The sequence below is a fragment of the Paenibacillus sp. N3.4 genome (assembly GCF_008017805.1).
Taxonomy (GTDB): domain Bacteria; phylum Bacillota; class Bacilli; order Paenibacillales; family NBRC-103111; genus Paenibacillus_E.
On sequence record NZ_VRTT01000060.1, the window covers coordinates 1 to 44,509 of the forward strand.

Here is a 44,509-nt window from a genome sequence, read left to right on the forward strand (position 1 = left end):
TTCACGGCTACCGCCGCCACCGGCTTTGATTGGTGGTACAATGACTTGGGTAGGAGTACTCTCTGTCTTACCGATATTTTGTTTGGTGACATAGAGCGTTTCTCCAGGAAGACCGAAATTAATAATAGAAACAGTGACAGAGTTTGCTCCTGTTCCTGCAATGGCCTGACCGATCAACGAGAGGTTAGCATTGTATACGCGAATTCGGTCGCCCGCCTGTAAACCGTTTACTGTGACTGTATCGTTTGATGTGGCATTTTTGACGAGTGTAATCGATTCGGTCGCTGGATTAGGCGTTGTATATCTCGAGAAAAATTTAGGGTATATATAATTTGCTTGTCTCCCGTCAGGCGTTTCGACAACAATAGCTATACCATATGCAGAATTGGGTACTTGCTTCAAATCTAATTGAAGTGAATAAGCAGCCTTTCCTACTGCAACTTCAACCAAGGGTGTACCGAAAGTGCTGTCATCATTAATATAATAAACCCGGTATATGGTTCCGGCTGTTTCTTTTTTAGCGGGCTTCCACTGGAGTGTGCCCTTGAATTCACCAGAAACATCCTTATCTGCAGTCAGAGTAACTTGATTTGGCAAATAAGTTGGAGTGTCCCATAGCGGGAAAACAACAGGTGTATTAATAATAGATTCAGAGTCATCCACCTTTACATAAGAAAAGACTCCTAAAGAAACAGCCTCTTCAGGTACAGAGTTATTATTTAATTTAAAATCTAGGGTTCCGTCGGCTAGAGTTGTCACATTCATAATGTTCATGTATCCCACAGGCTTTTGGTTTAAATCCAGAAAATTAATTTGATACCTTGAAATGCTGTCCTTATCTCCAGCAGGTTTCATATATATATGACCACTGATTCGGTTTTCTTGTGTGTCGTCATCCCAAAGAAACGGTTTTTTTGGAAGTAATTGTGTGTGAATGAATGAATTGATATCTGACAAACTCGAGAATCTGTAAATTCCTAATTTGGTTGATAAGAAAATCTGGCCATCCCCCCCAACGAATGCACCAGTAATTGGAAAAGGTAAGTCTTCAAGTTTTAGGAATGTATTTCGATCATAAATCGCTTTTTGACCAAATACGAGAGAACCTTTAGCATAAAGAACAGAATCGGGATAAGTGCCATACACGACTCCCGTAACACTGTATCGTTTATTTCCATAAAAAAACTCGTTTTCATCTTTCAATAATTTCCCGCTATATTCTAAAGAGTTTAGAGGGAAAATTGCTTCACCTGTAAGTGGTGTGGTAGGAGTAATTTTAAATATGCTGTTAGAGTAATAAACATTCCCTACTCCATATATGGCGCTCGTGACCGTATCATAGAAAGCTCCACCTGAATTGAATTTCATTGGTAGTGACTTGTCCGCCAAGGAGCGGTTCGTTCCATATACTGAATCATACACTCTCATTTCGCCTACAGAATCTTGACTCCAATAGTAAATCAGATTATTTGCCGGGTATACAAAATCGGGGTTGGAACCAAGAGAATAGCGGACGATTTGTGTCGCCCCTCCGGTTTCATATATCGTGTCAGCTACTACAATATGGGTCTCTCCTTTAAGTGCTATAAACAACTTGTCATTTTGTAGTTTAATATCAGTTGGATTAGCACCAACTACCTGTTGCTTCACAATAGACATATCGCTTTTGCGGATGACAAGCAGTTCGTTGGTAGCTTTCGATACGACATATAAATAGGGGGAGGAATCGTCTGTCGTCCAGGAGGATATAGGATCACTCATTTTGACGTAACTTCCGTAAGAGCTTGATTGCATGGCGTAGGAGTGTGAGAGGTCAAGTTGGAACGCTTCGATAGAATTATGGCTGTATGAGCTATCGTACACATAAACAGTTCCACTACTACCTAGAAGTCCACTACTTATTTCATACGGAAGATCTGCCAGTTTTACACCGGTTTCTTTATTAAAAACAGATTGGCTTGTTAAAACATAGTTTCCGTTAACATCCAGTATTTTAGAAATTAGATAGCTATAACCACCGTAGCGTTTGTAGGCACCATTAATTTCTGTGAGGTCACCTGCATTTAATTTGGAACCACCGAAAAACACGTTATTACCGTCAAAGAACAATTTACTATTAGGGTAAGCAAACCCGTAGCCACCATTATAGTTGCTTGAGCTTACAAGTGTGTTGGTCAAATAGTTGAATGCAGAAAGCTTGGAACCAGAAGTGCCAGTTTCACCAACGTAAAGGATATGCTTAGATTCATCTGCTGCAAAGACAGCACCAAATTGACTTGTATTTATTTTTACATTGGTACCATTGCTTCGATTATATGCATAACTCTCCCAATTGGAAGTGCCGTAAAATAAGTAATCGGATGTTGCAGCGACTGATATGGGATGCACGTTGATCGCGATGGGGGTTAATAATGTTTGCGAAATAAGGTCTACAGGCTGAATAAGAGTCGCACCTGATAGAGCAACAAATAGTGTATTCCCGTTGCGTGCAATGCTTACAGGCTGTGAGCCGACCACAATTTCCTTTTGAATAGATAAGTCTGCTGCACGAATAAAATAAAGCTTGTTTGTGCTGCTGGATACGGCATACATATACCCTGCATCCCAATCAGCTAGCCAATCGCTAATACCCTGTGAGAAGGCCAGAGATTTAACTGGCAGATTTTTATCTGTAGTGACTGCTGCTGTGTCCGCATGAGCGTGTGGAATGGTTGTATGTAATCCACTGAAAAATAAAGATAACATGATTAACCAAGCAAGAGTTGTCTTGCTTATAGCCTGACGTAATTGCATGACGAAGCATCCTCCATTGATCTGTAATATAAAATATAACTTCTATTATAGTTCGACCTAATGAAGATGTTTCCTCTATTCCCAATAAATTCATTTATTGTTTTTTTGTTAAAGCTCCTAGGTGTTTGGTGATTATTGGTAGAGTGCAGTGAGGATGGAAGCTTTTTATTTTTATAATAAAGTGCCGCCATGTTAAGGCTCGGATTTTTTGATACAATATATGTAACTTAAGAGTCTTGCAGAGGAGAGTTGAATTCATGCCGCCAATTTTAAAAAGCTTACTTAAAAACATCCTTGTACTTGCGGTTATTTTGATCGGTTTTAAGATGAACTGGCTGTTAGGAACGGCTATCATAGTAGTGATGGTAGGTTACTTTGTTTATACAAACCGTTCTGCCTTGTATGCGCAGAGAGGGAATGTGGCCTATATGAAGGGTGATCGCGACCAAGCATTGATGTTGATGGAAAAAGCTTATCGTTCCAAAGCCATGCTGCCGAAACATCAGATCGGCTATGGCTATTTGTTGATGAAAACAGGGGACCTTAGCAAGGCTGAGAACGTGATCGATGAGGTTCTTCATAAAACAAAAGCTAAAGACATGCTCATGCAGGCAAAGCTCAATTTGGCAACGGTTTACTGGTTACAGAACAAACGGGACGAGGCTTATAGCATTTTGGAGGAGATATCACAGGAGGTTAAGAACACGCTGGTTTATGGGAATTTTGGTTATTTTCAAATACTGCGCGGCGACCTGGAAGCAGCTCTTGTGTATAATCTCGAAGCCTATGCCTTTAATGACAGCGATCTGACGATTATGGACAATCTTGCGCAAAACTATTATTTGCTCGGCAGACTCCATGAGGCAGATGAGATGTACTCCAAGGTGATGGCAAAAACGCCCAAGCACGCTGATTCCTATTATTATTATGCATTAACGCTGGAGCAACTCGGCCGAAAGCAGGAAGCTCGGGAGCAAATTGAAAAGGCGCTTGAGAAAGAACTTGCGCTCATTACCCCTTTGACCAGGGAGGATATTGTCGGGTTAGCAGATACTTTGGGTAGCGATGATGATGGACATGTTCAAGAGTAAGGAGCATGAAGTAAGTTAAAAAGCTACATACCTGCTGTTGAGTGGGCATGCAGCTTTTTTGTTCCACCATGTTGGGTGGTCGTTACACATTGGTCATCCGGCTCCTACGGTTTTTGCATCATACAATCACCTGAAATGCTCCAAAGAGATTTCCATTCATCGTTATCACGGTCATGAGTTTAATCATCCCTCAGGTTTAGGTTATTTTGTTGATATCTCAACCGTACTGGTTTGTGGATTCCATTGAACATTCGCTCCAAGGGATTCTCCGATAAAGCGAACAGGTACAAGTATACTGCCACTAATTACAGTAGGAGGAGTCTCCAGTTCAATGGATTGTTCGTTCACCTTGGCTATGGGATTCCCATTAGTTAGGATGATGGTATGCTTTCCTTTAGTAGCTGTTACGGTTGAAGTATTTTCGTCCCAATATACAGTAACACCTAGAGACTCAAATATTTTTCGCAAGGGGACCAGAGTAGTTCCATTAACTATAACCGGTTGCTGCGCAAAGGAAAGTGTAGATCCATCAAGTTGTATACTAATTAATTCATTGGGAGGTGTGAAATCGGAATCACTGCTTTTAATCCAAACCGGTACAGTTCTGTACCATTCAGTTCCGTCACCACTGTATCCTCCGCCCCATGACCATAGTGTTCCATCTTCACGAAGTGCCATAGAGCGAAATCCTGTTCCTTGAGCAGCAATTTTATTGATTTTTTGAACCCCTTTGACTTGAACGGGTACGTCGCTATTTTCATAAGATCCTATCCCTAATTGGCCTCCGCGATTATCACCACTAGCCCATACAGTTCTATCTTTTTTCAGAAAAAGAGGGCCACCTGCAGTAGCTTGAATATCAATAACATCTTGAATATCTTTTATTTTTCGTGGTGGCGCAGCATTTGCTGTATCTTTATCGGCAACAACTCCTTGACCGCTGGAACCAAACACCCATACGGTGCCATCCTTTTTCAACGCATATGATTCGAGTCCTCCTGCAGCAATCTTCGTTATTTCACTTAACTCTTTAATTTGTAGAGATTTTCCCGAGCGTCTAGTCCAGACGCTTCCATCTTTTTCGAGTACAATTAAATTATTACCATAACCTGATGATGCGGAAACGACGTTTTTAAACTCTAACCGAACTGGAGTATTGGAACACTCCCAAAGGGTTCCATCATCTTGAATGGCAAAACTGTGAGTCCAATCACCAGCGATTTGTACGATATGAGAAAGACCTTGAATTTGAACAGGTAATGCTTTTTGACTACCCCAGGTCCAAACGGTTCCATCATTTTTTATTGCAAGTGCACGCGAGGCACCTCCTGCAATAGCTTTCACGTTTTCTAATCCACTTACTTTAGTTGGAATCTTCGTATTCAGTGCTTCTTCACCCTGTTCGCCATTTCCGAGAACACCCAGGCGATTGTTTTCCCCCCAAGCCCAAACCGTACCGTCCTGTTTGATGCCTAAGCTGAATGACCCGCCTACAGCAATATCTTTCCAACCGTTCATACCTTCTTCCGCCTGAATGGTTGTACCAGAAATCACCATATAAGTTAGAGCTAGTGTAAGTAGCATTACAAGTTTGAGTAGAATACGCCTTTTTTTAATATTCATGTTTCCTGCTCCCCCCGAAAGACAAAATATTTATAGTAATACATCTTCTTTGTGAAATGGTTATTTCCTCCATTCATTTACTTCCATTGGAAAGTATCCAAGGTCCCATCAAATAAATGCCTGATAAGCACTTTACCTGTAAATGTCGAAAATTACTGCTTCATTGAGACCAAATCTAGGCTGAGACGTATAAAATAGGACGAAAGTGATAAAACTTTCATATTAACCATACGTGGAGGTCATGACACAATGTTTAAGAAATTAGTAGTGCTGATTATGGCAAGTATGTTGGTGTTGTCCTTTACCGTGCCAACGCTGGTTGAAGCAAAGTCTTCTTACAAAGCGCCTCGCAAAAGCTACACACCGACACAGCAACAAAAGGCGCCTGCCAATAACGTTTCTAAAAATGAGCCTAGCAGTTCAACGGCAAAAACGCCCGGCGCTGCGACAACACCGACTAAACCCGGATTTTTCAGCGGCGGCTTAATGAAAGGGATGTTAATCGGTGGAATGGCAGGTCTGTTGTTTGGAGGCTTATTTGGCGGGATGGGGGCACTTGGTAATATACTTGGGCTATTAGTGAACGTACTTGCCGTTGTTGCCCTGATTGTCGTGATTATGAAGATTGTAACTTTCTTCAGACAAAGAAGGAAGTCTAATCAGGATCAGACGAGGTACTAAGCATGCGTTTAACCGAACAAGAAATCGTGAATGCAATTTGTTTGAATATGGCCGAACGCAAAGGTCTCAAGCCAGATGAGGTTGACGTTGAGCTGATGTGGGACGAGGATTTAGGGTTTTCAGCGGAAGTTTTTGCCGGAGGTCGCAGCCAAATACTGACGCAAGGAAACCTGTTTGAAACCATCGTGCAATATTTGTTCAGTCAATATCAGATGCGAGTTTTTTGGGATCAGATCCAATTGACTTTGGATGAAGAGATCATCGCTGACATAGCGGTATAAAAGAACTTACCCTCTATTAGTTAATGATCTAAAGTAAATGCAATTGTTTAAAAAACAAGGGAGACACGTGTTATAAACGTATCTCCCTTGTTTTTGTCTTATACTAAATTAGAATCTCAATCGACAATAGAGATCATATATTCTCCCCGATTTTCACCAGGTCTAATTACCCCTAAATCTTTCAGCCTTGATAAATTTTTAGCAATACTTGATGAAGAGGCGTCTAAAGTATCATCAAATAACTGCCTGTGGAACATTTCACCATCCTCCATTCTAGCTATAAGCTCAAACATTGTCTTCGCATGGCCTTTGCCAAGTATCTCGCGAATATGTTTGATTTTGTCATATCTTTGTAGCTCATTAAGTACTTTTGTGAGAGAAGCATTCACACATTCTAGATAAAAAATAAGGAAAGGTTTTAAATCACCTTGTGTAGCTAGCATTAAAGTATCGTAATAATCTTCAATTCGTTTGTCGAAATATTCTTCAACACAAAAAGCATCTTTGATCTTAGAAAGATCGTTATGAATGAATCCTACCAAAGTGGAAAATGCCCGAGCCGTTCGTCCGTTACCGTCAGGAAATGGATGGACGTATCCTATTATATGATGGGTAATGCCGGATATCAGTAGCGGATGAATCTTTCTCTCATGTTTAACTTCAGAATCATAGGCATTTAAACATCCCGTTACACTAGTATATAACCAAGAAAAGTATGCGCTCATTAAATAGGGAACTTCACTAAAGGCTGGTGGTTGATAACTAACGTGTCCGTCACCGTCGTGAAGAGCAACAGGAATATGCCGATACCCATCCGGATACCCGGTTAAATCTTTCATGAGTACTTGTTGTATTTTTTTCAAAACAGGTTCATCCATATCAGAAAAATCCCTATACGGATCTAAATCATAGATGAGCTCATAAGTTTCAAAAACATTTCTTACCTCAAGTTGTGCTTTCTGTTTTATAGTTATTGGATTTTTTTTGTAGTGTTGATAAAGCTGTTCGACTTCTTTATATTCCAATTTGTTTTGTTCTATTTTGGTTGTGAAATGTGCAGTCCTAACTAATGAATTACGCAGGATGGTTGGTTTCAGTGGATGACTTTTGAGTCCCAATCTGGCCAGTGCACCGATATTTCTTTCTGCTTCAAGAATAAGTTGCTGAATATCGTAGTCGAAGGGGTTAACATTAGGCCGATACACCAATCGGTCCTCTTCATACTTAAAATGTTCGGATGAAAAAGTGTAAGTCATTGTATATCACTCCTTTACACTTAAAAATGCTTATATAGCAAGGGTTATAGTTATTTATTATTGTATTCCATTATATCTATTATGTACACGTATTGTTACAGATAAACCAGCCACATTTCTTGCGACTAACTTTCTAAGCTCCACATAGTAGGAATACTTGTCTCACAACCCGCATATCCATAAACAAAAGCATACAGCAGGCAAAGGTGCCTCAGGTCTAAGAACGTCATATTGTTCTCTGCACCGAGGCACCTTTTTGTTTCTAATCATTCGGGGTGAAGAGGTGAAAGGAGTGAAACTACAACCGATTCGAGCCATTCCGCTCGCCATCAGGATTATCCCTCATGTCGATGCCGGTTTGGCGCTTCAGTTGGAATTGAAGCCAGGCATTCGCAGCCTCGGTTTGTTAACGTCAAGTATCGATGATGTTGGCTATACAGCTATTGATGAAGCGACGAAACATGCAGCGGTAGATGTGGTGTATGCCCGTTCATTTTATGCGGGGTCAGGACATGCCTCTGGACCTTTATCTGGTGAGTTTATTGGGATCATCGGTGGAGCATCTCCTGCTGAAGTGAAAAGCGGGCTTGATGCTGCTGTTCAAGTGATGGAGACAGGAGCTTGTTTTTACTCCCTCAATGACGAGGGAACGCATGCTTATTATGCGCATGTGGTGTCCAGATCAGGTTCTTATCTATCCACGTTGGCGAACATTCAAGAAGGAGAGCCACTTGCCTATTTAATTGCTCCGCCACTAGAAGCTATTTATGGACTAGATGCTGCTCTCAAAGCAGCCGATGTGCGAATGTGCAAGTTCTATGGGCCTCCGACGGAGACGAACTTTGCCGGAGGATTATTGACAGGCAGTCAATCTGCCTGTTCGGCAGCAGCAGAAGCGTTCGCGGAAGCCGTAAGGAGTATTGCTCAAGAGCCAAAGAAAATAGGTTAAGAAGCGGGTGTTTCCTATGAATGAAAAGCTGATGTCTCTAGGCATGATCGAAACGTATGGTCTTCCTGCCTTGATTGCGGCTGCGGACGCCGCAGCAAAAACCGCAGACGTGAAGGTGAAAACCTATGAGAAAGTAGATGCAGGCATCGTTACGATCTATATCTTGGGAGATGTAGCAGCAGTCAAAGCGGCTGTGGATGCAGGTGCGGCCGAAGCGAAGCGGGTAGGTAAGCTGTTATCCACACATGTTATTCCACGTCCGGATCCTTCTGTACATGCAATGATTCAGGAAGCGTGGCTGAGCAACCAACCGAAAGCTTCGTCAAAGGAGGAGCCGAATAAGGGACAAGCGCTGCCGGAAAGGCTTACAACGGATTGGAGCAAGATGAGTGTGGTACAGCTCAGAGAGCTTGCGCACAATACTCCCCAATTCCCAATAGCCGGCAGGGATATCCAATTGGTCAGTAAAGTCGAATTGGTGAGACTTTTCACCGAGATGGATGCTCAAGGAGGAGATTCCGTGACATGAGACTGGATAGTGATTTACAAGCGATTCAGGAAGTCCGTCATTTCCTTCAAGAGGCCAAGGCGGCTCAAAAACAACTGGAAAAAATGACACAATCGCAAATTGACACCATTGTAGAGGCTATGGCCAAGGCTGCGGAGTCAGAGGCAGAACGGCTCGGTATCATGGCTGTTGAGGAGACTGGCTTCGGAAAAGCCCTCGATAAAAAGGCCAAAAACCTCTTCGTTGCGAGGGACGTCTATGCGGCAATCAAGGACATACAAACGGTTGGCATCATTCGCAAAGATGAGGCGAAGCAAATTTGGGAAATCGCTCAACCTGTTGGGATTGTTGCTGCCATTATTCCTTCGACAAACCCGACCTCGACGGTCTTGTTTAAATGCATGATCTCACTTAAATCAAGAAATGCCATCGTGATCAGTCCGCACCCATCGGCACTGCGATGTTCGCAGGAATCGGCAGCCGTCATGCGTGCTGCAGCAGAGAAGGCGGGAGCCCCGCAAGGATTAATTCACTGTATATCGCATCCGTCTGTTGAGGCGAGCGGTGAGTTGATGAGGCATAAGCTGACCGACATCATTTTGGCAACCGGTGGAACCGCAATGGTCAAGGCCGCCTACAGCTCAGGCAAGCCCGCATACGGTGTGGGGCCTGGCAATGTTCCGGTTTATATACACGAGAGCGCGAATATCAGCCGAGCTGTGAGCTTGATTCTACAAAGTAAAACGTTTGACTACGGTACGATTTGCGCTTCTGAGCAAGCAATTGTCGTCGATCAAGCGGTTAAAGAGGAGCTTGTCGCTGAATTGAAGCGGCAAGGAGCTTATTTTCTAAATGCTGAGGAAAAACAAAAAGTTGGCGCGATCCTCACCATAGGAAAAGGGATGAATCCCAATATTGTTGGCCGTTCACCGCAGGTGATTGCGAGCAAAGCGGGCATAACCGTTCCAGAGGATGCAAGGGTACTAGTCGCGGAAGAGTCGGAGGTCGGACATGAGTATCCATTTTCGATGGAGAAACTCAGTCCTGTGCTTGCATTGTATACCGTGAGTGACTGGCAGGAAGGCTGCTTACGCTGCATACAGCTATTGGAGCTTGGTGGACTTGGACATACACTTGGCCTACATGGAGAGGACTTGTCGATCATTGAGGCGTTCGGGCTGGAGAAACCGGCATCGCGCATCGTGGTGAATACGGGCACAACGTTCGGGGGGATCGGTGCTACGACGGGAATTATGCCATCGATGACGCTGGGCTGCGGCTCATATGGCAACAACATCACATCCGACAACATTGGCCCCCAGCATTTGCTAAACATCAAGCGGGTTGCTTTTGGAACGAAAGAGATGAGAACAGAACCCGATGTGGACCAAATCGTGACGCAAGTGGCGGAAAACTTGAAAGTCTCTCATAAACTTGGTATTACACGTGATGAAGTTGCCCAAATCATAAAAAGCGTGCTTGCGGAGATGCATGTGAATACCTAATCTGAGGAGGAATTACAAATGGCGGGAGAAATGGCAGCGTTAGGTTTAGTGGAAACTAAGGGACTTGTCGGTTCAATTGAAGCAGCAGATGCGATGGTCAAGGCGGCCAATGTCAGGTTGGTCGGTAAAGTTCATGTTGGTGGAGGTCTGGTTACTGTCATGGTGAGAGGAGATGTTGGAGCTGTGAAGGCGGCTACGGATGCGGGAGCTGCAGCTGCGGAAAAGGTGGGAGAACTCGTATCCGTTCACGTCATTCCTCGTCCGCATTCAGATATTGAATTCATTCTTCCTAAGCTTGAAGGATAAACACGTCTATGGCGCTTATTACGGAAACGCATCTGCGTACGCAGCTGGTTAAAGGGCTGCCGAATCCGTTTCCAGTAACGGATAGGGATAAGTTGACGCCGGCAGCCGTTGATTTCTTAAAAGATCGGGGAATCCAAGTGGTGCGCCGTGTCACGTCGAAGGAGCCCAAAATCCTCCCCGAAAGCCTGAATTCGGGACGGATGCTCATTCCGGTTGGTGTATCGAATCGACATGTTCATCTTTCACGCGAGCATATCGAAGTGTTGTTCGGCAGTGGTTACGCGCTAACTCCACTGCGCGAGCTGTCTCAAAAGGGTCAGTTCGCTGCGCAGGAAACCGTGACACTGATTGGTCCGAAAAGTATCATCCAACATGTGCGGATTCTGGGACCTTCGCGTGGGGCGTCCCAAGTGGAGATTTCACGTACAGACGGATATGCGTTGGGTCTTCACCCTCCTGTCCGTTTATCCGGCGATATTCAAGGCTCACCCGGAGTTGCTATCGTAGGAACAAGAGGAACGGTCGTTTTGAAGGAAGGACTGATCATTGCCAAAAACCATGTGCACATGTCTCCTGAAGAGGCCCAGGCCTTCCATGTGGGTCAAGGAGACCGTCTCCTTGTTCAAACAATAGGCGATCGACCGGTCATTTTTGCTGAAACAATTGTACGGGTTAATACGCATTTTTCGCTGGACTTTCATATCGATATGGATGAAGCGAACGCAGCCCATCTGAGCACGGGAGACAAGGTTCAAGTGATCGGCAAAAACGGTGAAATCACGAGTGCCGAAAGGAGGTAGCTCTTGGTGGAAATCAAGCAAATGGTCGAATCTATTGTTCGGGAGCTCTTTGATTCTATGAAGAATCAAAAGATTAAGCAGCCTAAGGTGCTTTACATATTTTACGATAGTAAGGCTCATGAAGCTTTTACCGATCATTTTATATGGTTAAATAATCACCACATTGATCATGACATTTTGTTCTTGGATGGTGAAGCGTCTTCTTGGCTGGGGATGCACTTGATTGAATGCGCTGGTCGTGGAAAGACGATTGCATCCGATGAATTCGCCCCGTCGCCTCTAGAGGTGCCGCTCGAATATGAGGGCATCGTGATTCCAGAAATAGATCTTGATAATGCGGCACGCGCAGCTCTTGGCATGAAAGGGACGATCATATCGGAAATCATCTTTTCCACTTTAGTTCAGCATAAATTCGTACTGATTGGCGATGATAGTTCAGGGTTAAAACGGGCCGACAGACGGACGCTCAAGACGTTAACGCTGCCAAAGCCTTATGTAAATCTTTTTGATTATTACAAAATGGAGTTGCAAATGTATGGCGTTCAATTTGGACCGACGAAGCAGTTAGCGGAGATGGCGGTGAATAACATTCAATCAGATACTCGTCTCGCTAAAGCGGACAAATCAGTGAAAACAGACGAGCACGCTGAGGATGAAAAGCCTATTATCTACAAAGGAAGGCTCATCTCTGCGGATTGGGTGACGCGGGAAATCAAGACCACAACTTCTTACCTGCAAGTGGGCAAAAAAACAATTATTTCTTCCCTGGCCAAAGACATGCTGAAGGAAAAAGGGATCACAATCGACTATGTGTCTGAAGGGTGAGGTCCTATGTTCTTAGGAAGAGTTATGGGCAGTGTTTGGGCAACGCAAAAGAAGTCGGTATGGACAATTTGAAATTGTTGGTCATCCAGCCGATGGATTTCAAGGACAGCGAAGCTGGCACTCCGATCATTGCGGCAGATCGCATTGGAGCCGGTGTTGGTGAGAACGTGATTGTATCCAGAGGGAGTCCGGCGCGAACCTTGTTCACGGATAAAATGGTACCGATCGATGCGATGATCGTAGGCATTGTAGATAGCTATGAGGTATCTAAAGAAACTGAGGGGAATGTATGGAAGAGCAGAAACAAAGAGTGATTCAGGAATATGTGCCTGGCAAACAACTGACTCTGGCTCACGTAATTGCCAATCCCGATCCAGTTTTGTATACAAAGTTGGGTATAGAAGATCAGAATGCCATCGGCATCTTAACGCTTACCCCGACAGAAACCGCGATTATTGCTGCGGATATAGCGACTAAAGCTGCCAATGTGGGGATTGGTTATCTGGATCGGTTCACCGGCTCGCTCGTGCTCACGGGGGAAGTTGCAGCTGTTGAGATGGCGATTGAGGCTGTGAATGCTTTTTTGCAGGATAAGCTGAAATTTGCGACTGCACCTATTACACGGTCATAAGTTTATGAAAAAAGTAATGATTATCGGTGCAGTCGGTGCTGGCAAATCAACGTTAATTAAGGCCTTGTTTGGAGAAACGGAGCCTGCGACCAAAACGCAAAGTCTCCTATACCGGGATTGGGTGATCGATACCCCAGGTGAATATAGCGAGAATCCTTTGTATTATCGTTCGCTCATAGCGACATCACATGAAACCGCCGCGGTTTTACTTGTACAGGATGCTACTCGGAACAGAAGCTATTTTCCTCCGGGGTTTGAACAGGGCTTTCCTGTGCAAACGATGGGAGCCGTGACCAAAATCGATCATGCGAACGCAGATATTGATCGTGCTATTCTTTTTCTTAGGCAGTCTCTGCCGGACGGCGAAATCTTCTTGACCTCAGCTGAGTCTACAGAGGGAATTCAACGGCTGAAGGAGAGACTCATGGAGATTGTCCATCATTAGGACAGGTGAACAGACAAATGCAGAACCAATGGATCACAAGTGTAGGCCTAGATATCGGGACGAGTACGACCAAACTGGTGGTAAGCCGGTTGAAATTAGTTCGTTCGTCTGGCGTTCTCAGCTTGCCTCGATTTGAGATCGCAGAGCGGGAATTACTATACGCAAGTCCGATTTACAGCACTCCGCTGAAGAACAGCGATGAAGTTCATGCGGAGCGAATCTGGGAAATCGTGACCCAAGAATACGAGCAGGCAGGAATCCGTCCAGCAGAATTGAAATCTGGGGCCGTGATCATTACCGGAGAAACAGCGAATAAAACAAATGCGAGACAAATCTTGCATCTGCTCGCCGAGCGTTCGGGTGATTTCGTTGTAGCAACGGCAGGGGCTGATCTGGAAGGACTGCTTGCCGGTAAAGGAGCCGGAGCGGAACGCCGCTCCATGCTGATTCGAGGGGCAGTCGTCAATATCGATATTGGCGGGGGCACGGCTAATGCGGCTATTTTTCAGAGAGGCAAGCTGATGGGGACGGTCACTTTTCACGTTGGTGGAAGGCTCATCCGGATGAATGCGTCAGGAACTGTTTTGGACGTATCCCCGTCGATCCGTCCGTGGCTGAAGACAAGCGGATATGACATTAACGTTGGCGATATGCTTAGTTTTGCTTCCATCAAGGAGATCTGCATAGGCATGTGCCGCTGCATGATGGATTACTTAGCTGGGCGTACGACTCCAGACGGGTACACACTGCTGCATTCCTTACTGAACGGCCAACCGCTTCCTTCCATACCTCCCATCGAAGAGTGGATGATATCCGGTGGCATTGGCCAGTTAATGGCGGAGAAAAAACCGCAAAGCTTGGCGGATACGACGGTGTATCAGGATATGGGTCCTTTGCTGGCGCACACTTGGAAAGAATGCTCGGCTGACTATCCGATTCGGCTCATGCCTGCTGATCAGACGGTCCGAGCGACCGTGATCGGCGCAGGGATGCAAAATACGTCAATCAGCGGGGCTACCGTTCATTTGGATGCTTCGCTGCTGCCGATACGTAATCTGCCAGTGCTAGGGCTTAATGTAACGCCGCAGATGCTTGAACCTACTGGGCCGCTTGCGGAAGTACTGGATGCAATCATGGAAAGCGGTGCAAGACTCTTTGATCAAGACCAGTCACCTCCATTTGGGCTGGCTTTATCAGGGATGAATGACCTTACATATCCATCGCTTCAATACTTAGCTGACCAACTGCATGCAAGCTTCATCCACCATCATTCTGCGAGCGAAGTCATGGTGATTATCTGTGAAGCAGATATTGCGAAGGCGCTCGGCCAATCTCTGGCAAGACGCTGCGGACAACGTCCGAAGGTCATCTGCATTGACCAAATTAGTGTGGAGCATGGGGATTATGTGGATTTAGGTGAGCTGATATCGGGAATCATGATTCCCGTTGTGGTGAAGACGTTGGCCTTTCATAACAGAGCGGAGGAGATAAGTCCGTGAATCTGAAAACTACGCTGCTGGGTACAACCTTTCAGTTTAAGCATTTAAAAGAAGTCATGGCGAAGGCCAACGAGGAGAAATCAGGCGATCAGCTGGCGGGTATTTCCGCTCAGGATGCGAAGGAGCGAATCGCCGCCAAGCTGGTGCTATCTGATTTGACCATGGCTGATATCCGCAATCATCCCTTGCTGCCGCCGGAAACTGATGAAGTGTCGAGGGTGATCGAGGAAGGCATGAATGAGAAAATCTACGCCGAGGTTCGCAATTGGACGGTGGCGGATCTGCGGGAATATCTGCTGCGGCAGGAAACGGGGAATGATGAAATACGCAGAGTTTCCCGCGGCTTATCGAGTGAGATGGTTGCTGCTGCCGCCAAATTGATGAGCAATCTGGATCTTGTGCAAGCGGCATCCAAAATGGAAGTCACATCGCATTGCAACATTACGATTGGTCAAAAAGGCGTGCTATCCGGTCGGGCTCAACCCAATCATCCTACAGACAATATTCAGGGAATCAAGGCCGCTTTATTTGAAGCTTTAAGTTATGGGATTGGTGATGCTGTGATCGGCATTAACCCGGTAATTGATTCAGCGGATAGTGTTAAGAATATTTTGCAGGTCACGAAGGAAGTCATGGAGAGATGGCAAATTCCGACGCAGAATTGTGTCTTGGCCCATATCAAAACCCAAATGCGCGCTATTCGCCAAGGAGCTCCAGCGGATATGGTGTTTCAAAGCTTGGCAGGCACGGAAGTCGGCAATAAAGCATTTGGCATCGATGTCGCTCTGCTGAACGAAGCAGATGAGCTTATCACCAGGGAAGGCACAGGGACTGGGCCGAATTTGTGGTATTTTGAAACGGGCCAAGGCTCTGAATTATCGGCCGAGGCGCATCACGGTATCGATCAGGTCACGCTCGAATCTCGCTGTTATGGCCTTGCCCGCAAGTATAAGCCGTTTATTGTCAACACGGTTGTGGGCTTCATCGGGCCTGAGTATTTGTATGACAGCAAGCAAGTCATTCGGGCCGGTTTAGAAGATCATTTCATGGGCAAGCTCCAACAATTGCCGATGGGTGTGGATGTCTGCTACACCAACCACATGAAGGCGGATCAGAATGATATGGACAATTTGGCGGTATTGCTTTCCGCGGCGGGGGTCAATTACCTGATCGGAGTGGCCATGGCAGATGATTGCATGCTCAATTATCAATCCACCAGCTATCACGATATAGCCACTTTGAGGGAGCTGATGAAATTGCGCCCAGCTCCTGCATTTGAACAATGGTTGGTAAACATGGGACTCATGGAAAACGGTCGATTAACGGCGCTGGCGGGAGATCCGACCCTTTTTATGTAACTTACATGATTTTTACGAAACGAGTTTTTGCTGCAGCAAAACTTTTAGGAGGAGCATACATGAACAATGCGGTCCCCATGGATCAGCTTGTGGATAGGGTGATGGCGGAGCTTGAAAAGAAGCTGTCCGCAGCAACGACGGTTGATCATCCGGCGACCCCTCATGTCAATAACCTAACTATTGCTAATTTGGAGCGGCAGCCGTTAGCTACCCCCATGTCCATGATGTCAGAAGTAAACGTCACCTCCGAATGGGACATATCGACTTCTAAAGTACCCAATCCCAAATGGGAGGCAGGGATGAATGAGCTGCTTGCCAGTACTCCGTCACGCATTGGCGTATGGCGTACCGGTACGAGGGCACTGACCAAAGAGGTGCTTAAATTTCGCCGAGATCATGCCGCTGCAGTTGATTCCATTTATGGGGAAGCGAGTCAGGAACTGCTGGACGCTTTCGATTTGTTTACCGTGGAAACTCGATATGAGAATACGGAAAACTATTTGAAACGTCCTGATATGGGACGTATCGTCACTGATGAAGGTATCGCTGAGATTCAGAAAAAGTGCAGATTAAAGCCACAGGTGCAGATTGTCGTTTCGGATGGACTAAGCGCTAATGCGGTAGATGCCAATTTGGGCGATGTCTATCCTTCGTTGCTAGATTCGCTAAGTGCTTACGGGTTATCCACAGGTACTCCGTTTTTCGTCCGCGGCGGCAGGGTTGCCGTTATGGATCACATTGGAGATATTGTGCAGCCGGAAGTGCTTGTGCTGTTGATCGGAGAGAGGCCCGGCCTCGTTTCATCGAAATCACTTAGTGCTTATATCTGTTACAAGCCGCGTAAAGGCACGGTAGAGAGCGATCGGACCGTCATTTCCAACATTCATCGCGGAGGAACCTCTCCATTGGAAGGCGGGGCCCATATCGGCACCATCGTGAAAAAAATGTTAGAACAAAAGACGAGCGGAGTTAATTTGGATATCTAATCATCATGGTAGTCGTTCTTCGAATGGCTCCGATAGAGGTTTTCTCATACAATTACCCAGAAAAGGAGGTGGAGGCTGTATGGAACTGACGATTGGCATCGTAATTATTGTTGTAACGTGTTTGTTTGCATTATGGATTGTCAAAATCGCCAATAAAAGCATTCGTGAATTCGATGAAAGCAAACATGAAAGTTTCTTGGGAAAATGAGACTTGCTCGTTGTTTGAACATATTGTATCTGATGAGGAGGATTCAAGATGAGCGTACCTTCCAATCATCATGAAAAAGACAAAAGTGATTTAAACAAGTTCGGCTATGCCCAAGAGCTTCTGCGCAGTATGGGCGGATTTTCCAATTTCGCTATATCATTTTCCATTATTTCCATTCTTACCGGCGCTGTGTCCTTATATGGTCACGGATTAACCTATGGCGGTTCGGGGATGATGGGTTTTGGCTGGCCGATTGTCGCCCTTTTTGTCATGTTTGTTGCAGCAGTCATGGCAGAGCTAGCTTCGGCCATTCCGACAGCAGGTGCTTTGTACCATTGGGCAGCTATTTTGAAAAATAAACGCTGGGGTTGGTACACCGCATGGATCAATTTGATTGGTCAAATCGGGATTGTGGCCGGTATCGATTATTCGGTCGCGATATTCGCCGATCCTCTCATCGGCAGTGTATTCGGATATGAATCGAACAATACAACCGCGTTGATTTGTTTTACAATTATTTTACTTACGCATGGTATTCTCAATCACATCGGGATTCGTATTGTTTCGAGACTTAACGACTTCTCCGCATGGTACCATATCGCTGTGGTGGCGGTGCTGGTTTTGTCGCTGGCTTTTTTCACCAAGGGTCACTTAAATCCTGTAACTTATTTATTCAAAGTGGGGGAAACGTTCTCCGATAAACCGTACATGTTTGCATTTCTGATCGGACTTTTGCAAGCGCAATGGACGTTTACGGGATATGACGCATCCGCACATACCATTGAAGAGACCGTCAACCCTCGTGTGCGTGCTCCTTGGGGTATTTTCACATCCGTTGCTTATTCGTTTGTCATTGGATTCATTATGCTTGCTTTCGTTACCTTGTCCATCAAGGATGCCGGTGCCGCCGCCGGTTCCAGCAATGCGTTCATTTATGTTATCAGCCAAGCTCTTGGCGGTACATTCGGCTCCGTTATTCTATGGCTGGTCACCGCTGCGATGTGGTTCTGCGGTCTAGCTTCCATCACTTCATTCTCCCGTATGATGTATGCCTTCTCTCGTGACAAAGGGATGCCGCTTAGCCATCAATGGGCACAAATTTCGAAGAAATACCGGACACCGGCTAAAGCCATTTGGTTGGCTATCATCCTGTCATTTTTGCTTGCATTCATTGATTATATAATTAAGCTGGTAAACCCGGATGCGACTTACACAACCATTGCGTTCCTAACTGCGGTCAGTGTTGTTGGTTTATATGTCGCTTACGGTATTCCGATCTATTTGAAGCTTAGAGCGAAAGCGGAAGGAAGGTTTCAAGCCAAACATCTAGGACCTTGGAATCTAGGGAAATACAGCACGTTCATTTCCGTAGTCGCGTTATTGTGGATCATTTTCATTTGCATCGTTATGGTGATTCCACCGAATCAAATGGCTGGCTATGCGGTAGCCGGGATGCTCGTTCTTCTGGTTATTATGGATTTGGCTTACTACAAAAATCATTTTCCGGGACCGCAGGCAGCACTTAACACACCTATGGAAGAGATATTGCGCAGGGAAAAAGAGCTGGAGTAATCTTCCTCTACGGACCCTTATTGAATCTAATCGGGTATCTTATAATAGAAAGGGGCATCCTTCTACTAGAGTTGAAGACTCTAGTGAATGGGTGCCTTTTTATGTGAACATAGATCAATCACTGCTTCAAAAGCCTAAATTAGTTCAATGAGCTGGAAACATTACGGTTATATATCCACTATTTCTGAATTTTCGAGGGTGACTACACTGAACGAAAAGTAGCATATTACCTGTTTCGGCTATCCTGCTTTCATACATTATTTTAAAAGAAGCCTTCATGTGGTCACACCTGATTGGAATCGCGAGTGTACTTTTAGGGATTGCATGCATGGCAAAGAGTCCCAAGAGAAAAGACTCCCTGCGCAAGGGGAAGACATATCCAAACGAAAGCAGCCATAACCTATTTTAATGTCCCGTGATATAGTTCTTTAATCCTATGATGAAAATATCATGTTTTCGTATTATAATGTATCTATAGGATCTTGACAGAATTGGAAAAATAAAAAAATAGGACAATAGCAAACCTATTCGAAAGATAGGGACGCAAAGCCACGGGTCTTCTGCAGAAATTGCAATGGCAGCCGGGTTACCCTTCATTTAGAGAGCGACACTATCTAAGGGTAGTGTCTTTTGTTTTTTTACGGATGCGTGAAAGGAAGGCTCTCAGTCCAAACGAAAAAACATTGGAAAAGGAAGTGAATAAGGAAATTGGAAAAGAAGTACGAAATTAAAAGGGATGAACAGCTAACCACAGATAATAAAGAAGAGTTAATTGAATTATTGAAAAGGAAAAGCAAAAGGTTAGAGATGGCCCAAAAAATAGCCAATGTGGGGTATTGGGAATATGATGAAGTGCTTGACAAGGTGTCATGGTCCAAACAAATGTTTCTTATACATGGTATGGAGCATGATTTAACGGTTACGTTGGAAGACATTTTTAATTTTATGCATCCAGATGATCGGCAGCGCGTATTTGAAACATTTTCAGCGTCTGCGGAAGCGAAAAAGCCTTATGAAGTTGAATATCGGATCGTTCGTCCGAATGGAGAAGTTAGATATGTACTGGAGAGTACCGAGTTTTTTCCTGATGAGTCCAATGAATGGCATGGTGCCATAGGAACAATTCAAGATATAACCGAGAATAAAACTCTGCGGCTACGTTTACATCAGGAGGAACAATACTATAAGTCATTATTTAATAATAATCCCGATTCTGTTTATTCCTTTGATCTTCATGGGAATTTTGTAGCGGCGAATTCAGAGCTTGAAAAAACGTTAGGGTATTCAAAAGAGGAGCTGCTAAATGTAAGTTTCGTGCATGTTGTAGAGCCGAATTCGGTTGAAAAAACGAAGCATTTCTTTAAGGAAACAATAAGGACGCTCATTCCGCAAAATTATGACACAGCAGGTATTCATAAAAATGGAGAAATCGTAGAATTTAATGTTACGAATATCCCTATCATAATTAATAAAGAACTGGTAGGTATCTATGGGATAGCAAAAAATATTTCTGAGAAAAAAGCGATGGAACGATCTCTTCATGAAGCGGAAACAAAATATCGCAGTATTGTGGAACAATCCATAGTCGGTGTATTTATTATTCGTGATGGCCTGTTTGTATATACAAATCCGCATTTGGAGAAGATGCTAGGTTATAAATCTTTATTAGGTCTAGAGGTAAGTCGGACAATACACGTAGATGATAGGGAAGCTCTCCTTGATAAGATCATTGGTTTATCTGAAGGTCAATCCATTCAGAATATTAGTCACAGGGCGATCAAACAGGACGGCACGATTATTATCGTCGAGGTTCATTATACGAAAGTGATGCACAATGGGGAAATAGCAACGATAGGTACTGTTTTAGATATTACAGATCGTAGGAAGACTGAGGAGCTAAACCAATATTTAGCCTATCATGATTATTTAACCGATCTGCCAAATCGAAGAATGTTTGAAGATCAACTGGATAAACAGTTAAGATTGGCCCAGTTCTATAATAAAAAGCTAGCGGTTCTTTTAATTGATTTGGATCGTTTTAAGTTAGTTAATGATACGCTGGGACATTCGACAGGCGATGCGTTGTTAAGGCAACTTGCGGGCTGTCTGCAAAATTGCTTAGGAAACAATCAAACCGTATATCGTTTAGGTGGCGATGAATTTTGCATTGTGCTCTCTGAAGTGAAGAGCCATAGCGATGTCATGTCCCTATCGGATCATATTATACAAATAACGAAGAAACAATTTATCGTAGAAGGCTACGAATTACATATTACAGCGAGTATCGGCATCAGTCTATCACCTGAAGATGGTGTAACGGTTGAGAGCTTACTCAAAAATGCGGAAACGGCTCTATATTTCTCTAAATCACAAGGAAGGGATCAAGCTCAATATTACTCTTCTTCTTTAAATATTCAGTCGTTTAAGCTGTTTACTTTGAGCAACGACCTTCGGAAGGCTTTAGATAAAGAGGAGCTATTCCTACAATATATGCCACGTGTAGATGCCCAGACGACAGAAATCCTGGGAGCAGAAGCCTTGGTAAGGTGGAATCATCCTGACTGGGGACTGGTTTCTCCGACAGAGTTTATACCGATTGCAGAGGAGACGGGACTTATCGTTCCTATCGGCGAATGGGTATTGCGTGAAGCCTGTAAACAAAGTAAGAAGTGGCAGGACATGGGGCTTCCGCCAATTACAATTTCGGTGAATTTCTCCGTACAACAATTATTGAAACAAAATATATTGCAAGTTATCGATGAAATCGTGGAAGAGACGGGCATATTGCCTGATCGCTTGGAGATTGAAATTACAGAGAGTTCCTTTATTAAGAATGAAAAAGAAGTAACCCAACTATTGCTTGAGCTAAAGAAACGGAAAATAAAAGTCTCGCTGGACGATTTCGGTACAGGATACTCTTCATTATATTTACTTAAACGATTAGCTCTGGATACGATAAAAATCGATAAAACATTCGTTGAGGAGATTCTAACGGATCCGGTTAATAAATCCATCATTGAATGCATCCTGAATTTAGCTAAAGCGCTTAATATGAAGGTTGTTGCTGAAGGGGTAGAGCGTGCCGAACAATATGCATTTTTGAAGGAACAGCATTGTAATGAGATTCAAGGCTATTATTTCAGTCGTCCTCTAGATGCTGAAGCCTTTGTTCATTTATTGAGGAATAAACAGTATTTAAACCAATCATCGAAAATCAAACAAGAGAAACAGATTTCAAACCGTCGAAAGTATTTTCGAGTTCAGCTTACAAACCCATTAGTGGCAGGAATGACCATTCATATGTTTAAAGGAAGAAAGGTTGATCTTGGCATTACAGATGTGTTTATTACGGATATAGGTCCGGGTGGTCTGAAGTTTTTAATGGGCGTCAAATTACCTATCAATGATGATATTATTTTAAAATTTGGGACCGAAATATTGAATCAGGTCTATGAGCTTTATGGGAATATTGCTTGGATTAACGAAATGGAGAATGGCGAAGTTTATGAATACGGCGTTCAATTTCAGATCGAAGAAAATATACAGTTAGAATTAATCAAGAATTTAAACTTATTAGCTATAAAAATTCGTGAAGGAGTACCCTCCCATACACAAATATTTGTTGGAGATCCCGTAAGTAGAATTAAAGAACAGAAAAAGAGGCCAGCAGGCGGGCACTGAAGGTAAAAGGCACACGATCACATTCCATAGTGAGGCCGCGGTTTTGAAGTTTGTAATTCGAGCGGCCTATTTCTCTATGTCATCTATTCCTGAGGATTTGTATTTCCGATACATCGATCCCGACCTGAAGCTACACCAAAAATCAACATCAACACCGTCATCACAAGCAGCACAATAAGCGGTATTTTCCATCCATTTGTGGCATCATGAAGATAGCCGAATAGCGTTGGTCCTACAGCTGCCAGCAGGTAACCTACAGATTGTGCCATTCCGGATAATTCGGCCGCGTCGTGAGGATTTGTAGTGCGAAGTCCAAACATCATCATAGCTAGGCTAAACGAACAACCCGACCCAATACCGATTGAAACAGCCCAAAGAACGGTTAATGTATGATTTCCAAAGAGAAGCCCGCTAATTCCTATAAAGAAAAATGTTACTGTCAGAATTACGAGGACAACCTGATTCTTCATCCGTCCAGCTAGAATAGGCACGATGAAGGTTACTGGAAGTAAAGCCAGTTGCATGATAGATAACGTCCAGCCTGCTGAGTCGGGACTTGTTCCCTGATTTTTCAAAATATCTGGCAGCCAAGAAACAACGACATAAAAAAGCATGGATTGCAATCCCATGAATAGTGTCACGTACCATGCAAGTGATGACTTCCACAAATTAGTCCGACTTTCATTCCTATCCGATGTTTTCACATCTTTTTGCTGATGGCTATGCCTCAATTGAGGAACCCACACGAAAAGAGATAACAAAGCTAAGAGAATCCATATGACCAATGCCCCTTTCCAGCCCAAACCGACTTGATTGGCCAATGGTACGCTAATTCCGGATGCGATCGCGCCGCTTAAATTCATTGCAACTGAGTAAACACCGATCATTACGCCAATCCTTAAAGGATAACTTTCTTTGATAAGGCTCGGCATCAGAACATTACAAATTGAAATCCCAAGGCCCAGAATAACTGTTCCAATCAACAGTGAACCGATGCCGAAAGAAGATCGTAATGCTATACCTATTATTAGAAGGAACATCGATCCGAAGAGAACTGTAGGATTTCCATATCTTCGGGCTAATTTAGGTGCAAGCGGTGAAAGAATGGCAAACGCCAGTAACGGCAGCGTGGTAATCAAACCCGCTAATGTATTCGATATGCCTAATTCATGCCGAATGGTTCCTATGAGCGGACCAATTGAAGTTAAAGGAGCACGCAAATTCGCCGCTATTAAAATAATCCCTAATACAAGCAACCAATTTTTAGATTTTGAGATAACTTTTGTGTGGGATTCTAGTTGAGAGGAGCTCACTTAGTTTTCCTCCATTTCTACATCTCGTTTTATTTGATCAATAAATTGTTTCACGATGTTGGCAGCCGTTGCTGTGTCTTGCGCGGTAATGGCTTCTACCAGTTGCTGATGTGCATTTTCGGGAAGATCTTCAGTAAATCGTTTTTTTAAATAAGTGGAGATAGATTCCTTAATGGATTCAGTAATATGCGCATACAGATCGATTAGCATTTGATTACCGGTTGATTCTACGATGGTCTGATGCAATTTCATGTCTGCGGCCACATACGACTCTATGTCACGAGCTGCAGTAAATGAATTGCACTTCCTCTGATAATAAAGGATTTTCTCCAAGTCCTCTTCGGTCCGTCTTTCAGCGGATAGTCTCGCTGCCTCCTGTTCTAGCGCATTCCTGACTTCCAGCGTATCAAGCAAGCTTGATTTGCGAAGACGTCGTTGAATGGCTGCACCGAGCATACTGCTAGAGGTTACGTAGGTTCCGTCTCCTTGTCGTGTCGTTAATACGCCTGTATGACAAAGTGCCTTTATGCCTTCACGCAACGTATTCCGACTAACATGAAGATCAGTCACAAGTTCCGGCTCAGCTGGTATTTTTTTACCGACTGGCCAATCTCCCGATTCAATTAAGGATTCAATTTGTAAAATCACTTGATCGACAAGTGTGAGACGAATCGTCTTCTTAAGCATAGATTAAACCTCCAAACGTAGGATGATTGGTTCTATTTAGGGTACCATCTTTATAAAAGGGTGTCCATTACTATTTGTCATCCTTTTTCTGAGAGACATTGTCCTAATAGTTGTGGAAGGAAAAAAATGGATTTACATTATAACCTATAGGTTATATAATGTGTAACAAGGGTTACGTACCTAATATATAATTTGGAGGTTAGCGCATGAGTATAAGTATAAGCAAGGAACAGCTTTATCAAAGCAGGCGGGTTATGTTGATAGGTTTTCTTATCGGTATAACAGCTTGGGAAATACCTCGTATATTGAAATATTTTCTCGCGGAGCCTATATTAAATAAATATGTAGGGCTGACGATCACACTTGTTTCTCTAATAGGTTGGTGTGTTTGGGTATTCTATCTGATTAAAGTGATTCGATTCGGAAAAATCATGAAGCAACATCCAGAACTAAACAAAGCCCTGAACGACGAGTTATTTCAGTTTGTTCGCTTGAAGTCCTTTGCAGTCGGTTTCTGGGTTTTACTCGCACTGCAAGTTATTTTATTACTACTTTCCTCATTTTTGGATTTACCTGCTCGGGCTTTTCCTGAGATCAGTATCTTTGTTGCTGTTATTGCCTGTTTGCTGGCATTCTTAAGGATTGAAAAAGAGTGAAAAAAGTTGCTTTTCCGCACCCAAAGGCACAAAAAATAACTGTATAGATCTTAAATATGCATGATGAATGGAGTAATAATAGTTGTCCAATGAAATTTTGATAAATACAATCAAAGTTGAAAGAGCCAAAAGAAATTTAACTCAAGAGCAATTAGCAGATCTTGTTGGGGTTACAAGAAAGACAATAAATACGGTTGAAGTTGGGAAGTTCATTCCCAGTACGATACTTGCATTAAAAATCGCTAAAGTGTTTGGAGTCCCGGTTGAACAATTATTTACCATTGCTATTGCTTCTGACGAAGGTGAATTCCGATCATAATTTGTCTCTATATCATTGTTGAGGCTAGGGTTTGCAAATTCATTGGTTAAATGAGGACTGAAGAATGAACCTTAAGATGATCATCAAATTAGCTATCATAGGGGTGTTATTGACTGCTTGCAGCCAAAAGGTGGAATTAGTGAAGAATTCAGGGGATTCGGTTCCTTCGTTGGTCAATCTCGTTTTTAAGCCGCTTCAAATGGACCAACTCATGGAAGGCATGCCGGATAGCAATTGGGAATTGGTCAAAGAAATTCCCTTTGGCGAGGTAAAGCAACAGAAGATTACTTTGAGTATTTATAAAGAACCGCAAAGACCAGACGATCCAATTGCGTCTCAACATGCTTTTATCCGATTTCATGATAGATATTTGATAATAAATGAGATCATTTCCCCTGAATTATCGGAGACACCTAGAGGTGAGCATTCAACACTATTTTTGTTGCAGCATACTTGTCTCATTCGGATAAACAGCTAGTTTTATTGGGGGGAATTGAGCTATTGGCCAATGGGCCTGGAAGTGTGGCTTATATCGTGTATGATAGTATGGCAAATAACTGGTTAGTATTTGAGGACTGGGGAAACCGCGGTTTGTCGATTTAGATTCGGATGGAAACGATGAGTTTGTGATTCAATTTGAAGGACTTCATTTACAATTTCCCGACGTAAAGGTGTATACCTGGAAGGATGGAAGACATGAAGTAAGTACATCCCTGAAAGAGGCGGCATTGGGAAGCACTGTGGACAATTATGCAATCCTTAGAGATGATAAAAAAATTTCAATTGGAGAGAACAAAGGCGAGAAGCCGGAGGTACAATACCTCTATGAGAAGGGGAAGCTAATAAAACAATGATCCTAGCTATTAAATGAAGATTACGCTAATTTATCTCGGCTCATTCGGAAATTTAAAGTTTATAGCAGAAGGAGACCACAAATCATTTGCAGATTTGTGGTCTCCTTTTGCTTATATATAGAGCGTTTAGTTATCAGTGGAGGCTACAGGTAGCGGTCCTACGGGAGCCGCTTGTTTCGACAAGTCAGCATCTCTTTGAGGCAGCGCTCTCACAGGAGCTGCAGCTTTCGGTTGGTTATCAGCCTCTGAAGGAAGCAGTCTAGCGGGGGCAGCTTTTGGTTGGTTATCAGCCTCTGAAGGAAGTACTCTCACAGGAGCCGCAGCTTTGGGTTGGTTATCGGCTCCTGAAGGCAGCGCTCTAACGGGGGCCGCAGTTCTCGGTTGTTCGTCGGTTCCTGAAGACAGCACCCCTGAGGCGGCTGCAGGTTTCGACTTGTCATCCGTCATAGTAGGCTGCGCTCCTACGGATCCCTGTTTATCATCCCCATTTGCCGGATGTGTCACCGCGAGATCTGTCTGTTTCGTTTTATCATCCGAGGTTGACGAAGGCACTTGCGAAGAGGACACTTCCGATTTTTGTTCAGAGACTGACGTACTTGGCGGTTGTGTAGATGTCTCACTGGCCTTAGGGCTAGTTAACGTGCACCCGCTGATAATAAGGATGGTTGCCATTCCAAGAAATGACCAGCGATACGAATTTGATTTAAACTGTTTGATCATTTTAATTCTCCTTTGTAGTTGACCTTTGCTTCCTGTAAGATTTACGTTTCCTACCGCTCGAACAGGTTGCGCGAAATTTTCTAATAACTTTATGAGGGTATATCCATAGTCCTGGCTTTTGTCAGGAGCAAGGTAGCTTAGCGCAAGAGCGTCGCTAGCAATTTCCTGATCTTCTCGCATGCGACGATACGCATACCAAAGAACCGGATTAAACCAATGAATAATGAGCAAAACATGCATAAACCAGTTGACAATAATGTCATTGCGCTTGCTATGAGCCAGTTCATGTAGGAACACGTGCTGCAGTTGGTCATCATTTAAGCTGTTTAAAATGGTTTGAGGCATAATTAACTGAGGTTTCACAAAACCGAAAAGGGTTGGCGTTGCCAAATCGCAAGATTGAAGAAGAGCAATGCGTCTATCTATGGACATCATTTTTTTACATGAATTGAAAATTTCCAATATTCTTGCGTCGGTTATGGATACCGTCGCTTTTTTCATCTTATGGGCAAACCTTCTATTGATTCGGATTGTGTATGTTCCCAATACAGACATGCCAACCAACCAGATAACGAATAAAGTTCGGTAAACAGTTTGAGCAGCGGTTTCGGGTATAACAGCGTTCGTAAGTATTTTTTCCTGATTCACTTGCACAGCAGAGTGAGCGGAATCGGCATAACCGATCCAATTATAAATACTGAATTCACTTTCCGGGCTCCATGGCAAAACGAGTCGAACAATAACCAACAGCCACATCAAATAATGCCATCTTGGTTTTAACCGATGCTTTAACACTTGCTGCATCACGATAATCAGCACAACCAGAACACTTGCCATGGTAGAGACGGGCCAAACCCAATCAAAGAAATGCATAAGATGTTCGGTTAACCGATAATCTTTCATTTTGTTTTGCCATCCAGAATATTTTTCAATTCTTTAATATCTTCCGGAGATAGCTGCTCTTCTTTCAAAAAGTTAACGAGCAACGGCTTAAACGCTCCTCCGTAAATTCTTTTCAGGAAGGAATCAGTTTCGGACTTTACACATTCGTCTTCGGATACTAACGGAAAATAGGCATAAACCCTGTTTTCTTGCGAAAAAGAAATAGCTTGTTTGTGGACTAACCGGTTTAAAAGCGTTCGTACTGTTTTTGGTTTCCAATCTGTTTGATTTTCTAAAGCCTCGATGACTTCATTTGCCGTACGTGGTGTCTTGGTCCAGAGCACTTTCATAACTTCCCATTCGGCGTCTGAAATCTGGGGAACATTTTTCAAGGGCCTTCCTCCTGACATTCATTGATTACACGTGTAATACACTTTTGATATTACATCTGTAATCAACGAATGTCAATTTTGGTTTAAGTAAATAAAAAGAGCGTCCCTACACCAGCTTGGTGGAGGAACGCTCAAACCTTAAACAATTGGGTATTCTATTCGTTTAATAACCTGTAGATCACCTGTGCAGCTTCAGCTCGAGTTAAGCTACCTTGCGGAACAAACGCTCCTGTCTCGCGTCCTTGAATCAAACCGAGTGCATTAACTTTTTGCGCGTAACCTAATGCCCAAGATGAAATTTGCGATTCGTCCGTAAACGAACCTTGCGAAGTTGCCTCCGATTTGCCTTTCAGTAATTCGTGGGTCCGCATAGCGAGGACAGCCATCTCTTCGCGGGTAATGGTGGCGTCCGGCGAAAACTTTGTCTCGCTTGTTCCTTGTATGAGGCCTGCTTGGTAAGCAATGGAGATATCTCTGGCATACCAAATCTGCGCAGGTACGTCTTCAAAGGCGTCAGAGCCTACTTTTGTTAAGTGAAGGGTTCTTACCAATAAGGCAGTAAACTCGGCGCGAGTGATATTCCGACTAGGTTCGAATGCGTTGGCCCCGGTACCGCCAATGATTTGTTTAGCTGCCAGCTCCTTGATAACCTTAGATGCCCAGTGGTTCTCGGGAACATCGGAGAAAGATTTATTAACCTCAAGAATGGCATAGGAGCTAAAGTGATTAATGGTAGCTACTAGTTCACCTTCCGTATATGTGCCTCCTACATATTCAGGCTCAGCACCTTCAGGCAAATAGTAGATAGCGGACAGCTTTGGATTCATGGAGACGTCTAAGGGCATTCGGATCGTAACAGGTTGGTTGAACTGATGAAGGTCATAAGTGCTGCCATCTGCAGATTTCCATTGCAGCCTGAACTCATAGACATGTCCACCTAGCTTGGTGTCCGCAGCGAATTTGGTTTCCTTCCGGAATTCGGTAGGCTTAATGGTCAAAGAGACGGTCCCGTCTTTAAATTGAGCACTAGTTAATTGCTGTTCTAACTGCCTAAAGACAATCGCTGGCAGTTCGAGTTTCGCGCCTTCGGCCTTAACGACCAAGGCGTTATTCCCCAGTAGCTCTGATGTGTTGCCCGGCAGCGTGAGTTCGGTCGAAGTTCCTTTTACTTCCACGGTCACTTTACCTGTGCCAATATCTTTTAATTGATCCGGTGTTACGGTAGTGCGCGTTTCACTCGGAGTTGATACAGGTGCCGATGTGCCAGGATTAGGGTTTGAATTGTCTGAGCTGGGCCCAATTAGAATAGCACTGCTAACCGAATCAGGAAGCGATGTCAGAGTAAGGTTCGAATGGATTAATTGACTGTTTTTCAGGCTAAGTTGAGTTGTTGCGTCCTTCGTGGCCTTGAAGACGAACGATACTAGCTTAATAGAACCGTTATCCCCCGCTGCGGATCCTGTCTTGGTGTGGGCGAATACAAGATGGGGGCCGCCGTCTTCCGAGACTTTGGCTGGTACATTGAAACCTACAGTTGATGCGATCTCGCTGCCCGATTTAAAAGAGAACTTATCAGCATCATAATAAAGATTGAGCTGGTATGCATACAAATCATCAAGGTCATTGCCCTGTATAGTAACTGTGAACTCTTCGTCCTTGCTCAGATAACTCGAAGAGGCTTGTATGGAGAGAGATGGCGAAGATGCCGAGGCCATCGCGAGCTGCGGCAGCATAATGGCAATCGCCAACACGATCGATGTGAGTAAAGCTGCTTTTTTACGTGTCATATACAAGTTTGTCCTTTCTCGTGCAGTTAAATGGATAGAAACTCATATTCACTTTCTTAAATGATAGGAGGGGGCTAGATCATTTCCCCTCCAGAGCAAATCCGTTGTCTAACTAGCTATGTTTAGGGTGCCGGAACAACATGTACAGGTAGATCGGGAACACTGGTTGGCATCACCCGTTTGTGTGTTGCTTGCTCATAGGAATAAGCTAACTTGATGAGTGTTCCTTCTGCGTAAGGTCTGCCAAGCAGTTCAATACCGATCGGAGTACCGCTTGCCACAAAACCAGCAGGTACGCTTATGGAAGGGAAGCCGGAGAAAGGACTCAATCGGTTCGCGCTGCCAGTACTGGAGCCAGTAGGACCAGAGGTTGATGGGTACAGAAGCGCATCGAGTTTATTATCTGCCATAACCTTAAGCAGCGACTGCTGGGTGATTCGCGTTCTGTAGAGCAAAATATCTTTATATTCCTGTGTTTCCAAGGATGCAATACCATTGCGTGTGTTGAGTGTGGTCTTCAGCGATTGAAGGAAATCTGTCCCTGAATTTATAATGTCGGTTAGTGAGTGATATGGAAGTTTAGTCGTGTCTACCATGCGGGAATTGGACAAATAATCGTTCAGATTAAATTTAAATTCATACCCGCTCAGACTTCCGTAGCTTAAAATTGTAGATATATTCGGAATGCTTACTTCCACGACTGTCGCGCCTTGAGCCTGCATATCCTGAACGGACTTACTCAGAAGGGCCTTGACCTCTGTGTTGTTTCCGGTAACGCCTGAATCCGTAATGACACCAATACGGGCGCCTTTCAATCCGTTCTTGTCTAAATATTTCGTGTAGCTTACTGGCGTTTGGCCAACACTTGCTGCTGTCGCGATGTCGTTGGAATCGTAGCCGCTGACTACATCTAGCATAATGGCCGCATCCGCGACTGTCCTAGTCATCGGTCCTCCGACGTCTTGGGACAAAGCTAGCGGAATAATACCGTCTCGACTGGTCAGTCCGATAGTCGGCCGAATACCAACGACACTGTTATAGGAGGAAGGAATGCGGATCGAGCCACCTGTGTCTGTACCGAGACCGCCTACTCCAAAGTTGGAGGCAAGCGCAGCTCCCGTACCACCGCTTGAACCACCTGGGTTTTTAGTCAAATCGTACGGATTTTTCGTTTGGCCACCTAAAGAGCTATTGGTGTCCGTATTGATAGCGAACTCGCTTAAATTGGCCTTAGCCAGGATAATCGCTCCTGCATCCTTCAGCTTTTGAACCATATAAGCATCGCTGACTGAGTTGTTATCTTTCAAGCAGGTACAGCCTGCACTTGTTGGCATGCCTAACGTATCGTAATTGTCCTTCACGATAATTGGAATACCGTGTAGTAATCCTCTCGGCCCTTTTTCTTGGAGCTCCTTATCCAAGTTGGCTGCAATGGTTAACGCATCAGGATTGATACTGATAATGGAATTGATGCTCGGGCCTTGTTTATCGTAAGCTGCAATTCGGTCCAAATACATCTGAACGAGTTCCACTGACGTTAATTTACCAGCCGCAATCGCATTTTGAATGCCCATAATATCGGCTTCCAGCAGCTTAAACGGTTGTCCGTTGTCGTAGAGGACAAGTTTCCCTAAAGCAGCCAAATCCGATATGTCTATCACATTATTTTTGTTGAAGTCAGCATTTGCCACCTTACTCCAGTTCGGATTGTCAGATCCGATGCCGAAATATTTAATTAGCACAGCCAGATCCCCAACATCGATTATCATATTGCCGTTTAAATCCCCTGGGATCGTACTGGCATATTGTAAAGCGATGGAATTCTCAGCTGTTTGCTGTACAGTTCCGTTGGATGCTTGTCCGAGCTCGACAGATGCGCTAATCCCGTTCACATCCGATTTCGCTTTTGCTTTAAAGGTGAGCGTAACTACGGTTCGTCCGCTCGCAAAGGCACCAGACTGGTCGGCTGCAACAAGCGTGACTTTTCCTGGCTCATTATTCTCCCCAACGATGCTTACTCCTGAACTCGAAGCTGCTCTTATGTATTCAAATGAAGATGAATTGTATTGAAAAATAAATTTGCCTGCTGTCGTATCTTGTGCAGCTCCTGACAATGAAACATTCAAATCAAAGCTTTCACCAATTCTCGTTGCCGTTGGACCAGATATATGAATGGAAGCCGTCGACAAAACATTAGTCGAAAGTTCTGGTACTATCGTTGGTACTGGTACTGGTACTGGTACTGGTACTGGTACTGGTACTGGTACTGGTACTGGTACTGGTACTGGTACTGGTACTGGTGTTAGTGTTGGTGTTGGTGTTGGTGTTGGTGTCGGTGTTGACACAGGTACTGGTGGTAATGGCTGCTCCGAAATGACAGCAGGATCTGGTTGGGGAGTGGTTGTTCCTTCCGCGTGCGCTGTACCTACTCCGAACGGTGCATACAAAACCGATGATAGTAATGTGATACTAAGAAGAAGTGCACTAACGTTTTTGGATAAAGATTTAGTCATGGTTTCCTCCTTGGATGCGTTCGTCGTCGTTCGCAATCTGATGTGATAAAATTGGCTTGGAGCTATCATTTAAAAAGATTAAGCTTGTAAAACGAGGAAACATAACGCGTTGTGTTATTTGTAGGCCATCCTTTCGTTTTAATGATAGATATACTAACATATTAAAAGTTTGTCTTTACTTGAGTCAAACGGAAAAAACCCAAATAAATCGCATACATCGACACAGTTCGACGATTTATTTAGGTTTTCCTCATTTTTCGATGTATCTCCTTTTGCATTAAAATAATAATTGTGTGTCATGTAACATAACATTAATTCTGGTAGATCATGTGAATAGTTCCCTCTTAATGATCTATTCCATAAAAAAGCACCCATCGAATTCGAGGGGCGCATGTTTACTTTTTTAAACCTTATGGGTTATAGCAAGAAAAGTTTTGAATGTCTGAGCACAGCATCAGGTGATAATTCGCGGAGCTCGGTGACTTTAATAGGATTATTCACAACAAAGACAAATAAATAAGAATAACTGAATATACATATACGGAATCATCAGAAGTTGTTAATCAACTAGGAGGTGTTTCGGTATCGTTTATTGGTTACTGGCTGTTATCGTTGTAGTGGTGGGTTTGTTGATTTATGTGAATGTGAAGAGTCGAAAAGCAGTGCCGCCCGTTGATTTGAAAACACATAAGAAGTGTTCGTTCTGCAAAGAGGAAATCCCAATCGAAGATGAGGTATGCAAGTACTGTAGGCGTATGGTTGTGGATCCTGGCTAGTTTTAAATCCGATGTCATCCATAAAGCAGCGGTTAGTATGCACGTTTGTGCGAATAGCCGCTGCTTTATGCTGTGCCTTTTGAAAATTAATTGACACTTCTTTATTTAACATGTCATAATGATAATATCATACATACAAAATGAGATGAAAAGAGCGGTTACCTTGAATCAACATGAAAATGAACAGAACTATTCTTCGAAAAATTATCGAACGCCTGACGGTGCGCCGACGGACATTGTTATTTTTACAATTACATCTACAGAAAAGAGTGCGGTGAAAAAGTCTCTGCCAATTCGGGAATTGCAGGTCCTACTCATCAAGCGTAAGGTATGGCCGTTTATCGGGCAATGGGCACTTCCGGGTGGTTTTACTCGGGAAACGGAAACGATTGAAGAATGCGCTAGGCGGGAAATTCGCGAAGAGGCTGGAGTAGCTGAGGTTCACATGGAGTACTTTAACGCATACAGTAAGCCTGGCCGAGATCCACGCGGTTGGATTATATCACATGCTTTTTTTGCACTCGTTCATGAACGATACTTGGCTACGATGAAGGCGGATGATGATGCGGAGGATGTCGGCTTGTTTCCCATTAAAGAGGCACTGCAAATGAATCTGGCATTTGACCATTACGACATCATCAGAGATGCTTACCATAGAGTTCAGGAGAAAATGATAACAACGACAATTGCTAAGGAATTTTTACCAGAGGAATTTACAATTGGTGAGCTGTATCAAGTCATTCAGACGGTTGTGCCCGAATTTGAGGAGAAGAATTTCATTCGCAAAATCACTTCAACTCAAAGCCGGAAGGGAATTATAGAAGAAGCGCGGGATGCGAATGGGAACTTGAGCTTATCTAATCGCTACTCACAGCGAGCAGCGCAGTTATACCGTTTTACTGATGTTGTGCCTCGGTTGTCGTTTTACAGCTAAGGCTCTTTTTTTAGATTTTGATTATGTCTAATTAATAATATTATAAATACATGATAAAGTGTTGTGGTTGAAAAATGATGAAGGAGAATGAAAATGGAACATTTCACTTTTTTCTGGAGAAGCCAATCTCCCTTTTCACAGTGGCACCCGAGTTTATTTACATTAAATGGCGTTCAGTACAATTGTGCGGAGCAGTATATGATGGTGCAAAAAGCGCTGATCTTTAAAGATGCCGACATCGCGGCTAAAATTCTCAAAGCGCATTCTCCCGCAGATCAGAAAAAGTTAGGCCGCCAAGTCAAAAATTTCGATAGCACGATATGGGCAGCAGTCTGTAAAAAGTTCGTATATGAGGCCAACTACGCAAAGTTCACTCAAAATTCGGCTTTGAAGCAATCCCTCTTATCGACGGTTGGGACGACTTTAGTCGAGGCGAGTCCAGTTGATACCATCTGGGGGATCGGTCTTGCGGAAGACCACCCTGATGCTTTGGATCGAAAAAAATGGCGGGGAACTAACTGGTTGGGTGAAATTTTAACGGAGCTTCGTGAGGAGCTGTTAAAAACCGGAGAAGAACAATAAGCCTTTGATAAGTCTCGATCACGGTGAATTTAGGAGGGGTCACATGTTAAACACATGGAATAAATACTTAGGCTGTTTCATCGGTTTGGCTGTAGGGGATGCCTTAGGAACGACTGTTGAGTTTCAGCAGCCGGGGTCATTTCCTCCCGTGGAGGATATCGTGGGAGGCGGCATTTTTGATCTTAATCCAGGGGAATGGACAGACGATACTTCGATGGCTCTATGCTTGGCGGAAAGCTTAGTCGATAGGTGCGGTTTCGACCCAATGGATCAAATGAGCCGCTATCGGCGTTGGTTCCGGGAAGGTTATCTTAGCAGTACAGGTGAATGTTTCGATATTGGCAATACCGTACGCGCGGCAATTTTACAATTTGAACGAACGGGAGAAGGGTTTTGCGGATCCGTACACCCAAGCGCTGCGGGTAATGGTTCCATTATGAGACTAGCGCCGGTACCATTATTTTTCATGGATTATCCTCATTTGGCGATCGATTATGCCGTTCAGAGTTCGAAAATAACACATAGCGCAGCAGAGTGTTTGGATGCCTGCAGACTGCTCACCGTCTTTATTATAGGAGCTTTAAATGGTTGGACCAAAGAAAGGTTAATGAAGCCCGATGCTTTTCGAGATTGGTTGCAGGAGGATAGTCTGACACCCAAAATCAAAGAAATTGCAACAGGCAGCTATCTGCAAAAAGAACCGCCCGAAATTATTGGCTCCGGCTATGTGGTGAAATCGTTAGAGGCCGCCCTGTGGGCTTTTGCAAAAGGGAACTCATTCGAAGAGGGAGTGCTTCTAGCCGTAAATCTAGGTAATGATGCCGACACGACCGGAGCTATTTATGGACAAATAGCTGGTGCCTATTATGGATATGATCATATACCTAAGAAATGGACAGGAATACTCGCTAAACGTTCATTCATAGAGGAATTGAGCCGCCATTTGTATGATCATCGTTATAAAGATTAGTTTAGAGGGGAGAGGTGGGCATGCTCGGAGCCATTGTGGGAGATGTCATTGGGTCTTATTATGAGTGGCATAATGTGAAAAGTGAGGAATTCCCTTTATTTCATCGATTTTCTCGTTTTACAGATGATACGGTATTAACCCTTGCCGTCGCGGACGCGATCCTAAATAGAGTGAATACAAACTCCATGTTGGATTCCAGGAAAAACAGAAAATTGTATGCAACTAAAATGAAACAATACGCAAGAAGATATCCCGATGCGGGATATGGCGGACGATTTGAAGAATGGATGAAAGGTGATTCGTTCCGACCGTACAGAAGTTATGGCAATGGCTCTGCTATGCGAGTGAGTCCAATTGGGCTTGCTTTCGATTCCATGGAAGAAGTGTTGGAGGAAGCCAAGCGAAGTGCTGAAGTGACTCATAATCATAAAAAGGGGATAAAGGGAGCGCAAGCGGTCGCGAGTGCAGTTTTTCTTGCTCGTACGGGAAAGACCAAGGACTATATCCGGACATTTATTACCTCAAACTTCGGTTATAACTTGGATCGAACGCTTGCTAGTATTCGGCCCAACTATATGTTCGATTCAAGCTGTGAAGGCTCTGTACCCGAGGCGATTATAGCATTTCTGGAGTCATCGGATTTCATGGACGCGCTCAGAAAAGCGATTTCCTTGGGTGGGGATAGCGACACCATCGCTTGCATAGCCGGCGCTATTGCTCATGCTTACTATAAAGATATACCAATTGATATTGCGCTTGCGGTTAAATTGAAACTCGACATTAGTCTCTGGGAGACTTTAAATCAGTTTATGGCGAGGTATCCCGTAATCTAGTGGGGGGTTAAAAGATGGATATGCAGCAACCAATAAAGGTCATTCAAGGAGACATCACAACGATGCATGTGGATGTCATTGTGAACGCAGCAAACTCAAGCTTGTTGGGTGGCGGTGGAGTTGATGGGGCCATACATCGCTCAGGAGGAAAGCGGGTTTTAGAGGAATGCAGGGAGATACGAAATAAGCAAGGAGGTTGTCCTACTGGGGAGGCGGTAATTACCGGGGCGGGTAATTTGAATGCGAAGTACCTAATCCATACGGTTGGACCTGTATGGTCTGGTGGAAATAAGGGTGAGAGAGAATTATTAGCTCGATGTTATCGCAATACACTTGCCTTGGCTGGTCAGTATGCTATTGAATCCATCGCATTTCCCAATATAAGTACGGGCATATATCGATTTCCTAAGAAAGATGCGGCCGAAATTGCTATTGCGGAAGTCGTGAGTTATTTGGGTGGCGAAAAAGCTGTTATTCGCAAGATCATCTTTGTCTGCTTGGAAATAGATAATTACGATATTTACAAGAAAATAATAGCTCAAATACCTCCATCGTAACTGGATGGGGTTATCTTTTTATCCGCTTGTACATATCCCTCACTGGAAAACATTTCTTTGTCGTAATACTTCCACCATGTTCATAAGCTCCCAAATAAGCGAAGATAAATCAAGAAGGTGGACACGACGTCCACGAGTCCGAAATAGTTAATGTGATGAATATTAAGCAACTGAAACAAGTGGGATAAATTGTAAAATTTGATTGACAGTAACCGGTAATCACGTTAGTATTTTCAATATCAATCACAGAGTAAAGGAGTCGATACAGATGTTATTCCAGTCATTCTTCAGTTCCAATCATGATCATTATAGTCAAATAAGTGAACAATGGAATAAATGGAGTAACGCTCATAGACTCATTAGGTCTCTGTTTAACGGTATCCTAAGCTAGTTTTAACATGCTAGTTTTAGGACGTATTCAGAAGTAATCGGTCATGGACGTTTGCGTCCGTGGCCTTTTTTTATGGACATTTCATCAAATAAACAGATAGGGAGTTACATCTAATGGCATACCAAACGATAGATCATGTACGTGTCTGGGGACAACCGGACGAAGGAGCTTTATCTCAAGCGAAAACTTGTGCAGCAACGGGGAATGTCATCCAAACACTGCTAATGGCGGACCACCATAAGGGGTACAGCCAACCGATAGGCGGAGTTGTTGTATACGACGGGCAAGTATCTCCCTCTGGAGTCGGCTATGATATTGCTTGCGGCAATAAAGCGGTAAGAACGAATTTACTGGCTAGCGATGTGCGTCCTCGAATAGCAGGTATTATGGATCAAATAGCACGCAAGATATCATTCGGTATTGGGCGAGTAAACAATGAAAAGGTAGATCATGAATTGTTCGATGACCCTGATTGGGACGTATATAAAGCGATTGGGAAACAAGAGCATGACAAATTAAAGGCTCTGGCGCGGGAACAGCTGGGCACAGTTGGCAGCGGTAATCATTTTGTGGACATTTTTGAGGAAATGCGTACCGGCCGTATTTGGGTAGCCAATCACTTTGGCAGTCGGGGGTTTGGGCATAAGACAGCTAGCGGTTTTATGAATGTGACGGCAGGTCGAGATTTTCTTGGGAATGCTCCTGGGGAAAAGATGGATCAGCCTCCGATTTTGCTGGATATCGCCAGCGAGCTTGGAGACATGTACTACCGAGCTATGAAGCTAGCAGGGCGCTACGCGTATGCCGGTCGAGATTATGTCATTGAGCAAGTGCTTGCTATTCTTGGGGCGGAATCAGATTTCGAAGTGCATAACCACCACAATTTTGCCTGGAAAGAGAATCATAATGGTCAGGAGACCGTTGTTGTTCGCAAGGGGGCGACGCCTTCTGCACCGGGGCAGTTTGGCTTTATCGGGGGCAGCATGTGCGATATCTCGGTGATTGTTAGTGGGAAGGATTCGGATGAAAATCGCGATGCGTTCTACAGTACGGTCCACGGGGCCGGTCGAATCATGAGCCGAACCCAAGCGGCAGGCAAAATGAACTGGAAAACGCGCGCCCGCAGTGGCGGACAAATATCCACGAATCAAATGATGGATGTCGTTAAGGATTTTGGTGTTGAGCTGCGCGGCGCTGGTACAGATGAAAGCCCCTTCGTTTACCGCAAGCTGCAGGATGTTCTGAATGCTCATAGCGAGACTGTTGAGATTTTGCATGTATTGAAGCCGATAGGGGTTTGTATGGCAGGAGCAGATGAATTTGATCCATATAAGGATTAATGGGGGATAGCGATGACAAATGAAAAATTTCAAAAATTCACCGAAAAACTAAAAATAAAGGCGGAAAAAAATCCAAGGTGGTACAAAACGAAAGTATTTGGATTAGCGATGGTTGGATACCTTTATTTATTTGTAGTGCTCGCTATTTTATTTGCTGTTGTCGGAATTGTGGTCTATTCGATTTATACAAAGACGTTTCATTTGATTTTTGCGAAGCTTCTCATTCCCGTGTTTGTCTTGCTATATGTACTCGTTAAATCTTTATGGATTCATATCGAGGCTCCAACAGGGCTGCGTTTGGATAAGCAGAATACTCCCTTGTTGATAGAAGAAATCGAGCGAATGAGAAAGCAGCTTAAAGGTTTTAAGGTAGATGAAATTCAGCTAAATAACGACTTCAATGCAGCCATTATTCAGGTGCCCAGATTAGGGGTATTCGGCTGGTATAAGAATATCCTCGTGGTAGGACTTCCTCTCATGATGGCTTTGTCGAAGGAACAATTCCAGGCAGTGCTGGCTCATGAATTGGGACACTTGTCAGGTGCGCATGGTCGATTCAGTACATAGATTTACCGTGTGCGCAAGAGCTGGATCCATTTATTGGAACAGTTAGAGGAAGGTCAAGCACGGGGGAAGTTTTTGTTTCATGGATTTTTGAGACTATACGCCCCTTACTTCAATGCCTATACATTTGTATTAGCTAGGGCTAATGAATTCGATGCAGATCGCTGCAGCGCCAAAATCGTAGGTGAAAAATATGCTGCATCTGCGTTGATTTCACTGAATGTCAAAGGTGCTCATTTGAATGATGAGTTTTGGCCGAATATGTTCAAACGTGCCTCTGAACAAATTGAAGCACCTGATGTATATGAGCAAATGTTGAAATTCTTGGATGAGCCTGTACAAAAAAGCGAAGCTGATTTTTATTGCCGAGTAGCACTCCACCGTAATACGAATCCGTTGGATACTCATCCCTCGTTGTCTGAAAGGCTGAAAGCCTTAAACGAGGAGGCCGAATATGACGATGGTACCGCGGAAAGGTCCAGTCAAAGTTATTTGAGCAACGTGGCAGAGTTTATTGAATTTTTTGATAAGCAATGGCGAGCAGATATTGGACCAGAGTGGAAAAAACGATACCTCCATTATCAAAATTTACAAGATACGCTTTCTACTTTGGAGAAAGCAAAGTCAACTCGTCAGTTGACAGTAGATGAATCCTTACAACTGGCCAATATGATAGAGGATTTGAAATCTTCCGAAGAAGCGCTTCCTTATTTTCAAGATTTGGTTATGCATGAACCTTCTTTAGCTACAGCTCATTTTGCTATAGGACGTATCATGGCGAAGAAAGGCCGAAGAGAGGCAGTAGAACATTTGGAGTATTGTATGAAACTTGATACCGCATCGGTGCCCCACGCCTGTCGTGTCCTTTTCTTGTATTATATGCACATCGGAAATAAGGCTTATGCAAGCGAATATCTTGACAAAGCCGTTGCTGCATCCGAACTACAAGCTCATCAGAACAGGGAATCGTCCACATTGATTTCTAAGGATGTTCTTGTCGGGGAAGAGCCTAGTGAAGAAGTTCTCGGTTTAATCAGAGATGAAATGAACAATCATCCCACAATTGAGAGGGCGCATATACTTAGAAAGACGACAACCTATACCGTAGATAAACATATATATCTAGTGATTGTGGAATTCTCTAATCAACATACGCAACAAAAACAGCAAATTCTCCAGCGAATTGCTGATGCTTCGCCTAATATCGACGAGTACCAAATTATGGAGATTAATACAGTCACCTGGTTACGGTCCTCTATTAAGAAGCTTAAAGTTTCCCCTATCTATGAAAGAACAGCAATACTCAAAAAGAAAGGCACACAAATATCAGTTTAAGCTGAGATATGACAAGTTTAAATCCAAGGGGAAGATCATAATCTTGTCAGATGATGCCTTCATCACATTGGACTTATTCGAATCGGATAGCTTTGAGAAGGCAGAGCGCTATTTCTCCAAGTTAACCATAGACAATCAGATGGAAGGCGTTGTTATTAAACCAGAAGTGCAAGAAGGCAAAAGTGTCCCTTATATGAAGGTGCGAAATGAGGACTATTTGTCGATAATCTATGGGTATGACTACAAGTTTCCACATAAGTACAAAAAGCTCATGAAACAGAAGAACATATCAAGGAAGCTTCGTACCTCTATAAATGAACACCAATAAGGTAAAAAGATGCTTCAAATTAAGTTCAGCGATATCGCGGCGGATAATGAATCTTATAAGGAAGCTGTTGCGAATTTATTGTTTGAGGTTAGCCTAGAGAAAGAGATCGATCCTCGCTTATAGCTCATCTAGGTGAACTCAAGTCAGCCAAGGGCCGCACTCTGCACGCGCTAATAACTTGATTAAGGGAAAGAAACATGTGACAATCATTCATGCACCGCCAATTTCGCTTATGTATACATTGGCGGAATGGCGGTGTATTTATAGTGAAAGAGAGAACAGCATGAACAACAACCTAACTATTTTTTTAGCGCTGGCAGATGCCGTCATTATTACAGATTCGGAACATAGAATCCTCGCTGTAAATGAATCCTATGAGAGGATTACGGGCTACTCCTCAGATGATATCATTGGAAAGAAAGCAGGTATTTTACGAACTCCGTACACGCCCAAAGAAACTTACATTCATATGAAGACAGCTCTACAAGCTAGTACATCTTGGTCAGGTGTATTTACGAATCGTAAAATGAATCAAGACTTATGGCATTCATCCATTACGATCACTCCATTTTCTGTTGAGGGAATCATCTATTACGTAGGCGTGTTTCGGGAGTTGGAGCAGTTAGATCGCGGGTTTTATTTGGATGAAGAGCGCGTTCGGAATGTACAAGGATCATTGTTAAAAGTACTTGCGATTTCTTGCGAAATTCGCGATCCGGGCATTGAATCACATTTATCCCGCGTGCAGTATTTAACGAAGCTGTTGATTCATCGACACAATGAGAGACATCAATTGAACATATCAGTGGAAGCTTTGTCCCTTATTGCCCATTCCAGTATTTTGCACGATATCGGGAAATCAGCCATTCCTGAAGGCATATTGTATAAGCCAGGGCCGCTTGCCGATTATGAACGAACGATTATCGAGATGCATACGGTAATCGGTGTAGACATTGTCGATAAGATCTATGCTGAATTAGATGGTGATCTGTTTGAAAGTGAACTATCCACAGCCAAGAACATTATTCTTCACCATCATGAGAAATGGGACGGGACCGGCTATCCGCAACAATTGCAAGGTGTAGATATCCCGTTGGAAGCACGCGTCGTTAGTGTCGTGGATGTATTTGATGCTCTTACAACCAAGCGGCCCTATAAGGAAAAGTGGAGTATTGAGCTTGCCGTTCAATATCTTGTCGAACAAAAAGGTAAGCATTTTGATTCGGAAATTGTTGATTCGTTTTTATCGCTTTACGACGAAGAGTTAATTGTACTGTAAATGGTAGGGAGACTGAATTCTCAACTTATCGTATTCTCTCAATTTATGCGTTAATGGGTTTACAATCTATTAGATAAGGGCATCCTTTTACTAGAGTTACAGATTCTAGTAAAGAGGTGCTTCTTATTATGCAGAAATTTTGGCTGCTGTCCCTCATTTGGATCTCCATTGCAGGTTTGTTTTTCGGTTGGATACGTCAGGCGAATGCCGAAGGAGAGCAAGAAGCTCTACGTTTATTAAATACAGTGAAACCCTATATGGGTGCGGATACTCGCATCACGTTTAAATATACAGGATACTATGGTTCGTGTGAGGGTTCCGATGAATTGCTTTTGCAGACAGGAAGGAAGCTATCCCCATCATTCGGTGTTCCCCTTACGGATGTCTTAAGTGAAGCCAATGGGCATCCTATTTATACGGTCAAAAAGGAGTTAGAAACAGGAATCGAGGTCACGCTGACACTCGTAAGGCCGCAAGGACAGACAGCTTGTTATATGGTTTTACGCTTAGATGCGTCCGGACAACCTGCGCAGGCGGGTCTTCTGAAGTGGCAGCAGCAAGCAAGTGAGCAGTTAATGAAGCTTGGCATCCATGGCGCTTGGAATGTTATGACGCAAGGTTATACTTCTATAGAAGAAGCCTCTCGGCTATATAGTACGAATGAGTGGGTAAGTCAATTAGCTCAAGCGTTTAAGGGCAAAATCGTAGACAGCTACAGGGATGCAAAGACAATCAGTGTATCTCTTTCTTCTGACGAGTTTCAAACATCCATAATGAGCGGAAATCATAAGGTAAATGTACAAATTGCTCTTCATCAGGAATCGACGACTGGTTTATGGCGACTGACTGTTGGAACGCCAATCATTACTATGGAATACTAAAGGACAAAGGAGGGCATCGATGCCCTCCTTTTCTAATTTGTTCGCAGCTGCGAGAACATTCAAAAGAATGGCAATTGCGGAACATTAATAAGGGGGTTGTAATTACATTGGCATTCGTGTTACATTATTCCTCGTTGCTTTGAACGAGCAAATGACACGAACCAATGACGCTTGCTTTCAAACAACATCATCTGTTATTATGATAGACGACAGAGAACGACAAAAATTGGCAAGAAAAAAAGCTTGCAATTGATGAACGCCCTGTGGTATATTACTTCTCGCTGCTTCGGTAACACGGCAGCAAATGAAAGAAATTGATCTTTGAAAACTGAACAACGAGTGAGTAAGCACGAACGAGCAATCGTTCAAAAAAGAGATTGTAAAATCTCGCTAGCAAATCAATGAGCATTTCAGCTTTCAGATATACGGACAAGCAATTGTCCGCTATTATGGAGAGTTTGATCCTGGCTCAGGACGAACGCTGGCGGCGTGCCTAATACATGCAAGTCGAGCGGAGTGTTTCCTTCGGGGAATGCTTAGCGGCGGACGGGTGAGTAACACGTAGGTAACCTGCCTATAAGACTGGGATAACTATCGGAAACGATAGCTAAGACCGGA

The 44,509-nt window shown here is 43.7% G+C and carries 40 protein-coding genes, 1 rRNA gene, 2 pseudogenes and 1 riboswitch; of the genes and pseudogenes, 34 read left to right on the forward strand and 9 right to left on the reverse strand.

Annotated features, from left to right (window positions below):
* Positions 1-2,793, reverse strand: a 2,793-nt coding sequence (locus tag FU659_RS24820) for a YncE family protein (RefSeq protein WP_222708634.1), incomplete at its 3' end; no start/stop codon positions are given.
* A 257-nt stretch (positions 2,794-3,050) separates the two neighbouring features.
* On the opposite strand from FU659_RS24820, the gene FU659_RS24825 reads away from it, so the two are divergent.
* Positions 3,051-3,884, forward strand: a complete 834-nt coding sequence (locus FU659_RS24825) for a tetratricopeptide repeat protein (RefSeq protein WP_147950018.1) — start codon at positions 3,051-3,053, stop codon at positions 3,882-3,884.
* 201 nt (positions 3,885-4,085) lie between these two features.
* On the opposite strand, the gene FU659_RS24835 is transcribed toward FU659_RS24825, so the two are convergent.
* Entirely contained in the window at positions 4,086-5,507 is a 1,422-nt protein-coding gene (locus FU659_RS24835) for a stalk domain-containing protein (protein ID WP_147950019.1), read from the reverse strand.
* Between the two features lie 249 nt (positions 5,508-5,756).
* Here FU659_RS24835 and FU659_RS24840 point away from each other — a divergent pair, with 249 nt between their 5' ends.
* Both FU659_RS24840 and FU659_RS24845 read left to right on the forward strand, forming a co-directional pair.
* A complete protein-coding gene (locus FU659_RS24840) occupies positions 5,757-6,188 on the forward strand; it encodes a hypothetical protein (RefSeq protein ID WP_147950020.1) in 432 nt (143 codons plus the stop codon).
* Positions 6,189-6,190: 2 nt separating this feature from the next.
* Entirely contained in the window at positions 6,191-6,469 is a 279-nt protein-coding gene (locus FU659_RS24845; protein WP_147950021.1) for a DUF2653 family protein, read from the forward strand.
* A 116-nt stretch (positions 6,470-6,585) separates the two neighbouring features.
* On the opposite strand, the gene FU659_RS24850 is transcribed toward FU659_RS24845, so the two are convergent.
* Complete coding sequence (locus tag FU659_RS24850) at positions 6,586-7,725, reverse strand: Fic family protein (RefSeq protein ID WP_147950022.1); 1,140 nt, start codon at positions 7,723-7,725, stop codon at positions 6,586-6,588.
* Between the two features lie 292 nt (positions 7,726-8,017).
* Here FU659_RS24850 and eutL point away from each other — a divergent pair, with 292 nt between their 5' ends.
* From eutL to FU659_RS24920, 15 genes and pseudogenes are all read left to right on the forward strand, one after another.
* Positions 8,018-8,674 carry an ethanolamine utilization microcompartment protein EutL gene (eutL, locus tag FU659_RS24855; RefSeq protein ID WP_147950023.1) on the forward strand — a complete coding sequence of 219 codons (657 nt, stop codon included), beginning with the start codon at positions 8,018-8,020 and terminating at the stop codon, positions 8,672-8,674.
* Positions 8,675-8,690: 16 nt separating this feature from the next.
* Positions 8,691-9,203: a BMC domain-containing protein gene (locus tag FU659_RS38400; RefSeq protein WP_147950024.1), complete on the forward strand. Its 513-nt coding sequence runs from the start codon at positions 8,691-8,693 to the stop codon at positions 9,201-9,203.
* Positions 9,200-10,687 (forward strand): acetaldehyde dehydrogenase (acetylating), encoded by a 1,488-nt coding sequence (locus FU659_RS24865; RefSeq protein WP_147950025.1) that lies wholly within the window; start codon positions 9,200-9,202, stop codon positions 10,685-10,687. The genes FU659_RS38400 and FU659_RS24865 overlap by 4 nt, the downstream gene beginning before the upstream one ends.
* 18 nt (positions 10,688-10,705) lie before the next feature.
* Positions 10,706-10,993 carry a BMC domain-containing protein gene (locus FU659_RS24870; RefSeq protein WP_047676490.1) on the forward strand — a complete coding sequence of 96 codons (288 nt, stop codon included), beginning with the start codon at positions 10,706-10,708 and terminating at the stop codon, positions 10,991-10,993.
* Positions 10,994-11,001: 8 nt separating this feature from the next.
* Positions 11,002-11,793, forward strand: coding sequence for a phosphate propanoyltransferase (pduL, locus tag FU659_RS24875; RefSeq protein ID WP_147950026.1), 792 nt, complete (start codon positions 11,002-11,004; stop codon positions 11,791-11,793).
* A 6-nt stretch (positions 11,794-11,799) separates the two neighbouring features.
* Positions 11,800-12,618 carry a hypothetical protein gene (locus FU659_RS24880; RefSeq protein ID WP_147950027.1) on the forward strand — a complete coding sequence of 273 codons (819 nt, stop codon included), beginning with the start codon at positions 11,800-11,802 and terminating at the stop codon, positions 12,616-12,618.
* A gap of 6 nt (positions 12,619-12,624) precedes the next feature.
* Positions 12,625-12,932 (forward strand): annotated as a pseudogene (locus FU659_RS24885) (EutN/CcmL family microcompartment protein).
* Positions 12,908-13,249, forward strand: coding sequence for a BMC domain-containing protein (locus FU659_RS24890; protein WP_147950028.1), 342 nt, complete (start codon positions 12,908-12,910; stop codon positions 13,247-13,249). The pseudogene FU659_RS24885 and the gene FU659_RS24890 overlap by 25 nt, the downstream one beginning before the upstream one ends.
* 4 nt (positions 13,250-13,253) lie before the next feature.
* Complete coding sequence (locus FU659_RS24895; RefSeq protein ID WP_147950029.1) at positions 13,254-13,694, forward strand: EutP/PduV family microcompartment system protein; 441 nt, start codon at positions 13,254-13,256, stop codon at positions 13,692-13,694.
* A gap of 17 nt (positions 13,695-13,711) precedes the next feature.
* Entirely contained in the window at positions 13,712-15,193 is a 1,482-nt protein-coding gene (locus FU659_RS24900) for an ethanolamine ammonia-lyase reactivating factor EutA (RefSeq protein ID WP_147950030.1), read from the forward strand.
* Positions 15,190-16,551 carry an ethanolamine ammonia-lyase subunit EutB gene (locus FU659_RS24905; protein WP_147950031.1) on the forward strand — a complete coding sequence of 454 codons (1,362 nt, stop codon included), beginning with the start codon at positions 15,190-15,192 and terminating at the stop codon, positions 16,549-16,551. The genes FU659_RS24900 and FU659_RS24905 overlap by 4 nt, the downstream gene beginning before the upstream one ends.
* Before the next feature lie 59 nt (positions 16,552-16,610).
* Positions 16,611-17,537 (forward strand): ethanolamine ammonia-lyase subunit EutC, encoded by a 927-nt coding sequence (gene eutC, locus FU659_RS24910; RefSeq protein WP_147950032.1) that lies wholly within the window; start codon positions 16,611-16,613, stop codon positions 17,535-17,537.
* Between the two features lie 79 nt (positions 17,538-17,616).
* Complete coding sequence (locus FU659_RS37610; protein ID WP_261808035.1) at positions 17,617-17,745, forward strand: hypothetical protein; 129 nt, start codon at positions 17,617-17,619, stop codon at positions 17,743-17,745.
* 48 nt (positions 17,746-17,793) lie between these two features.
* Positions 17,794-19,317, forward strand: coding sequence for an amino acid permease (locus tag FU659_RS24915; protein WP_147950033.1), 1,524 nt, complete (start codon positions 17,794-17,796; stop codon positions 19,315-19,317).
* A gap of 507 nt (positions 19,318-19,824) precedes the next feature.
* A riboswitch (cyclic di-GMP riboswitch) is annotated at positions 19,825-19,911 on the forward strand.
* Positions 19,912-20,025: 114 nt separating this feature from the next.
* Positions 20,026-22,998, forward strand: a complete 2,973-nt coding sequence (locus tag FU659_RS24920; RefSeq protein WP_147950034.1) for an EAL domain-containing protein — start codon at positions 20,026-20,028, stop codon at positions 22,996-22,998.
* 83 nt (positions 22,999-23,081) lie between these two features.
* Here FU659_RS24920 and FU659_RS24925 read toward each other — a convergent pair whose 3' ends face one another.
* Positions 23,082-24,311 (reverse strand): CynX/NimT family MFS transporter, encoded by a 1,230-nt coding sequence (locus tag FU659_RS24925; RefSeq protein WP_147950035.1) that lies wholly within the window; start codon positions 24,309-24,311, stop codon positions 23,082-23,084.
* Positions 24,312-24,998, reverse strand: coding sequence for a FadR/GntR family transcriptional regulator (locus FU659_RS24930; RefSeq protein WP_147950036.1), 687 nt, complete (start codon positions 24,996-24,998; stop codon positions 24,312-24,314).
* A 206-nt stretch (positions 24,999-25,204) separates the two neighbouring features.
* Between FU659_RS24930 and FU659_RS24935 the strand changes: the two genes are divergently transcribed.
* The 4 genes from FU659_RS24935 to FU659_RS24950 all read left to right on the forward strand — a co-directional run bounded on the left by FU659_RS24935 (position 25,205) and on the right by FU659_RS24950 (position 26,827).
* The gene (locus FU659_RS24935) at positions 25,205-25,654 is read left to right on the forward strand and encodes a hypothetical protein (protein ID WP_147950037.1); all 450 of its coding nucleotides are present in this window, start codon (positions 25,205-25,207) and stop codon (positions 25,652-25,654) included.
* 82 nt (positions 25,655-25,736) lie between these two features.
* A complete protein-coding gene (locus FU659_RS24940; protein ID WP_147950038.1) occupies positions 25,737-25,973 on the forward strand; it encodes a helix-turn-helix transcriptional regulator in 237 nt (78 codons plus the stop codon).
* A 64-nt stretch (positions 25,974-26,037) separates the two neighbouring features.
* On the forward strand, positions 26,038-26,451 hold the full coding sequence (locus FU659_RS24945; protein WP_147950039.1) for a hypothetical protein: 414 nt from the start codon (positions 26,038-26,040) through the stop codon (positions 26,449-26,451).
* A gap of 148 nt (positions 26,452-26,599) precedes the next feature.
* Positions 26,600-26,827 (forward strand): hypothetical protein, encoded by a 228-nt coding sequence (locus FU659_RS24950; protein ID WP_147950040.1) that lies wholly within the window; start codon positions 26,600-26,602, stop codon positions 26,825-26,827.
* A 126-nt stretch (positions 26,828-26,953) separates the two neighbouring features.
* Here FU659_RS24950 and FU659_RS24955 read toward each other — a convergent pair whose 3' ends face one another.
* The 4 genes from FU659_RS24955 to FU659_RS24970 form a co-directional block, all read right to left on the reverse strand.
* Positions 26,954-28,450, reverse strand: a complete 1,497-nt coding sequence (locus FU659_RS24955) for a M56 family metallopeptidase (RefSeq protein ID WP_147950041.1) — start codon at positions 28,448-28,450, stop codon at positions 26,954-26,956.
* Entirely contained in the window at positions 28,447-28,839 is a 393-nt protein-coding gene (gene blaI / locus FU659_RS24960) for a penicillinase repressor BlaI (protein ID WP_397356480.1), read from the reverse strand. Before blaI ends, FU659_RS24955 begins: the two co-directional genes overlap by 4 nt.
* 137 nt (positions 28,840-28,976) lie before the next feature.
* The gene (locus FU659_RS24965; protein WP_147950043.1) at positions 28,977-30,608 is read right to left on the reverse strand and encodes an S-layer homology domain-containing protein; all 1,632 of its coding nucleotides are present in this window, start codon (positions 30,606-30,608) and stop codon (positions 28,977-28,979) included.
* 122 nt (positions 30,609-30,730) lie between these two features.
* On the reverse strand, positions 30,731-32,797 hold the full coding sequence (locus FU659_RS24970) for an amidase family protein (RefSeq protein ID WP_261808036.1): 2,067 nt from the start codon (positions 32,795-32,797) through the stop codon (positions 30,731-30,733).
* Between FU659_RS24970 and FU659_RS36510 the strand changes: the two genes are divergently transcribed.
* From FU659_RS36510 to FU659_RS25035, 12 genes and pseudogenes are all read left to right on the forward strand, one after another.
* The gene (locus tag FU659_RS36510; protein ID WP_222708635.1) at positions 32,781-33,167 is read left to right on the forward strand and encodes a hypothetical protein; all 387 of its coding nucleotides are present in this window, start codon (positions 32,781-32,783) and stop codon (positions 33,165-33,167) included. The genes FU659_RS24970 and FU659_RS36510 overlap by 17 nt on opposite strands.
* 875 nt (positions 33,168-34,042) lie before the next feature.
* Positions 34,043-34,831 (forward strand): NUDIX domain-containing protein, encoded by a 789-nt coding sequence (locus tag FU659_RS24980; protein ID WP_187274378.1) that lies wholly within the window; start codon positions 34,043-34,045, stop codon positions 34,829-34,831.
* Positions 34,832-34,924: 93 nt separating this feature from the next.
* Positions 34,925-35,413 carry a riboflavin biosynthesis intermediates N-glycosidase gene (locus FU659_RS24985; protein WP_147950046.1) on the forward strand — a complete coding sequence of 163 codons (489 nt, stop codon included), beginning with the start codon at positions 34,925-34,927 and terminating at the stop codon, positions 35,411-35,413.
* Positions 35,414-35,456: 43 nt separating this feature from the next.
* On the forward strand, positions 35,457-36,383 hold the full coding sequence (locus tag FU659_RS24990) for an ADP-ribosylglycohydrolase family protein (protein WP_147950047.1): 927 nt from the start codon (positions 35,457-35,459) through the stop codon (positions 36,381-36,383).
* A 20-nt stretch (positions 36,384-36,403) separates the two neighbouring features.
* Positions 36,404-37,216 (forward strand): ADP-ribosylglycohydrolase family protein, encoded by an 813-nt coding sequence (locus FU659_RS24995; protein ID WP_147950048.1) that lies wholly within the window; start codon positions 36,404-36,406, stop codon positions 37,214-37,216.
* A gap of 20 nt (positions 37,217-37,236) precedes the next feature.
* Positions 37,237-37,773 carry an O-acetyl-ADP-ribose deacetylase gene (locus tag FU659_RS25000; RefSeq protein ID WP_147950055.1) on the forward strand — a complete coding sequence of 179 codons (537 nt, stop codon included), beginning with the start codon at positions 37,237-37,239 and terminating at the stop codon, positions 37,771-37,773.
* 504 nt (positions 37,774-38,277) lie between these two features.
* Positions 38,278-39,504 carry an RtcB family protein gene (locus tag FU659_RS25005; protein WP_147950049.1) on the forward strand — a complete coding sequence of 409 codons (1,227 nt, stop codon included), beginning with the start codon at positions 38,278-38,280 and terminating at the stop codon, positions 39,502-39,504.
* Between the two features lie 108 nt (positions 39,505-39,612).
* Positions 39,613-41,403: pseudogene (locus FU659_RS37615) on the forward strand (M48 family metalloprotease).
* Positions 41,354-41,731 carry a hypothetical protein gene (locus FU659_RS25020; RefSeq protein WP_397356486.1) on the forward strand — a complete coding sequence of 126 codons (378 nt, stop codon included), beginning with the start codon at positions 41,354-41,356 and terminating at the stop codon, positions 41,729-41,731. Before FU659_RS37615 ends, FU659_RS25020 begins: the two are co-directional and overlap by 50 nt.
* A 178-nt stretch (positions 41,732-41,909) precedes the next feature.
* Complete coding sequence (locus FU659_RS25025; RefSeq protein WP_261808037.1) at positions 41,910-43,010, forward strand: HD domain-containing phosphohydrolase; 1,101 nt, start codon at positions 41,910-41,912, stop codon at positions 43,008-43,010.
* 128 nt (positions 43,011-43,138) lie between these two features.
* Positions 43,139-43,891: a YwmB family TATA-box binding protein gene (locus FU659_RS25030; RefSeq protein WP_147950052.1), complete on the forward strand. Its 753-nt coding sequence runs from the start codon at positions 43,139-43,141 to the stop codon at positions 43,889-43,891.
* Between the two features lie 446 nt (positions 43,892-44,337).
* A 16S ribosomal RNA gene (locus FU659_RS25035) occupies positions 44,338-44,509 on the forward strand; the annotation flags it as partial.

Coding starts and splice junctions, on each gene's coding strand:
- FU659_RS24825 (WP_147950018.1), top strand. CDS start 3,051: ATGCCGCCAATTTTAAAAAGCTTACTTAAAAACATCCTTGTACTTGCG.
- FU659_RS24835 (WP_147950019.1), bottom strand. CDS start 5,507: ATGAATATTAAAAAAAGGCGTATTCTACTCAAACTTGTAATGCTACTT.
- FU659_RS24840 (WP_147950020.1), top strand. CDS start 5,757: ATGTTTAAGAAATTAGTAGTGCTGATTATGGCAAGTATGTTGGTGTTG.
- FU659_RS24845 (WP_147950021.1), top strand. CDS start 6,191: ATGCGTTTAACCGAACAAGAAATCGTGAATGCAATTTGTTTGAATATG.
- FU659_RS24850 (WP_147950022.1), bottom strand. CDS start 7,725: ATGACTTACACTTTTTCATCCGAACATTTTAAGTATGAAGAGGACCGA.
- FU659_RS38400 (WP_147950024.1), top strand. CDS start 8,691: ATGAATGAAAAGCTGATGTCTCTAGGCATGATCGAAACGTATGGTCTT.
- FU659_RS24865 (WP_147950025.1), top strand. CDS start 9,200: ATGAGACTGGATAGTGATTTACAAGCGATTCAGGAAGTCCGTCATTTC.
- FU659_RS24870 (WP_047676490.1), top strand. CDS start 10,706: ATGGCGGGAGAAATGGCAGCGTTAGGTTTAGTGGAAACTAAGGGACTT.
- pduL (WP_147950026.1), top strand. CDS start 11,002: ATGGCGCTTATTACGGAAACGCATCTGCGTACGCAGCTGGTTAAAGGG.
- FU659_RS24890 (WP_147950028.1), top strand. CDS start 12,908: ATGGAAGAGCAGAAACAAAGAGTGATTCAGGAATATGTGCCTGGCAAA.
- FU659_RS24895 (WP_147950029.1), top strand. CDS start 13,254: ATGAAAAAAGTAATGATTATCGGTGCAGTCGGTGCTGGCAAATCAACG.
- FU659_RS24900 (WP_147950030.1), top strand. CDS start 13,712: ATGCAGAACCAATGGATCACAAGTGTAGGCCTAGATATCGGGACGAGT.
- eutC (WP_147950032.1), top strand. CDS start 16,611: ATGAACAATGCGGTCCCCATGGATCAGCTTGTGGATAGGGTGATGGCG.
- FU659_RS37610 (WP_261808035.1), top strand. CDS start 17,617: ATGGAACTGACGATTGGCATCGTAATTATTGTTGTAACGTGTTTGTTT.
- FU659_RS24915 (WP_147950033.1), top strand. CDS start 17,794: ATGAGCGTACCTTCCAATCATCATGAAAAAGACAAAAGTGATTTAAAC.
- FU659_RS24930 (WP_147950036.1), bottom strand. CDS start 24,998: ATGCTTAAGAAGACGATTCGTCTCACACTTGTCGATCAAGTGATTTTA.
- FU659_RS24935 (WP_147950037.1), top strand. CDS start 25,205: ATGAGTATAAGTATAAGCAAGGAACAGCTTTATCAAAGCAGGCGGGTT.
- FU659_RS24945 (WP_147950039.1), top strand. CDS start 26,038: ATGAACCTTAAGATGATCATCAAATTAGCTATCATAGGGGTGTTATTG.
- FU659_RS24955 (WP_147950041.1), bottom strand. CDS start 28,450: ATGAAAGATTATCGGTTAACCGAACATCTTATGCATTTCTTTGATTGG.
- blaI (WP_397356480.1), bottom strand. CDS start 28,839: ATGTCAGGAGGAAGGCCCTTGAAAAATGTTCCCCAGATTTCAGACGCC.
- FU659_RS24965 (WP_147950043.1), bottom strand. CDS start 30,608: ATGACACGTAAAAAAGCAGCTTTACTCACATCGATCGTGTTGGCGATT.
- FU659_RS36510 (WP_222708635.1), top strand. CDS start 32,781: ATGGAAGCCGTCGACAAAACATTAGTCGAAAGTTCTGGTACTATCGTT.
- FU659_RS24980 (WP_187274378.1), top strand. CDS start 34,043: ATGAAAAGAGCGGTTACCTTGAATCAACATGAAAATGAACAGAACTAT.
- FU659_RS24985 (WP_147950046.1), top strand. CDS start 34,925: ATGGAACATTTCACTTTTTTCTGGAGAAGCCAATCTCCCTTTTCACAG.
- FU659_RS24990 (WP_147950047.1), top strand. CDS start 35,457: ATGTTAAACACATGGAATAAATACTTAGGCTGTTTCATCGGTTTGGCT.
- FU659_RS24995 (WP_147950048.1), top strand. CDS start 36,404: ATGCTCGGAGCCATTGTGGGAGATGTCATTGGGTCTTATTATGAGTGG.
- FU659_RS25000 (WP_147950055.1), top strand. CDS start 37,237: ATGCAGCAACCAATAAAGGTCATTCAAGGAGACATCACAACGATGCAT.
- FU659_RS25005 (WP_147950049.1), top strand. CDS start 38,278: ATGGCATACCAAACGATAGATCATGTACGTGTCTGGGGACAACCGGAC.
- FU659_RS25020 (WP_397356486.1), top strand. CDS start 41,354: ATGAAAGAACAGCAATACTCAAAAAGAAAGGCACACAAATATCAGTTT.
- FU659_RS25030 (WP_147950052.1), top strand. CDS start 43,139: ATGCAGAAATTTTGGCTGCTGTCCCTCATTTGGATCTCCATTGCAGGT.